This is a genomic window from bacterium (assembly GCA_008933615.1).
GTDB lineage: Bacteria > CLD3 > CLD3 > SB21 > SB21 > SB21.
Genome location: WBUR01000006.1, coordinates 57672 through 115342, shown reverse-complemented (window position 1 = coordinate 115342; position 57671 = coordinate 57672). Strand labels below are relative to the sequence as shown.

General features: G+C 43.2%; 56 protein-coding genes (2 of these 56 cut by a window edge). 23 read left to right on the top strand and 33 right to left on the bottom strand.

Annotated features, from left to right (window positions below; genetic code table 11):
- Positions 1 to 1802: the 5' portion of a PAS domain S-box protein gene (locus F9K33_03805; GenBank protein ID KAB2880890.1), read on the bottom strand. It extends 1585 nt beyond the left edge of the window; 1802 of the gene's 3387 nt are visible here — the first part of the coding sequence; its start codon is at positions 1800 to 1802; the stop codon falls past the left edge of the window.
- A 406-nt stretch (positions 1803 to 2208) separates the two neighbouring features.
- Complete coding sequence (locus tag F9K33_03800; GenBank protein KAB2880889.1) at positions 2209 to 2634, bottom strand: hypothetical protein; 426 nt, start codon at positions 2632 to 2634, stop codon at positions 2209 to 2211.
- Between the two features lie 188 nt (positions 2635 to 2822).
- On the opposite strand from F9K33_03800, the gene rny reads away from it, so the two are divergent.
- From rny to F9K33_03755, 9 genes are all read left to right on the top strand, one after another.
- Positions 2823 to 4451 (top strand): ribonuclease Y, encoded by a 1629-nt coding sequence (rny, locus tag F9K33_03795; protein KAB2880888.1) that lies wholly within the window; start codon positions 2823 to 2825, stop codon positions 4449 to 4451.
- 113 nt (positions 4452 to 4564) lie between these two features.
- Positions 4565 to 5125 carry a biotin transporter BioY gene (locus F9K33_03790; protein KAB2880887.1) on the top strand — a complete coding sequence of 187 codons (561 nt, stop codon included), beginning with the start codon at positions 4565 to 4567 and terminating at the stop codon, positions 5123 to 5125.
- Positions 5126 to 5163: 38 nt separating this feature from the next.
- Complete coding sequence (locus F9K33_03785) at positions 5164 to 6948, top strand: HD domain-containing protein (GenBank protein ID KAB2880886.1); 1785 nt, start codon at positions 5164 to 5166, stop codon at positions 6946 to 6948.
- A gap of 118 nt (positions 6949 to 7066) precedes the next feature.
- On the top strand, positions 7067 to 7855 hold the full coding sequence (thiD, locus tag F9K33_03780; GenBank protein ID KAB2880885.1) for a bifunctional hydroxymethylpyrimidine kinase/phosphomethylpyrimidine kinase: 789 nt from the start codon (positions 7067 to 7069) through the stop codon (positions 7853 to 7855).
- Positions 7856 to 7868: 13 nt separating this feature from the next.
- Positions 7869 to 8381 (top strand): hypothetical protein, encoded by a 513-nt coding sequence (locus tag F9K33_03775; protein ID KAB2880884.1) that lies wholly within the window; start codon positions 7869 to 7871, stop codon positions 8379 to 8381.
- 2 nt (positions 8382 to 8383) lie between these two features.
- The gene (prmC, locus tag F9K33_03770) at positions 8384 to 9301 is read left to right on the top strand and encodes a peptide chain release factor N(5)-glutamine methyltransferase (protein ID KAB2880883.1); all 918 of its coding nucleotides are present in this window, start codon (positions 8384 to 8386) and stop codon (positions 9299 to 9301) included.
- A 6-nt stretch (positions 9302 to 9307) separates the two neighbouring features.
- Positions 9308 to 10522, top strand: a complete 1215-nt coding sequence (locus F9K33_03765; protein KAB2880882.1) for a PAS domain-containing protein — start codon at positions 9308 to 9310, stop codon at positions 10520 to 10522.
- A 60-nt stretch (positions 10523 to 10582) separates the two neighbouring features.
- On the top strand, positions 10583 to 12031 hold the full coding sequence (locus tag F9K33_03760; GenBank protein ID KAB2880881.1) for a cysteine--tRNA ligase: 1449 nt from the start codon (positions 10583 to 10585) through the stop codon (positions 12029 to 12031).
- An 18-nt stretch (positions 12032 to 12049) separates the two neighbouring features.
- Entirely contained in the window at positions 12050 to 12775 is a 726-nt protein-coding gene (locus F9K33_03755; GenBank protein ID KAB2880880.1) for a cyclase family protein, read from the top strand.
- Between the two features lie 16 nt (positions 12776 to 12791).
- Here the strand turns inward: F9K33_03755 and F9K33_03750 are convergent, their stop codons facing one another.
- The 6 genes from F9K33_03750 to katG all read right to left on the bottom strand — a co-directional run bounded on the left by F9K33_03750 (position 12792) and on the right by katG (position 22299).
- The gene (locus tag F9K33_03750; protein KAB2880879.1) at positions 12792 to 13763 is read right to left on the bottom strand and encodes an NAD(P)/FAD-dependent oxidoreductase; all 972 of its coding nucleotides are present in this window, start codon (positions 13761 to 13763) and stop codon (positions 12792 to 12794) included.
- Between the two features lie 47 nt (positions 13764 to 13810).
- The gene (locus tag F9K33_03745; GenBank protein ID KAB2880878.1) at positions 13811 to 14935 is read right to left on the bottom strand and encodes a cyclopropane fatty acyl phospholipid synthase; all 1125 of its coding nucleotides are present in this window, start codon (positions 14933 to 14935) and stop codon (positions 13811 to 13813) included.
- A 309-nt stretch (positions 14936 to 15244) separates the two neighbouring features.
- Entirely contained in the window at positions 15245 to 16582 is a 1338-nt protein-coding gene (locus F9K33_03740) for a PEGA domain-containing protein (GenBank protein KAB2880877.1), read from the bottom strand.
- A 73-nt stretch (positions 16583 to 16655) separates the two neighbouring features.
- Positions 16656 to 17612 carry a DMT family transporter gene (locus F9K33_03735; GenBank protein ID KAB2880876.1) on the bottom strand — a complete coding sequence of 319 codons (957 nt, stop codon included), beginning with the start codon at positions 17610 to 17612 and terminating at the stop codon, positions 16656 to 16658.
- 50 nt (positions 17613 to 17662) lie between these two features.
- Complete coding sequence (locus F9K33_03730; protein ID KAB2880875.1) at positions 17663 to 19921, bottom strand: GAF domain-containing protein; 2259 nt, start codon at positions 19919 to 19921, stop codon at positions 17663 to 17665.
- A 194-nt stretch (positions 19922 to 20115) separates the two neighbouring features.
- Positions 20116 to 22299: a catalase/peroxidase HPI gene (gene katG, locus F9K33_03725; GenBank protein KAB2880874.1), complete on the bottom strand. Its 2184-nt coding sequence runs from the start codon at positions 22297 to 22299 to the stop codon at positions 20116 to 20118.
- 134 nt (positions 22300 to 22433) lie between these two features.
- On the opposite strand from katG, the gene F9K33_03720 reads away from it, so the two are divergent.
- From F9K33_03720 to F9K33_03700, 5 genes are all read left to right on the top strand, one after another.
- Complete coding sequence (locus F9K33_03720) at positions 22434 to 23393, top strand: LysR family transcriptional regulator (protein KAB2880873.1); 960 nt, start codon at positions 22434 to 22436, stop codon at positions 23391 to 23393.
- Between the two features lie 32 nt (positions 23394 to 23425).
- Positions 23426 to 23848: an arsenate reductase ArsC gene (locus F9K33_03715; GenBank protein KAB2880872.1), complete on the top strand. Its 423-nt coding sequence runs from the start codon at positions 23426 to 23428 to the stop codon at positions 23846 to 23848.
- A 13-nt stretch (positions 23849 to 23861) separates the two neighbouring features.
- Positions 23862 to 24116 (top strand): thioredoxin family protein, encoded by a 255-nt coding sequence (locus tag F9K33_03710; protein KAB2880871.1) that lies wholly within the window; start codon positions 23862 to 23864, stop codon positions 24114 to 24116.
- A 13-nt stretch (positions 24117 to 24129) separates the two neighbouring features.
- Entirely contained in the window at positions 24130 to 25188 is a 1059-nt protein-coding gene (gene arsB, locus F9K33_03705; protein ID KAB2880870.1) for an ACR3 family arsenite efflux transporter, read from the top strand.
- 89 nt (positions 25189 to 25277) lie between these two features.
- Positions 25278 to 26339 carry a hypothetical protein gene (locus F9K33_03700; protein ID KAB2880869.1) on the top strand — a complete coding sequence of 354 codons (1062 nt, stop codon included), beginning with the start codon at positions 25278 to 25280 and terminating at the stop codon, positions 26337 to 26339.
- A 33-nt stretch (positions 26340 to 26372) separates the two neighbouring features.
- Here the strand turns inward: F9K33_03700 and F9K33_03695 are convergent, their stop codons facing one another.
- The 18 genes from F9K33_03695 to F9K33_03610 form a co-directional block, all read right to left on the bottom strand.
- Positions 26373 to 27665 carry an MFS transporter gene (locus tag F9K33_03695; GenBank protein KAB2880868.1) on the bottom strand — a complete coding sequence of 431 codons (1293 nt, stop codon included), beginning with the start codon at positions 27663 to 27665 and terminating at the stop codon, positions 26373 to 26375.
- A gap of 71 nt (positions 27666 to 27736) precedes the next feature.
- Positions 27737 to 28198, bottom strand: coding sequence for a hypothetical protein (locus tag F9K33_03690; GenBank protein KAB2880867.1), 462 nt, complete (start codon positions 28196 to 28198; stop codon positions 27737 to 27739).
- Between the two features lie 11 nt (positions 28199 to 28209).
- On the bottom strand, positions 28210 to 28782 hold the full coding sequence (gene pdxT, locus F9K33_03685; protein ID KAB2880866.1) for a pyridoxal 5'-phosphate synthase glutaminase subunit PdxT: 573 nt from the start codon (positions 28780 to 28782) through the stop codon (positions 28210 to 28212).
- A 1-nt stretch (position 28783) separates the two neighbouring features.
- Positions 28784 to 29293 carry a DinB family protein gene (locus tag F9K33_03680; protein KAB2880865.1) on the bottom strand — a complete coding sequence of 170 codons (510 nt, stop codon included), beginning with the start codon at positions 29291 to 29293 and terminating at the stop codon, positions 28784 to 28786.
- A 42-nt stretch (positions 29294 to 29335) separates the two neighbouring features.
- Positions 29336 to 30268: a pyridoxal 5'-phosphate synthase lyase subunit PdxS gene (pdxS, locus tag F9K33_03675; protein KAB2880864.1), complete on the bottom strand. Its 933-nt coding sequence runs from the start codon at positions 30266 to 30268 to the stop codon at positions 29336 to 29338.
- A gap of 90 nt (positions 30269 to 30358) precedes the next feature.
- On the bottom strand, positions 30359 to 31288 hold the full coding sequence (locus F9K33_03670; protein KAB2880863.1) for an EamA family transporter: 930 nt from the start codon (positions 31286 to 31288) through the stop codon (positions 30359 to 30361).
- The gene (locus F9K33_03665; GenBank protein KAB2880862.1) at positions 31285 to 32748 is read right to left on the bottom strand and encodes an aminotransferase class I/II-fold pyridoxal phosphate-dependent enzyme; all 1464 of its coding nucleotides are present in this window, start codon (positions 32746 to 32748) and stop codon (positions 31285 to 31287) included. Before F9K33_03665 ends, F9K33_03670 begins: the two co-directional genes overlap by 4 nt.
- Positions 32749 to 32782: 34 nt before the next feature.
- Complete coding sequence (locus F9K33_03660) at positions 32783 to 34333, bottom strand: PLP-dependent aminotransferase family protein (protein KAB2880861.1); 1551 nt, start codon at positions 34331 to 34333, stop codon at positions 32783 to 32785.
- An 11-nt stretch (positions 34334 to 34344) separates the two neighbouring features.
- The gene (locus F9K33_03655; protein KAB2880860.1) at positions 34345 to 34878 is read right to left on the bottom strand and encodes a GNAT family N-acetyltransferase; all 534 of its coding nucleotides are present in this window, start codon (positions 34876 to 34878) and stop codon (positions 34345 to 34347) included.
- Positions 34879 to 34905: 27 nt separating this feature from the next.
- Positions 34906 to 35685, bottom strand: coding sequence for a PhzF family phenazine biosynthesis protein (locus F9K33_03650; GenBank protein ID KAB2880859.1), 780 nt, complete (start codon positions 35683 to 35685; stop codon positions 34906 to 34908).
- Between the two features lie 26 nt (positions 35686 to 35711).
- Positions 35712 to 36509, bottom strand: a complete 798-nt coding sequence (locus F9K33_03645) for an MOSC domain-containing protein (GenBank protein KAB2880858.1) — start codon at positions 36507 to 36509, stop codon at positions 35712 to 35714.
- Positions 36509 to 36937: a GNAT family N-acetyltransferase gene (locus F9K33_03640; GenBank protein KAB2880857.1), complete on the bottom strand. Its 429-nt coding sequence runs from the start codon at positions 36935 to 36937 to the stop codon at positions 36509 to 36511. Before F9K33_03640 ends, F9K33_03645 begins: the two co-directional genes overlap by 1 nt.
- An 8-nt stretch (positions 36938 to 36945) precedes the next feature.
- Positions 36946 to 37467, bottom strand: coding sequence for a DinB family protein (locus F9K33_03635; GenBank protein ID KAB2880856.1), 522 nt, complete (start codon positions 37465 to 37467; stop codon positions 36946 to 36948).
- 20 nt (positions 37468 to 37487) lie between these two features.
- On the bottom strand, positions 37488 to 37985 hold the full coding sequence (locus F9K33_03630) for an N-acetyltransferase (protein KAB2880894.1): 498 nt from the start codon (positions 37983 to 37985) through the stop codon (positions 37488 to 37490).
- 31 nt (positions 37986 to 38016) lie between these two features.
- Positions 38017 to 38697, bottom strand: coding sequence for an aspartate/glutamate racemase family protein (locus F9K33_03625; GenBank protein ID KAB2880893.1), 681 nt, complete (start codon positions 38695 to 38697; stop codon positions 38017 to 38019).
- Between the two features lie 43 nt (positions 38698 to 38740).
- A complete protein-coding gene (locus F9K33_03620; protein ID KAB2880855.1) occupies positions 38741 to 39217 on the bottom strand; it encodes a putative metal-dependent hydrolase in 477 nt (158 codons plus the stop codon).
- Positions 39218 to 39234: 17 nt separating this feature from the next.
- Positions 39235 to 39741 carry a GNAT family N-acetyltransferase gene (locus tag F9K33_03615; protein KAB2880854.1) on the bottom strand — a complete coding sequence of 169 codons (507 nt, stop codon included), beginning with the start codon at positions 39739 to 39741 and terminating at the stop codon, positions 39235 to 39237.
- Entirely contained in the window at positions 39728 to 40696 is a 969-nt protein-coding gene (locus tag F9K33_03610; protein KAB2880853.1) for an EamA family transporter, read from the bottom strand. The genes F9K33_03615 and F9K33_03610 overlap by 14 nt, the downstream gene beginning before the upstream one ends.
- Positions 40697 to 40982: 286 nt before the next feature.
- Between F9K33_03610 and F9K33_03605 the strand changes: the two genes are divergently transcribed.
- From F9K33_03605 to F9K33_03590, 4 genes are read left to right on the top strand one after another with little or no spacing between them, the layout of a single operon-like run.
- Positions 40983 to 41702 (top strand): HAD family hydrolase, encoded by a 720-nt coding sequence (locus F9K33_03605; protein ID KAB2880852.1) that lies wholly within the window; start codon positions 40983 to 40985, stop codon positions 41700 to 41702.
- 10 nt (positions 41703 to 41712) lie between these two features.
- On the top strand, positions 41713 to 42378 hold the full coding sequence (locus tag F9K33_03600; protein KAB2880851.1) for an HAD-IA family hydrolase: 666 nt from the start codon (positions 41713 to 41715) through the stop codon (positions 42376 to 42378).
- Positions 42375 to 42890: an SPOR domain-containing protein gene (locus F9K33_03595; protein ID KAB2880850.1), complete on the top strand. Its 516-nt coding sequence runs from the start codon at positions 42375 to 42377 to the stop codon at positions 42888 to 42890. The genes F9K33_03600 and F9K33_03595 overlap by 4 nt, the downstream gene beginning before the upstream one ends.
- 37 nt (positions 42891 to 42927) lie before the next feature.
- A complete protein-coding gene (locus F9K33_03590) occupies positions 42928 to 43833 on the top strand; it encodes a 3-hydroxybutyryl-CoA dehydrogenase (GenBank protein ID KAB2880849.1) in 906 nt (301 codons plus the stop codon).
- Positions 43834 to 43920: 87 nt separating this feature from the next.
- Here the strand turns inward: F9K33_03590 and F9K33_03585 are convergent, their stop codons facing one another.
- Positions 43921 to 44511, bottom strand: coding sequence for an isoprenylcysteine carboxylmethyltransferase family protein (locus F9K33_03585; protein ID KAB2880848.1), 591 nt, complete (start codon positions 44509 to 44511; stop codon positions 43921 to 43923).
- Positions 44512 to 44660: 149 nt separating this feature from the next.
- Between F9K33_03585 and F9K33_03580 the strand changes: the two genes are divergently transcribed.
- From F9K33_03580 to F9K33_03560, 5 genes are all read left to right on the top strand, one after another.
- Positions 44661 to 45806 carry a hypothetical protein gene (locus F9K33_03580; GenBank protein ID KAB2880847.1) on the top strand — a complete coding sequence of 382 codons (1146 nt, stop codon included), beginning with the start codon at positions 44661 to 44663 and terminating at the stop codon, positions 45804 to 45806.
- A 44-nt stretch (positions 45807 to 45850) separates the two neighbouring features.
- Positions 45851 to 46531, top strand: a complete 681-nt coding sequence (locus tag F9K33_03575) for a FecR domain-containing protein (protein ID KAB2880846.1) — start codon at positions 45851 to 45853, stop codon at positions 46529 to 46531.
- A gap of 222 nt (positions 46532 to 46753) precedes the next feature.
- Complete coding sequence (locus tag F9K33_03570; GenBank protein ID KAB2880845.1) at positions 46754 to 51223, top strand: choice-of-anchor D domain-containing protein; 4470 nt, start codon at positions 46754 to 46756, stop codon at positions 51221 to 51223.
- Between the two features lie 51 nt (positions 51224 to 51274).
- A complete protein-coding gene (locus F9K33_03565; GenBank protein KAB2880844.1) occupies positions 51275 to 51934 on the top strand; it encodes an LPXTG cell wall anchor domain-containing protein in 660 nt (219 codons plus the stop codon).
- A 139-nt stretch (positions 51935 to 52073) separates the two neighbouring features.
- Positions 52074 to 53360 carry a serine hydroxymethyltransferase gene (locus F9K33_03560; protein KAB2880843.1) on the top strand — a complete coding sequence of 429 codons (1287 nt, stop codon included), beginning with the start codon at positions 52074 to 52076 and terminating at the stop codon, positions 53358 to 53360.
- A 6-nt stretch (positions 53361 to 53366) separates the two neighbouring features.
- On the opposite strand, the gene F9K33_03555 is transcribed toward F9K33_03560, so the two are convergent.
- The 6 genes in view from F9K33_03555 to F9K33_03530 are tightly spaced (at most 11 nt apart) and all read right to left on the bottom strand, a layout consistent with a single transcriptional unit that may run on beyond the window.
- Entirely contained in the window at positions 53367 to 53672 is a 306-nt protein-coding gene (locus F9K33_03555) for a hypothetical protein (GenBank protein ID KAB2880842.1), read from the bottom strand.
- Between the two features lies 1 nt (position 53673).
- On the bottom strand, positions 53674 to 54267 hold the full coding sequence (locus F9K33_03550) for a hypothetical protein (protein KAB2880841.1): 594 nt from the start codon (positions 54265 to 54267) through the stop codon (positions 53674 to 53676).
- Between the two features lie 4 nt (positions 54268 to 54271).
- The gene (locus F9K33_03545; GenBank protein KAB2880840.1) at positions 54272 to 55087 is read right to left on the bottom strand and encodes a 2-hydroxyglutaryl-CoA dehydratase; all 816 of its coding nucleotides are present in this window, start codon (positions 55085 to 55087) and stop codon (positions 54272 to 54274) included.
- Positions 55084 to 55896, bottom strand: coding sequence for a 2-hydroxyglutaryl-CoA dehydratase (locus F9K33_03540; GenBank protein KAB2880839.1), 813 nt, complete (start codon positions 55894 to 55896; stop codon positions 55084 to 55086). The genes F9K33_03545 and F9K33_03540 overlap by 4 nt, the downstream gene beginning before the upstream one ends.
- Before the next feature lie 11 nt (positions 55897 to 55907).
- Positions 55908 to 57206 (bottom strand): hypothetical protein, encoded by a 1299-nt coding sequence (locus F9K33_03535; GenBank protein ID KAB2880838.1) that lies wholly within the window; start codon positions 57204 to 57206, stop codon positions 55908 to 55910.
- A 10-nt stretch (positions 57207 to 57216) separates the two neighbouring features.
- Positions 57217 to 57671 carry the end of a hypothetical protein gene (locus F9K33_03530; GenBank protein ID KAB2880837.1) on the bottom strand. It continues 706 nt past the right edge of the window, so 455 of the gene's 1161 nt are visible here — the last part of the coding sequence; its start codon lies off the right edge, out of view — the gene reads right to left on this strand; the stop codon is at positions 57217 to 57219.

The following is a 57671-nucleotide window of genomic DNA, read 5'->3' as shown; positions in this document are numbered from 1 at the left end:
TCTTTAATATTTGTCGTGGTGAGATGAATGAAAAATTCACTGCCGTCTTTTCGGCGGTTCCATAATTCACTTTGCCATCCGCCGTTTGAAGTTGCATGGAGAATCTCGCTGAGGGCATTGGGTGGATTCTCAAGCGGACGTATGATGCTAATGTTTTGTCCTATAAGTTCATCTCTCGTGTAGCCGTACGTATTTACAAACGCGTCGTTGACGAAAAGAATATTATTTTCGGTATCGGTAATACTCACACATTCGTTAATACTTTTTAGCACATCGGCGAGCATGCTAATTTCCTTCTCTGCCTTTTTGCGCTCGGAGATGTCGCCTGAAATTCCTATGATACCGATTAATTTGCCCTGCTGGTCATGAATCGGAGAGTCTGATACAAACGCCGGAAAACTGCTGCCGTCTTTCCTTTTAACCAAAAACTCACCAGACCACGAATTCCCCTCGTTTAATTGTTTCATTATTTCAGTAGCTTGCTCTCTGGTCTGCTGCGCGGGCGTTAAATCGATAATGTTTTGTCCCATGGCTTCAGCCGAAGACCAACCATAAATTTTTTCTGCTGCATTGTTCCAATAAATAACAGAGCCATTTATGTCGGTTGCAATTACTGCCTGACCAACGGTATTTAACAGCCTTGCATGAAATTTGGTTTGCTCTTCCGCTTTCTTCCGCTCGGTAATGTCTCGAAAAAAACAAGTAACTGCCGTCGGTTGAAAGGCTTCGAAACGACAAGCCACGCTCCCCTCAACAACTATCGTATTCCTATCCTTTGTCACAAACCGGATTTCAATTGCGTCAAACTTCTCACCGCTCATCACTCGTTGAAGCGTCTCTGAACACTGAGTCAGGTTGTCAGGATGAACCACACTGTCTATGTTGAGATTGATCAACTCTTCCTCCGTGTATCCAAGCGCCTCGCGCCACGCCCGATTTGCATATAACATATGTCCGTTCGGCGCCATAGCCTGTATGAGATCGCTCGTACTCTCAAAAAGATCATGGTATCGTTCATTACTTTGTTTCAGTGTGCGTTGAGATTGCTGGATCGATTCCGCCATACAGCAGAAAGATTCCGCCAAAACTGCGATTTCATCGTGTGTCTTTACAGCAGGGCGTTGTGAGTAATCGCCATTGGCAATGCTGTTGGCTGCTTTGGTAACAGTAACAATCGGTTTGGAAATTCTCTGTATGGTAAGATAGCTTACAACGAGAGTGATGAGGATACCTAAGAACGTTATCCCATAGATCGAATTCGAAGCGTTTTCTTTGTTTGCCGTCGCCAGAAGTCGATGTTGTTCAATTCTCATAGAGATGCCATCGAATATTTCTGTCGTTTTCCGATTGACATCGTTACCGAATCGGTAGTCCATCGTCTCCATCAATGCCCATGCCTTGGGCGACTGTCGGGGATGCTGGATTGCAAGAATCTGTGCAGAATAGGAGTGGATGGAGTCAAGGTCTTGCTTGATTCCACCGACAAGATGAAGCTCTTCTTCGGTCAGAGGAAGCTGAATTAATCGCTCATAGAATTCATCCACACGTGAACTCAGTCGATTGTATTCGCGTTGGTAATTTTCGTTTTGCGTAATAATGTAAACGTTGTCCGCCCTCAGCAGTTGAGCAATGGCGAAGCGGAGATTTCCCGATGCCCCCCGTTTGACGGCTTCACGTTCCATAGAGTCAAGGCTCGAAGTGATTTTGTTGAATCCACGAAAAGTGATTCCAACCATAGCCACCATTAAGATGAGCAAGGCAAGAAATGCAAGCCCAATCTTACGGCCGATTGTTGATTTCATATGCTGTCAACTCCAATGAAGTTAGTAGAGATGAGAAAAAGCCGAAGAGCTGTCGATGACACGCAACGAGGGTGAGGCGTATCAAAATTGGAAAATAATTTTCTTCGATAGACAGAAATGATGAATCCATGAGAACCTATTCCCCAAGAACGGTCCGATGCATACGCATCAAGATTTTAATAATGTACGTCAACAACTCCGAATCGGCAAAGGTTTTTATAAAATTTTTGTTTTTATTTTTTTTGTAACTGTATAGCGGATTTTAAACCCCTTCTCTGGCAAGCTACACAAAAATTCGAGTTGCGATTGAAACAAGGTCCAATTGTTGGGATGATGAAAAAGTGTTCAACCATAGCAACTGCAACATAGTGTTTTGTAGTTTAAGAGTACATTTGCACTAACTCTTCTACGATCTGCGTGACGCGGAGGATTGCACATCGGCTTCAAACTGAGCACAATAATGCTGCAGGACAATTTCATCGTTTGTCAGCTTACAATGATAACGGAAAGTGAGTTGTGACGTATCCATTTTTAGGAACGAAAGGCGGTGTTTACAATATTGACAGGAATCTTTTTTGTTAGTTTTGATAGGTGTCTTGTTGAGATTCTTGAGAGATTCCTGGTTGGATTTGGCCGTGGAAATAGTTACCGATTGTATATTAGACATTTCTTTGAAGATCAGATTCATCAAACGGACAAACTGCCCTATCTGAAACATTGATTTTCGCATTTTTATCAAAAACAGTATCTGAAGTATAAGCAATACGACAAATAATGTTATAATAAACACAAATAGCGTTTCAATCGAAAAAAACTCGAATCCACCGATCATTTTACCGCGTTTCTTTTTTAGAAGTTAGATAAAACTAACAAATCTCCTTCATAAAATCAAATCTTAATAATTTTTTCATGGCTTTACCCCTAAAAAAACTTGCAATTATAGCGGTTTAGTAGTAATTTTACTGTCACGTTATTATTAATTTTAATAGAATTAGATATCAGGTATTAAAGGAAATAGATATGGAATCCATAGGCATTATTATTATGATTTTAACCGGCGTCGTGATGTTTATCACGGGCTGGATATTGGCAAAATTCGCCGGGCGTAATAAAGTATCCGAAATCAAGAAAATTGCTGAGAATACATTACGTGAAGCTCACCGCGAAGCGGACGCAATAAAAAAAGACGCCCAGGTTAAAGCAAAAGAACGTATGCATCAAATTAAAATGAAAATCAGCGGAGAATTTGACGAACGGGAAAAACGTTTGAAGCAATATGAAGGGCGTCTGAGCAATCGTGAGCGTGACCTGCGCCAAAAAATGAATTCGCATTTAGAAAAAGAACAAAAAAACGTTCTAACTGAAAGGGCTCTGGCGTTGCAGCAGGAACAGATCAATACCCGATTACAGCAAATTGACCAATTAGCGCAGCAGCAGACTGAAAAACTTGAAAAAGTTACAGGACTTTCTCAGGAAGAAGCAAAAAAACAGTTTCTCGAGACGGTTTCCAAACGCGCTCAAAAAGAAGCCGCTGAATTGATGCTGCAGATCAAAACGGAATCCCAGCAAAAAGCCACACACGAAGCGAAGTGGATTCTGTCCGATGCCATACAACGACTTGCGTCAGATCACACTGCAGAAAGTACGTTGACTACCGTGGATCTTCCCAATGAGCGCATCAAGGGTGCGATCATAGGGCGTGAAGGTCGGAATATCAGGGCATTTGAACAAGCGACGGGAATTAAAGTAATCATAGATGATACGCCGGAAGTTGTTTTGCTGTCCGGTTTTGATCCGGTCAAGCGAGAGATCGCGCGTATTGCCATGACGCGAATGGTTGAAAATCCGAATATTCAGCCGGAACAGATCGAGGGCATCATAGAAAAAGCGCAAAAACAAGTTGAAAATACCATGGCTAAAGCTTCGGATGAAATCCTTAACTCGTTGAACATCAAAAATGTAGCGCCAGAAATAAAAGGTTTGTTAGGTCGATTAAAATACCGAACAAGTTACGGGCAAAACGTATTACAGCATTCCAAAGAAGTAGCTCTTTTGGCCGGAACGATGGCGGCGGAACTCGGATATGACGTGCAACTGGCCCGCCGGGCGGGACTTTTTCACGATATTGGTAAGGCAGTAAGTAACGAAACCGAAGGTAGCCACGTCTCGATCGGCGTGGATGTGACGACGCGTTGTAAGGAACATGAAGTCGTGATCAATTCAGTTTTGGCGCATCACGATGAAGCGGAACCCATTCATCCGATATCACAGCTCGTAACGGCAGCCGACATTATCAGCGGATCGAGGCCAGGGGCGCGGCGTGAACCGCTCGAAGCATATGGTGCGCGAATTGAGAAACTGGAACAAATTGCGACGCAATTCGAAGGCGTTTCAAAAGTATATGCTATTTACGCCGGACGTGAGATTCGCATTGTAGTCGAAGCGGATAAAATTGACGACGCCCATGCCGCGATGCTCAGTTCCGAAGTGGCGACGAAAATACAGAACGAAATGCAGTATCCAGGTCAGATCAAAGTGGTGGTAATTAGGGAAAGACGCGTGGTGAGGTACACGAACAGCACCGTTTCAACGGTTGACGAAAATAAAGTTGAAGAAGATTTTCAAAGCGATATCGACAGCGCGACATGATTTGAAGTTAAAAAAAACTTGCATTTTTTGAGAATTTTAACATAATTTAGCTGGGTTTTTCACTTTCTATTTTCTTTTCTCGAGCACACCAGCTCAACTTCAGGAGAATTATTATGAACGCACCGAAAATTCGCGCTATGAGTATTGATGATTCATTATTGAAACAATTTATCGCCGTGACGATTTTCTCGCTATTAACGGCAGCCGGCGCATGGATAGAAATTCCGCTTCCGTTTACCCCGGTTCCCATTACATTGCAGACGGTATTTGTCATTTTAGCAGGCGCATCGCTCGGTGCGAAACGCGGCGCTTTATCACAGATCATGTATTTATTTTACGGTATATGCGGATTACCTGTATTTGCCGGCGGCGCAAGCAGCTTCATACAACTCCTCGGACCCTCCGGAGGATATCTTCTGGGCTTCCCGGTCGCCGCATTTCTTACCGGATTGCTCGTCTCGCGTGAGAAGAGTTTCTACTGGAATTTAGGCGCCTGCATCATCGGTAGTCTTCCGATTTTACTTATAGGATCATTGCAATTGAATATTCTTATCGGCGGTAATCTTACGGAGGCATTTAAGTTAGGTTTTATTCCTTTCATCGCCGGTGATTTTATCAAATGCGTTCTGGCCGCAGCCGCATTCACTGCATCAAAAAAGATTATGTCAAAATAAATTTTTTATCTGTTTTTTTCAAAACAAAAGGTTGTGGTATGAGTTCTGAACTCCAAGAGTTACTAAAATACTCGGAACAAGACGCGGTCAATAAATTATTGAACGACGTAGTGGATAAGTTACGCCGCGGCCATTATACTTCCGAAGGCCTGAGCGGGGATACACTCGATACCGTCGTTGATGCCGTCAAGTCCTTCACCGAACAGCAAGTTGGCCTGAAGAAAAAACTTACACGGATCGGATCCGCGCTTTCCGCAGAAAGAAACCTGGATGCCCTTTTGGAAATGATCGTTGTGGAAGCCATGAATTTTACTAATGCGGACGGAGGAACTCTCTATATCAAAACACATGACGAAAAAGGCATCGCGTTTAAAATATTACAAACCCGTTCACTCAATTTCAAAATGGGCGGTACCAGCGGAAAAGCAATTCCATTTCCGCCCGTTAAACTTTTTAAGGACGACGGTTCACGCAACGAACAGCAAGTTTCCGCGCATGTCGCTTTGAGCGGAAAGACCGTTAATATTGCGGATGTCTATGAAGTGGAGGGTTTTGATTTTCAGGGAACAAAAGCTTTTGATAAAAACACCGGTTACCGATCGAAATCCATGATGGTGGTTGCAATGCGTAATCATGAAGATGAGATCATCGGCGTTTTACAGCTTTTGAACGCGACCGATACAGGCGGTAATGTAATCGCATTTTCGAGCGATTATCAGGAGTTGATAGAATCTCTGGCTTCACAGGCAGCGGTGGCCATCACCAATACGCAGCTCATTCATGACTTGAGCGCCCTCTTAGATTCCTTCATACAAGTTATCGCGAGCGCAATCGACGAAAAGTCACCCTATACCGGCGGCCATATCCGCCGTGTTGCGGAACTCACGCAGGAAATTGCGCGCGGTCTAAGTAATTCTAATGAAGAAAAATGGCAACCCTTCGTTATGAACGAAGACGAGCACAATGAACTCCGGATCGCAGGGTGGATGCACGATATCGGAAAGATCACGACGCCGGAATACGTGGTTGACAAAGCCACGAAGCTCGAAACGATATATGACCGCATCAACACTGTTCTCGCGAAATTTGAAATTTTCAAACGTGAATTAGAACTTGAGCACCTGAAGCAAATACAAAAACTGTCATCATCACGCGCAAAAGACAAGAAAGCAAAAATTGCTCAACTGGAAAAAGAATTTGCTGACCGTCTAAAGCAGGTTGATGACGACGCGTCCTTTATCAAGGTTTCAAACATCGGCGGCGAGTTTATGGAGCAAGGCAAGATTGACCGCCTCATGAAAATTGCGGAACAAAAGATCAAAATGGAAGGCAACGAACTGCCGTTACTGACAGAAAATGAAGTACATAATCTTTCGATCAAACGCGGTACCTTGACCGACGACGAACGGATTGTCATTCAGAACCACGTTGTGCTTACGATCAAGATGCTTCAGAAACTTCCATGGCCGAAGAAGTTGAGCCGCGTGACAGAATGGGCGGGCGGACACCACGAGAAGCTTGACGGTACGGGTTACCCGAATGGACTTAAAGCGGAACAATTATCGACACCGGCGCGTATCATGGCTGTGGCAGATATTTTTGAAGCGCTGACCGCTGCGGATCGTCCTTATAAACCCGGCAAGAAAATTTCCGAGTGTATCAAAATCTTATTGTTCATGGTCAAAGATAACCATATTGATAAGGATATAGTTGATTTCTTTATTAAGTCCGGTATGGCTCAGGAATATGCAAAACGTGAATTAAAAGACTATCAGCTTGATACGTTTACCTATGACGGTAAAGAATACGATTGTAGAAAATAGATTTCTATATACATCCGCCTTTAACAATCTTCATCGATTTTTGCTTCAGCCGTGTTGTGAAGTTTCGGCGCGCATCGCTTCTCTCGACATATATTATTAATACTCAAGATTATTCGATATGAAAACAGCGAAGGCTCTTACCATTGCAGGATCGGATTCAGGCGGTGGGGCAGGCATTCAGGCTGATTTAAAAACATTTTCGGCGCTTGGCGTTTACGGAACGTCGGTCGTCACGAGCATCACCGCTCAAAATACCGTTGCCGTCACAGGTATTCAAGATATCGAATTATCAATCATAGAAAAACAGATTGACGCCGTTATGAGCGATATCGGCGCCCATGCCATAAAAACAGGTATGCTGTCCACCGCTGAGATCATTGACGTTGTTTCTCGTGGATTAACAAAGTTCAACGCAAGAAAACTGGTCGTTGATCCCGTGATGGTTGCGAAAAGCGGAAACAAGTTATTACAAGATAACGCTGTACACGCGCTTATTCATAAACTCATCCCTATGGCGCAGGTGGTGACACCCAATATACCGGAAGCAGAAGTTCTGACCGGAGAAAAAATCAGTTCTCATGATGATATGGAAAAAGCGTGCCGCAGGTTATTAGAAATGGGGTGCAGGGCGGTGGTCGTTAAAGGCGGGCATTCAAAGAAAGACGCAGTAGATGTATTTTATGACGGCAAAAAAATTCATCATATGTTCAGTAAACGTTACCGAACAAAAAATACGCATGGGACCGGCTGCACATTTAGCGCGGCCATCGCCGCCTATCTCGCAAAAGGATACCCAACTTTAGAAGCTGTAAAATTTTCAAAGAAATATATTACAGGCGCGATCGCACACTCATATTCAATCGGGAAAGGCCACGGACCCGTTCATCATTTCTATAAATTCTATTAATAAAACAACCGACATGACCCGCTCCGGAAAACCGTCCTCAAATACAGCTCAAAAATTTCTTATATGGGTCACGATAATTCCATTAGCCGCGTTTGCAGTGTTTTTTATTGCGGCGCTGACCGGCGATATTATGACGGGAAACTATGTAACTCAAGATGATCCGGCTTCAGGTAAAACAACCCTTGGGGTTTTGATTGGGAGCGGATTTTGTGCCGGTATATTGCCGGCGGTTTTCGTAGTATTACTAATTAGGAAATTAGTTAAAATTCACCGACTTGAAAAAACGGCGTATGATGCGTGGATTCAAGATTCCGTTCTAGAGTTAGCTAAAAAACTCGGAGGAAAATTGACTGTCGTTGAAACAACTACAGAACTGAATATGAGCGTTATTGATGCGAATAATGCGTTGAATCAATTTACATCTTTGGGTCTAGCAAGGTTACAAATTAGCGAGTCGGGTGTACTGGTCTATTATTTTGATCAGATTATCGGTCAAGATGAAAAAAATAGAGCGGAGAGCGTTTAGACATGACCGTTGCAGCAGTAAAAAAAGACTGGAATGTGAGTGAACTTCTTGACTGGTCGATGCATTACTTATCGGAAAAACAATTCGATAATCCTCGGCTAAATGTAGAATGGCTTTTATGCCATACACTGAACTGCAAGCGCATTGACCTCTATGCAAATTATGACCGTCCGATGGGCAAAAAGGAATTGGAGGAGTTTAAGTCCCTTCTTCTAAGGCGTATTAATCACGAACCCTTGCAATATATTATCGGAACGGCGGAATTTATGGGGCTGACTTTTGAAGTGAATGCCAATGTACTGATCCCACGGCCTGATACGGAATTGCTGGTAGAAAAAACATTGGAGTTATGTAAACATAGAGGGAATGGAATAGTTCATATCTTAGATGTTGGTACAGGAAGCGGAGCTTTGTGCGTTTCCATCGCTTTCTATTTAGAAAAATATAACATACCTTATTCAATCACAGCGCTTGATATAAGCGAAAAAGCGCTTACTCTGGCGAAACTTAATGCGGATCGTATCGTCGGAGAAGGGAAAATCAAATTTATTTTTGGAAATATTCTGAATGAAAACTCAAATAGCGATTTATTTCAATCTTTTGAAATAATTGTATCAAACCCGCCGTATATTTCCGACCAGGAATTTGCCTTGCTTCCAAATGAAGTGAAGGATCATGAACCCGAAGCAGCGTTAAAGGCCGACGCTACAGGACTCGTCTTTTATAAACATGTTGCGCGAGCGGCTAAATCATTTTTTCGTTCAAATTTAACAAAAAAACATGTTATATTTGAAGTGGGTTATAATCAATCTGAGGACGTTAAGAAAATTCTCGAAGAAAACGGTTTTGAAACCGAGGTCTATAAAGATTGTCATCAAATTGACCGTGTGGTGTGCGGAAACCTGAAAACAGAGAATTAACCGGAGATAATTGTGAGTGAAATAGAAATTCAAAACAGATACGAAGAGTTGTTGAATAGTTTACCCGACGGCATTTTTATCATCGACTCTCATGGCAGAATTGAACTTGCCAATAAAGCTGCTGCGGCTATCTTAGGATATACCGACAAAAAAGATTTTCTTGGTTTGAGCGTAAGTGAGCTTTACGCAAATCCAGGCGATCATGACGCGCTGTTGTCCATATTGGGACACAAAGGTAAAGCCGATAAAACAATATTTGACTGGAAAAAGAAGAACGGCGAAACGACGCTTATTGAATTTACCGCTTCACCGATCCATGACAAAAAAGGGCACATAAAAGGTATTCACGGAATATTTAGAGACATCAGCAGTAAGCTGGAAAGCCAGATTGCACAACAGGAGACGCTGGCTGAAACCGCCGCCCGTTCAATTGACGAAGAGAAACTTTTGGAAGTAATTAATTTTTTTCGCGTAGTTCCAATGTCACTGATACTGCAAGGCGTAGCGCATAATCTCAATACTCCGCTAGGTACCATACGCGGCCGCGCGGAACTTCTCCAGCATCATATCAAGAAAAGCGCTAATTTAGTTGAAGCTATCTCCAATGAAAAAGCCAAAGAGGATATAGTGCAGTTTCATGCAAAACTGGATAAAGGTATCGGTGAAATCGTAACGCAGGTCGATAAAGCCTCCTCACTTATCAAAGGTTTTTCAGACAAAGTGTCCAATGAAATGAATCCCTACCAATCGGAGATAGATATTAACAAACTGGTCGAGAACGAAATATCCTTTCTTGATTCCAGTTTATATTTTAAACACAAAATTAAAAAAGAAATTGATTTGGACCGAACGATCCCTTCGGTACCCGGCATTTATCGTGATTTTAGCCAGGCCATATATAATTTGATCATTGATTCGATGAAAGCTACCGGTTCATTGGCAGAAAAAATATTACGCATTAAAACCTATCACGATCAGAATTTTATTTATGTTGAATTATCAGATAATCGTATTATGTCTGCATCTACGGATCTCGCTTATCACTTGTCGATTCATACCGATACCATGTACAGTAATCTTCCGGATGAAGCGCTGTTTAGTTATTACGATATTGAAATTGCAAACGCTTCCCGTTTGTTAAGCCTCTATCAGGCTGAGCTCAATCTGTTCCCGAATAACGAAGCGAAATTTGTTATTCAAATTCCAAAGCATAACCAGTGACAATATATTTTCGTATTTATTTAAATGACTCACACGGAAGAAAAGGAATCAGTTGTTGACATGAGCCTGAAAATCTACAATTCGTTGACGAAACAGAAGGAACCATTTGTTCCGATAAAGGAGCAGGAAGTGCTGATGTATTCCTGCGGACCGACCGTATACAATTATATACACATTGGAAATGCGCGCACGTTCGTGATGGCGGACATCATTCGCCGTTATCTTGAATATTCCGGATATAAAGTAAAATTTGTTATGAACATCACGGACATAGACGACAAGATCATAAACGAAGCTAAAAGCAAAGAGTTGGATTTTTCAGACGTGACGCAATTATATACGGAAGGATTTTTTGAGGATATTGCCAAATTAGGCATGCGTATGCCCGATGCGGTTCCGCGCGTAACGGAGCATCTGGATGAAATCATCAATTTGGTCCAAACGCTCATTCTCAAAGGATATGCGTATGAATCGGAAGGCAGCGTCTACTACGATGTAGGCAAATTTGCGGGATATGGAAAACTGTCCGGAAAAAATATCGACGACCTAATGTCCGGCGCCCGCGTGGAAGTTAACGAGAAAAAAAGAAGCCCGCTGGATTTTGTATTGTGGAAAGCGGCTAAGTCGGGCGAGCCTTCGTGGGAAAGTCTTTGGGGCAATGGCCGTCCGGGATGGCATATCGAATGTTCCGCCATGTGTATGAATCATCTGGCCGATCAAATTGATATTCATTGCGGCGGATCAGACCTCGTCTTTCCACATCATGAGAATGAAATTGCACAAAGTGAAGCCGCCACTGGAAAATTATTTTCCAAATATTGGATTCACTGCGGATTTCTGAATATTGATAATGAAAAAATGTCGAAGTCACTCGGCAATTTCTGGCTGGCGCGCGATGTATTAAAAAAATTCCGCCCCGAAGCCGTGCGCATATTTTTTCTGCAGAAGCATTACGCCAGCCCTCTGAGTTATAGCGAAGACAATCTTCGTGACGCGGAGAACGCGCATAAGCGGCTGGAAATGATATTCAATAAGGTCCAGCAGGCTTTGGATCTTAAGGAAACGCTGGGAGGTTCTGTAGGAACCGTTGCAATCAATCCCGACGTCGAACAGTTTTCAAAAGACCTTGACCGCCTGGAGAAGGAATTTCATGAGGCCATGGACGATGATTTTAATACTGCCGCCGCGATGGGTAAAATATTTGAGATATTTAACGGCCTTAGCAAGATCACTTCGCCCAAACTGCTCAATGATTTTTCATTATATGTTCTCAAACGCACGCGCGACTTGATATTGGAGTGGAATGAATTCTTAGGATTTCTAAATTTGTCCAAACCGGAGAATGTCTCCAAGAAATATGAAAAAATTGTCGACTTGCTTTTGGATATACGAGTGGATCTGAGGAAGCGAAAAGAGTGGGAACTTTCAGACAAGATTCGGGACGGATTAAATGAGATCGGGATTGCGATAGAAGATTCACCGGACGGGACAACGTGGAAATTAAAATAAATTCGGAAGGACCGTTCTATGAAAATCCATGACATTTCCATCACTATTTCCAATGATATTGTGACCTGGCCGGGCGATCCGAAAGTGGATATTCAGCTTCCTATTCAAATAAAAAAGGGCGATCCGTGCAACGTTTCCCGATGGCAGATCGGCGCGCATACCGGAACACATTGCGATGCTCCGTTTCATTTCTTAGATGATGGAAAAGGAATCGATGAGGTTTCTCTCGAACGATTTATCGGACCCTGTTTGGTCGTGGAGGTTGATCCGAAAGTGAATATTGAGCGTGAAGATATGGAAAAGCTTAATTTCAAACGCCATAAACGCATTTTATTCAAAACAAGAAATTCGACGCACTGGAAAAATAATAACATGGTCTTTGACGAAGATTTTGTTGCGGTTGGCATTACAGGAGCACAATATTTGGTCGAGAAAAAAATAGAACTGGTAGGGGTTGATTACTTATCCGTCGAAAGTTTTCACGCAGAATTTGAACATCCGGTACATAAAAATCTTCTTGGACATAATGTGGTAGTTTTGGAAGGCCTGAATTTGTCGGCCATCAAACCTGGCGAGTATGAATTGCTTTGCCTGCCATTGAAGATCAAACACGGCGACGGAACGCCGATGCGCGCGGCATTGCGGGAATTGCCTAAAACAAAAAAGAAAATTAATGTAAAACGCCCAAAACAAAAAAAATCGAAACCGGCACAACTTCGCAAATCAAAAACTAAAAAGAGATAGATTTTACGTAATGGAGCTAGTATCGCATTAGTAACTTCAAAATTGGAAGAAAAAGAGGGTGGTGCAGGCTGAAAGCAGAGATTGAGTTAATATCGAAAGGCTTGCCTGAACTAATGGACTCCGCCGCCAAAATTCCGCTTTTCACCGCCGGTCCGATTCCTTCCCCCATATCACGCGTTGCCAACCCTGCCGCATCGCCAATAATGAAAGCATTTCTATTGTGAACAATATTTACCGGTTCACGCAAATAATAACTGTGGCCCTTGGGTCTGAAATCATTGCCGAATATCAGAGACTGCGTTCTCAGTTTGCCCAACAAAAAATCCCAGTGATTATTTATTGAATCGCCGTTCCGTTTTAGTTTTTCTTCTAGTCCCCCCACGCCAATATTTAAGTAACCATTCGCTTTCGGAACATACCAACTATAGCCCGGCAGTTTATTTTCAAAAAACCATAAATAACATTTTTCATCAGAGATCGGGGTGGGGTATTCAAGTTCGCGGCATACAATCAATTTGTTTTTTGCACGAGGGCTTTGAGATGAAAAAAAAGTTCGATATACGGGACAAAATGTACCGCCGGCTCCAACCAGATAGCGGCACGAATATTTTTCATCAATGATAAATTGATCATCCTTTCGTTCGATCTGTTTTGTTTCATGCCGTATGACCGGAACGTCTGCGCGTAATAAAAGCCAATGATCAAACTCATATCGTCTTATGGAATATTGCGGAGCAGAAATTCTTATGGGGAATCCATAAAAATGTGCATACAGGGATGGCAATCTCAAGATGCTGTGGGGGTATTTTGGGATGACAATTTCAAGGTCTTTTATAACTTCCGGCGTGATCCAACCGGCGCAAAGTTTGGTTCGTGGAAATTCTGCTTTATCAATAACTGCGCAATCTACTCCGAGATGTTTTAACTTCCATGCGCAGGTGGAGCCGGCCGGCCCGCCCCCTACAATGATGACTTCATGAAATTCCATATTTGTTGAACAGCCGTTAACAGAGTACCGAAATATGTGTAACCTAATTAACTAAATCGACACTCCGGTTGAAAGGTTCCATTTCGTGTCATAACAAATTGCCAAAGCTGATTTGACCTTGCGCGAAAACTGCCTGCGCAACTGAGTAAATAAAACCGCCACATTCGGTAAAACCGATCTCCATAACGGTCTTTGAGTTTTGGCCACGCCCTTTCAAAATTAGCGTACCAAGCCATCAATGTTCTATCATAATGCGGACCGAAACTGTGCATATCCTCCATCATAAACAGGCCTTCCATGGCTTGTGCGATCTGCGAGACCGAAGGAAGCATACTATTTGGGAAAATATATTTGTGAATCCATGCGTTGGTATTAGTTGCACTATCGTTTCGTCCGATGGTATGAATAAAAGCGATGCCGTGTTTCTTCAGACAGCGGTCGACAATTTTCATATAGCCTCGATAGTTCTTATAGCCCACGTGCTCCATGATTCCTATGGAAATAACAGCGTCGTATTGTCCTTCAACTTCGCGATAATCCTGAAGACGAAGTTCCACCGGTAGTCCTTTGCACAATTGTCGGCCGAGTGTAACCTGTTGCTTTGATACCGTAACCCCGGTTACAAGCGCGCCGTATTTCTCCGCGGCATATTTGGCGAAACTTCCCCACCCGCAGCCGAGTTCGAGAATTTTCATTCCGTCGTGAATTCCGATCTTTTTACACACCAGATCAAGTTTTGCTTCCTGCGCTTGATCGAGATCAGCGGCGCCTTTCCAATAGGCGCATGTATAATTCAGCCGCTTATCGAGCATAGCCTGATAGAGGTCGTTTCCAAGGTCATAATGCTTTTCACCAACTTCAAATGATCTCGACTTCTTTTGAAAATTAAGTATTTTGCTCAGGGCTATGCGTGCGGCTGATTTCCAACCTATAAGTTGTTTTTCAATGTGTTCAGAAAGGGCCCTGTTGACACATTCATCCAGCGCTTCACATTCCCACCAACCGTCCATATAGGATTCTCCGAAACCTAACTCGGCATCGGTAATAAGGCGTGAAAAAAAACGGGGATCGCGTACTTGGATGTCCCAGGGATGGTTTCCATTGATCGCAACATTTGCAGAGGAGAAAAGATCGGTGATAATTCTTTCGGCGTGCTTTATTCCGGTTATCATAGAAATAACCTCCTAAAACAATGTACGGATTGCGCCGAAATAAGCAAAGAAATTAAAAGATCACTATCGTCTTTAGGTGATGTGAAAAGTTAATGTGCTTATCGTGTTTACTCAGATACGTCATGGTGAGCCCTGCGGCGAGGCTCAGGACAAGCTTGTCGAACCATGACCAAGTTTAGTAAAATCAGTCTTCAACTTCGCTCAGACTGAATGGTTCTCTTCCATTTGTGAGCCAACCCGATAAGCACGAAAGTTAAATATTGAAGTAGAAGCCGAAAAAACACAGTAATGGATTGAATGAATTTAAAATTACTCAGGCTCCAATTCGATATCTATTACCGGATGATATGGTGCTATCTCGACAGATATATTTTTGTAACCCTTTTTATGAAGCGTGATTTTATTTGCTCCCTCTTTCCAATTACGCGTCAATGGTGTTTCGCCGATTAATTCCGATCCGCTGAATGTCTGAAGATAAATGCTGGCATTCTGCGGATTTGAATTGATAGTGATGGAAGCTTTCCACTTAGTGTTCTTGCTGATTAAGGCTATCTGAATATTTGGGTTATCGCTTCCAGTGAGTATCTTGCGGTAAGTATAATAATCTGTGGCTTCAACAATCAATTCCTGTGAGCTATTCATTACTGGAACTGTACACGGAGAATATCCCACGAGCTTTTTGTCAATATATACCCTCGCAGAAGAAGGATTTGTCTGAATATACATTCTATCCGCTTTCCCCATCTCAACATTGATGACGCGCCCTGCGTCTGCTTCTTTCAATGAAAGCTTGACAATAGTATCTAGATATCCCGGTAGAAACAATTTAATTTCTGCCTCGCCTATTGGTACTGTATAAACCATCGGAGTTTTTCCCAAACTGTCTTTCCCTGAAAGAACGAACGCCCCAATAGGGTTTGAGAGCAGTTTAACTGATACTTTTGGCCGGGTAAGTTCAACCAATATGGAAGGTATACTGCCTTCAATCAATTCTAAAAACTGACTACCAACCAATCCGTCTTTTTTAAGGTGAATGGTATGGAATCCCGGCGCTAATCCTTCTACCAGCGCAGGAGACCGTAAACCTGTCGAGTTATTATCAACGAATATTTCTGCGCCTTCGGGGTTAGAACTGACATAAACATCTGCCGTTCCGCTTCGCGAAATGGTTTTCATCTGTGCGCTGATTCCTGCAAATACCCCGGATACCTCATTCATTAAATTAAGCAACCCATCCACTTCACCCTTAAAATCATTGCTAACCGATTTTTCGATCGCGCCCGTTTTTACGTCAACTATTCGCATATCGATAGTGTAGGTGTTTCCAACTTTTCCGATGTCCCCGCCGATCATCTTTTCGACGCCGAGCAATTGCCCAATCTGCACCGCACATTCAGCTGTGTTGCAATTATCGCTTGAAATAAAATCCTGTTCTTTGAGAATCTCATTCATCTTATCCCGCTCCAGAACTACGAAACTTTCTGTTTGGACCAACATAGCGCGGAATCGGTTGGTCAGAGCCGAACTTTCATTGCTAGTAATTCCACCGGTGTTTTTAAGTTCAAGCACGCCAACGGTTTTCTTTTGTGCATTTAGAATACTTGTAAAAAGAAAAAATCCGATAATCAGTATTAATTTATTATGCATGACGTTCTCCAAATTGAAATATTATGGCATTTATATAGGCTGCAATTCGAAAGTAAATATAAATATATTATTATCAATCCTCTTTGAGCGCCATGGATTCCCTGACCAAGTCGAGTTCTTTCGAAGCCGCTTCCGCTTTGAGTTCCGCCCTCATTTTCAAGCTGACAATGAAAACGCCTGCAAATATGAGAAGGGCAGCAAAAACCGTTGACCATGTGAGAGTTTCGCCAAGCGTCCATGTCGAAATAATCGTGGCAACGATGGGTTGAACGTAAATATAGACAGCAACCGTGGAGGAAGTCGTTCGCTGAAGCGCCCAGCTGTTTATATAATAAACGATCACCGATGAAAATAAAATCAAAAACGCGACACAGAACCAGGCGGTCATAGAAATTTCGGCATAAGGCAAATGGATGGCCTTATCTATTCCAAATGGCATTACACCGATTCCGCCGAATATAAATGTCCACGTTGTGACGGTGGCCGGATGATAACGTTTTAAAATGTTTTTTGAAATAACCAAATATACACCAAAAGAGACGGCGTTGATAAAAACAAGGACGTTTCCAACAAAAAATTGATTGTTCAAATCTATTCGCTCTGCGCCCAGAAGAAGTATGACGCCGGCAAAGGAAATTAACGAACCAACGATCTTTCTGAAACTGATCTTCTCGCGTCCCATTATGATCGCAATTACAATAGTTACTACCGGTATGGTTGTCACGAGTACCGTAGCGTTAATCGCGGTGGTCAAGGCAAGGCCTTTAAGAAACAAAGTCTGATTGATGATAATACCAAAAACGCTAAAGAAGGCGAGTTCGATATAATCCCGAAGAGATCGGATTTTTTCTTTTATAAAAACTCGGTGAAGAGCATATAAAATAACTGCAGCAATAAAAATTCGAATGCAGACCAGCGCCATGGGATCAATTTCCTGCAGCGCAATTTTCGCGGTAACGGAATTAATGCCGAACACGGCGGAAACGAATAACAACGCAAGATGAATACGAAGAGTGGAGGATTTATTCATGCCGTCAATTCTTTTAACTCAATGGGTCCAAGGATTCGATTATTGGTAAATTAAACAACGGCATCAAATTCAACCGGAATCAAAATAGTCATGTTCGTTCCTTTGCCGTACTCGCTTTTCACAAGAATTTTTCCATTGTGGCGAGAGACGATGCCATAAGCAATAGCTAGTCCAAGGCCTTGGCCTTGACCGATATCCTTCGTCGTGTAGAAAGGATCATAGATCTTATCCACATTTTCAGGTTTGATTCCTGTGCCCGTATCGGCGATATCTATACGAACATGCCGTGTTTTTAAAAACTCATTTTCGTCGCTAACTTTTGTTGAAATAGTAATGGTGCCGTCACCCTTGATCGCTTCAATAGAATTAAGGATCATATTTGAAAAAACCTGATTTAAATGTCCCGGAAAGCAATGAACTAAAGGGAGAGGAGTCAAGTTGGTAATAATTTTAATTTGGTTTTGCGTCTGATTTCTAAAAAATTGAAGCATCTTCTCAATTCCTTCGTTCAGGTCGGCCGGCATCAGTTCGTTTTCGTCCAATCTGGAAAAATTGCGAAGATCCTGCACAATATTTTTCATTCGAACAATGGAGCGTTTGCAAGGGTCCAAACAGGCGTTGATCTCGGCGAGAAGCTTTTTGAATTGTTCAATCTCCGAAACAAAATTCTTGTCAGAGGAAAAGGTTTGAATTGCCGAACCAAAATTTTTATTCAGACGGTTTGCATAAAGTTCGACCAATTCTACATATCCGGAAAGAATACCGGCGGGATTATTCATTTCATGCGCAATACCGGCAACGAGTTTACCCAATCCGGCCATTTTTTCTGAATGGATAAGCTGGGTTTGAGCGTTCATTAGATCTCCGTACGCTTTTTCGAGTTCGGTATTTGCCTGAAATAACTGGGCAGTTCGTTCTCTTACGCGCACTTCCAAACCCTGATACAGTTCTACATTTTCAAGAACGACCGACAGCATAGTCATTAACGTAGACAAAATCTTGACGTCTTCCTGATTCATCGGCGCGGCTGAAGTTAAACGATCGATGCTGATAATGCCGCGTACACGGGAGCCGAACTTAAGAGGGAGGACTACAAAAGATTTGGTGCCTGATATTTTTATTGCTGGCCGGTCTTTCAATTCAGGGTGCTGATCTACATTAGAAATGAGGATGGGTTCCCCTGATTGCACTACTTTGGAGAACAGCATATTATTATCATTAAGATCGATCGTGAGAAGATCTACGGATTTTTGGTCTCTCTCAGTTTCATCGCTGACGACCGTAGGATTAGATAAATATCTTCCTGTCTCGTCTACCATCATGATCATGGCCCGGTCATAACCGAGAGAATGTTTGATAATATTTAAAACGACGTCGATAAGTTCTGACCCCAAAAGCTTCAAGCTGAAAGCAGCATTTGCCTCGATGATGGCTTCAAGTTTTCTAACCGTTTCAGAAGCTTCTTTGTATTTTTGATTGGCAAAAGCAATGGTTTCTTCTATCTCGTTGGATTCTGCATTGGAGATCAGCGCATTGTCTTTCGCTGTTGCACGCATATCCAAAATGACGCCCAACAGATAAAAAATCAACGTTGTGAATACGGTGAGAACGGTTTGTATCTTAATATTGCCAAAGGAATTCATTAAAAAAAATATTACTGAAAGTCCGCTCCCGGTCAAGAATCCACGAACGGCATGCTTTCGAAACAACACTAAGCTCTTAGCTTGCCATATAAACTCATACTCGCATCTATCATCGCCTTTGGATACGCACTTGAGATGTCGATGCTTGGCTATCGGTAGTCCAAAAAGTTGCGGTATGCCGGCAAAAAGGCCGAGGCGATAATCGCAATTATGCTGATAAAACGGATAATTCGGCGCGTTTTTAAACTCGAGCACCATACGGTTTTTATCAAACTCCGCAACACGGTATTTGCCAAATTTTACCGCATGATTAGCAATCTCCGCCGTTTTTTTAAATATGGCATTAGGCGTTAGAAGCCGAAGCGCCATACGGGCCATGGTGCCGAAATTGTTTGGATTGGAAAAAGAATAAATACCGATCTTGTAGAAAATCGTATCGTCGTCGAACACTTTTTTTATGAATTCACAGCCGCGGGTGTAGGTATCAAATGAGACCCAATTATTCTCGTTGCGAATATAGGCTTCATCCAAATCAACGGCTTGGATGAATTCTTTTGCGCAAGATTCTCCCTTTCGCTCGAAAACGTAATTAAGCATGGTGCGGATGATCTTACAGTTGAGTTCCTGCTTCGTTTTTAAAATAAATTCGGTGTTTGTTCCTATCATGGTCGTATGCTACGCTTCAGCCTATATTGGGATCAAGGTAATAAAATTTATACCATATTGGACAGATAAATTTTTGGCTGCTTTTTAATTATAGCATTTCTTCACAAAAAAAAAGAGAACAATCTTTTGATTGTTCTCCTGCTTAGACACAAAAGTCACGATTTCCTGTTACAAATAGCGGATGACTGAAAAAATTAAACCAAATCAAACCGATCAAGATTCATTACTTTGTTCCATGCCGCCACAAAATCCTGCAGGAACTTAGTCTTCGAGTCTTCCTGCGCGTAAACTTCGGCCAGCGCACGTAGTTGTGAGTTGGAGCCGAACACGAGATCAACGCGGGTTCCGGTCCACTTGACTTCGCCCGAAACGCGATCGCGGCCTTCATACACATTTTTAGTGTTGGAAGGCTTCCATTCCGTACCCATGTCGAGCAGGTTTACAAAGAAGTCGTTCGTCAGCATTCCAGGCCGCTTGGTGAAAACGCCGTGTTTGGAGTTACTATGATTGATATCCAGAACACGTAATCCTCCGATGAGAACGGTCATTTCCGGCGCCGTCAGCGTAAGCAGCTGCGCTTTGTCGATCAAAAGCTCCTCAGCCGATACACTGTATTCGGCTTTCTGGTAATTTCTAAACCCATCCGCTGCCGGTTCGAGTACGGCAAAGGAAGCCCCGTCGGTCTGATCCTGAGTTGCATCCGTACGGCCCGGTGAGAAAGGAACGGTCACATCGTGGCCGGCATTCTTCGCGGCTTGTTCTACGCCCGCGCATCCGCCTAAAACGATCATGTCGGCGAGAGAAATTTTCTTTTTGCCGGAGGATTTGTTGAAATCCTTTTGGATCTTCTCCAGTTTTGCAAGAACGACTTTCAATTGCTCAGGCTGGTTTACTTCCCAATCTTTTTGCGGTGCAAGGCGGATACGTGCTCCATTGGCGCCGCCGCGTTTGTCGGAACCGCGGAAAGTGGAAGCGGAAGCCCAGGCCGTTGAGACGAGCTGTGATACGTTCAATCCTGAAGAGAGAATTTTCTTCTTGAGAACGGCGACGTCCTTTTCGCTGACCAATTTGTGTTTGACCGCAGGCAACGGATCTTGCCAGATCAGTTCTTCTTTAGGCACTTCCTCGCCGAGGTAGCGCGAACGCGGTCCCATGTCGCGATGGGTCAACTTGAACCATGCACGGGCAAACGCATCAGCAAATTCCTTTGGGTTCTGGTGAAAGCGGCGCGAGATCTTTTCGTAGATCGGATCCATGCGCATCGCCATGTCCGCCGTGGTCATCATGGTCGGAACTTTTTTAGAGGGATCGTGAGCAGCCGGAGCAAGATCTTTCTCGGCCACATTTTTCGGCGTCCATTGCCAGGCGCCCGCAGGACTTTTTGTCAATTCCCACTCATAGCCGAACAGCATATCAAAATATCCGTTGTCCCATTGGATCGGGTTCGGTGTCCACGCGCCTTCGATTCCGCTGGAGATCGTATCGTCGCCTTTGCCGCTGCGGAAATTGCTGATCCAGCCAAGACCCTGCTCTTCGATGCCAGCGCCTTCCGGTTCACGGCCGACATGGGATTCAAGACCCGCGCCATGTGCTTTTCCAAACGTGTGTCCGCCGGCGGTGAGCGCAACGGTTTCTTCGTCATTCATCGCCATGCGCGCGAAAGTCTCGCGAATATCCCGGCCCGATCCAATCGGATCCGGTTGACCGTTGGGTCCTTGCGGATTCACATAGATCAAGCCCATTTGGACAGCGGCGAGAGGGTTTTCGAGTTCTCGTTCGCCGGCGTAACGTTTGTCGCCCAACCATTCGGTCTCGGTACCCCAGTAAATATCTTCTTCAGGTTCCCACACGTCTTCACGACCGCCTCCGAAACCGAAGGTCTTGAAACCCATCGATTCCAGTGCGCAATTGCCCGCAAGGATCATGAGATCGGCCCATGATATCTTGTTGCCGTATTTCTGTTTGATCGGCCAAAGCAGACGTCGCGCTTTGTCGAGGTTCACATTGTCGGGCCAGCTGTTCAGGGGCGCGAAACGTTGAGTGCCGGATCCGGCACCGCCGCGGCCATCGCCGATGCGGTACGTACCGGCGCTATGCCACGCCATACGGATGAAAAGTCCGCCATAGTGACCGTAATCGGCCGGCCACCAATCCTGGGAATCGGTCATCAGCGCGTAAAGATCTTTCTTGATCGCCTTAAGGTTGAGTTTTTTGAACTCTTTGGGATAGTTGAACTTCTTGCCCATCGGATTGGACAAGGATGAGTTTTGATGAAGTATTTTGAGATTTAACTGATTAGGCCACCAGTCACGGTTTGATGTGCCTCCGCCAGCGTGAAACGGGCATTTGCTTTCACTGTTAACATGGTCGTTTGCCATAATATTGGTTCCTTCTAATAAAGTTGTAGAGAAGGTTGGATAGAAATTTTTAACACAGGCAATATAGTCAATTGCATCTATAAATCAAATTGATTATCGTTATCTATACATAGATAAAACTTATAATTAGATATATGACCCTGCTGCAGCTATCCTACATTGTTTGTGTAGATAAACATAACAGCTTTTCCAAAGCGGCCAAAGAATGTTTTGTTACTCAGCCAACGCTGAGCATGCAGATACAAAAATTGGAAGAAGAGTTGGGCGTCAAGGTATTTGACCGGGGGAAAAAACCTGTTGCGCCAACGGAGATAGGAAAGGTGATCATTGACCAGGCGCATACGATTCTGCGTGAAAGTGAAAAAATAAAACAAACCGTTGAATCGGAAATGACGGAGATAACGGGCGTTTTCCGTGTCGGTATTATTCCGACTCTCGCGCCCTACTTGCTCAATTTATTTCTTCAAAATTTCATAACAAAACACCAGAAGGTCGAACTTGTCATTGAAGAACTGCAAACAAAAGAAATCGTGGAACGGCTGATGCGTGATGATCTTGATGCAGGACTTCTTGCAACGCCTTTGAGACAAAAGAGTATAAGTGAGCGTCCGTTGTTTTATGAGCCTTTTGTGGCGTATATTTCTGAAAAACACCGGCTCAATACACGAAAAAAAATTCACATCAAAGACCTGCAATTATCAGACATGTGGCTTTTGACCGAAGGGCACTGTTTTCGAGGGCAAACGGTAGAACTGTGTAAGCAGAAACGTACTGAACATCCGCACGGCAAAACCTCTCTTAAATTTGAAAGCGGTAATTTAGATACGTTAAGGAAGCTGGTCGAACAAAATTATGGAATGACCCTGTTGCCGTATCTTGCCGTACGGGAACTTTCCGAAGAAAAGAAGAAACTCTATGTGAGGGAGTTTGCTTTACCGATACCCAAACGCGAGATTAGTCTCGTTCACAGCCGCTCGTATGTGAAAAAGAAAATATTGGACGTTTTTGCGCACGAAATTATTTTTTGCGTTCCGGATGTATTACTTGAAAAAGAGAAAAGCCTGGTCATTCATTCTCCCAAGATAGGACATTAATTATATTGACTATTAAAATCAGGAGCTGATACATGTCTAAAAAAATTCTCATTCTCTGCACGGGCAATTCCTGCCGAAGTCAAATGGCGGAAGGCTTTTTGAAATCGTTTGACGGAAATCTTGAGGTATATTCGGCCGGAACAAGACCTTCCGGACAAGTTCACCCAAAAGCCGTTCAAGTTATGAGAGAAGAAGGTGTAGACATCAGCAAGAATTATCCTAAAAACACGGACCAGTTCATTCAACAATCATTCGATTATATGATCACCGTGTGCAGCAATGCTGATGAGAACTGTCCAGTCTTTACCGGTAAAGTTATGCATCGTCAACATATTGGATTTGAAGACCCGGCGGAGGCCACTGGATCTGAAGAAGAAATATTGAATGAGTTTCGAAAAATACGCGATCAGATAAAAGAACGCTTTTACGATTTGTATCGCAAAGAATTACAATGAAGGAGTGATCAATATGTTAGATATTAAAGTATTGGGACCGGGTTGTGCTAATTGCGTTAAACTGGAAGGTATGGTCAAAGAAGTTGTGTCGCAGTATGAACTGGAAGCGAAGGTTGAAAAAATAACTGATTATAATCGTTATGCAGATTATGGCGTATTGCTGACGCCGGGTCTTGTCGTGAACGGTCGCGTTCTAATCAGCGGGAAAATACCGACACGATCGACAGTAGAACACTGGCTTCTCGATATGGCAAAAGTAAAAAACTAAAACGAGGCGCATTATGACATCCGCATCCAAACAATTATCCTTCTTCGACCGTTATCTCACGCTGTGGATTTTTTTGATTATGTTTTTTGGAGTAGCGGCCGGTTTTCTGTTTCCTGGAATTGCCGGATTCTGGGATTCGTTGAGTTCGGGCACAACAAATATACCGATTGCCATCGGTCTCATTCTTATGATGTATCCTCCATTGGCGAAAGTGAAATATGAAGAGCTTCCAATCGTGTTTAGAAATACCAAACTGCTTTTACTTTCGCTAGTGCAGAATTGGATCATCGGTCCGGTGGCAATGTTCGTTTTTGCGATAATGCTGCTTCCGGATAAACCCGAGCTGATGATCGGTGTCATATTGGTCGGCCTCGCGCGTTGCATTGCGATGGTTCTGGTGTGGAATGATCTTGCGAAGGGTGATTCGGAACTCGCCGCCGGATTAGTTGCTTTTAATGCGCTGTTCCAGGTATTCCTGTATTCGGTTTATGCCTATGTCTTTATCACGATCCTGCCGCCGGTATTTGGCCTGCACGGAGCGTTAGTTGAAGTATCCATCTCAGAAATTGCTGTAACGGTATTGATCTATCTGGGGATCCCTTTTGCGGCAGGTATGATCACCAGAGTTTTGCTGCTCCAAATTAAAGACAAAAGCTGGTATCATGAAAAATTCGTTCCGAAAATTTCTCCGATAACTCCCGTAGCTTTGCTTTTCACGATATTTGTTATGTTCTCACTCAAAGGGGAGAAGATCGTCGAATTACCGATGGACGTTGTTCGGGTTGCTGTTCCGTATACACTGTATTTTGCCGTGATGTTCTTTGCAACTTTTTTCGTCGCAAAGAAAATGGGAAGTTCGTACGAAAAATCAACGACCGTAGCGTTTACCGCCGGAAGCAATGATTTTGAACTGGCCATTGCAGTTGCAGTCGCCGTGTTTGGTATCAATTCCCAAGCGGCATTTGCTACCGTAATCGGGCCGCTTGTGGAAGTTCCTGTCTTGATTCTATTGGTTGATGTTGCTCTATGGTTGAAGAACAAATTTTTTATGGAAACAACGTCCTATAATTGAACAATAGTATTGATTCAATCATGACAGAAGTCTAATTTACATGCATAGGCCACACAATTAATATTCATTTCACAACAGGGATCTTTCAAATGAAAACCATGTTACTATCTTTGTTGCTACTAATCTCAGTTTCAATAAATTCTCGCGCGCAAGATCAGTCGGCAGGAAGAGTTCACGGATACGTATTTGGCGATTATTATTATAAGTTTGGAGGAGAAAAAGCCAAAGCGGTCTCTACCACTCAGTACGCAGATTCAGCGTTGACCAAAAGCGGCGCTTTCCAGCTTCGCCGGATATACTTGTACTATGAACATGCGATCAGTGAAACATTCCAAGCGCAGTTTTTGTTGGAGGGAAATGACGGGGCAACAGACGGGAAAGGGCGGCACAGCGTTTATATAAAATTAGTGAATCTAGAATGGAAGAATATTCTGCCGGATCAAAACCTTGCCCTTGGTATGATCGGTACGCCAACATGGGCCATATCTGAAAAAGTATGGGGATATCGCGCCATTGAAAAAACGATCACGGACATGCGCGGCCTCGGCGGAGCGTCGGACATCGGTATTACGATGAAAGGCTCATTTGGCAACGAAGGCATGTTTGGCTATGCCGTGATGGTTGGCAATGGAAACGGCCAGAAACCTGAAAATAATAAATCAAGAAAATACTACGGTTCGTTTAGTGTTAAACCCATTAAAGGGTTAATAGTTGAAGCATATGGTGATTTTGAATCCGATATTACAGAACCGAAGAAAACATTCAAAACTTCCCAGAACACAACAATCAAAGGGCTTGCTGGATATCAGACTGACAAATTTTCGGTAGGTCTTGAAACCGTCAAACAAATTCAGGAGTATACCGATACAACGAATATTACTCCGCTTGGAATTTCCCTATTCGCTTCTGCGCCGCTTATAAAAGATAAATTGAATGCGTATGCTCGATTTGACACCTACGACCCTAATACTAAAAACTCAAAAGCAGGCTACAAGGAGAATTTCATCACAGCCGGAATTGATTTTGTGGCACATAAAAGCGTTCATATCATGCCGAATATCTGGGTGAACACATTCTCAAAAAAAGGATCAACTTCAAACCGTAAAGCCGACACGGCCGCACGCGTAACGTTTTTCTATGTGTATAAATAAACTTTCATTGATTGAGAAAACACAATCAGACACTCACCCTGCGAGCGGTTTTGGAACAAATTCACGGGTGATATTGTTTTGAAGATCATGCCGCGTTTTGTTCTTTGCAAAACGGATCATCATGATCGTGCTGATAAGCATTAGAACAAATCCCACCAAAAAAGTATTTCCGATTCCGGCCGCGCCGATCAGATAGGCGCCAACAAAAGGCGCAATGATCCCACGCAAACCGGTCAACATAGTGTGAATTCCCATGTAAATACCCACTTGATTTTTTGGAGCGAACTCCATCACGCATAATTGCCAGCTAAGTTGCGCTCCGCTCATGGAGACGCCTTGTAGTACGCTTGCGATATAAATGAGTTTCAAATCCGTTGCAAAATAGAAAAGAAGCAGATTGATCGTCGGCAATATATTGAGAATAAATCGGATTTTAATGACACCGTATTTATCAATTTGTTTTCCCCAAAAAGCGAATGTCAGCAGCATCACCGCCTGCGGAATAACGGTCACGGCAAGGATGGCTTCTTCGTATGATGCATTAATTGCGTATATAGGATCGGTAACAAAAATAGTTTTTACCGGATCGACCATCAGCGCCGCAAAACCAAAAATTGCCCAATACCACATGAAATAGGCAAAAGGTTTATCATTTTTCAAAACCCTTCTGAGTTGAATCAGAGGATGCAGCGGAGCGCTTGTTGAAACATCGGCAGGCATGACTATTTTTATTTTGCGAAATTGCATCGCGCCCCAAATTCCGACCAGCCCTATGATCGGGTAAACATAAATATAATTATGTCCGTCCATATCAAGCATCAGGCTGAAAAGATACGACGCGGCGACGAAAGCAATATTGAAGAACGTTCGTACCACACCCATGATCTTTCCGCGTGAATGATCCGGATAGTTAGATCGGTATATGCTCGTCACTACCGGCGTGTTAACGGAATTAAAAGCAAACGCGGCGCAAAGAACCAGCGTAAATACAATGGAGAAAGACAAAAATACGGAGACAAGCGCGATCAGAATGAAAAGCCAGCGAGCGATCATGTCCGGGTAATAAACGTAATCCATTTTATTGGGTTTTTCGGAATGGGAGGCGAGAAAAATACTAAAAAGCAAACCGAGGCTCACAGAGCTGTGCAGAAGCGCAACTTCGAAATCAGACGAACTAAATGTTTTCTTTAGAATGACTCCCGCGACGCTTGCGGAACCCGCCAGAACAAATCCTTTCGAGATACCATTCTGCAAATCAAACTTAAAAGCATCTTTTGCTTCAACGGGAATTACGAAATAATCTATTATACGACGAAAGAAAGCCAAAGCAGGTACCTATGAGGAATAAAATTGCGTATTGTACAAATCAAACATGCCTGATCAATAGTAATCGACTCTTATTCACTGTAATGAATAGTTGAAGAATGGTCGATCAAGACAATTTCAGTTGCACTTATTTTCTTAATCAGCTCTACACGCATATCCAATGGATGTTCGATTTTTGGATCGTGCCAAATTTTGGACAGTGGAAATTGAAGACTGTTTGATCCGCTAAGGTTTTTAATATTGTACATATCGGTGAATATCAGAGAATCAGGATAATTAAAATCACCGGTAATATGGCCTTCGAATACTACACGAACATAATATACGCCGGGATAAAATTCTAACACATTGAGCGCCCAGCTGAAATTGCTGGTTATAACACTTGCGGAATCAACGGCAGTATTCGAAGCCGGAGATATGGATGTTAATGAAAACGGATCGCCTTGTCCTCCACCGCCGGACGAATTATTATCATCACAACCGGCTAAACTGTATAAAACAAACGCTAAGACAATTACAAATGATGGTTTCATAAAGACGTCTTTTAAATGCATGTATCAATAAAATAATTATGTAAACGAGTATCTTCTGTCAATTCAGGATGAAATGTGGATACCATTACGTTTTTTTCCTTAGCGATCAAAATGGAATTCTCTTTTTCCGCAAGTACACTCACGTTTTTACCGCAGCCGGTTATCTTCGGTGCGCGAATAAAAATGGCATGTATTGGCGGTTTGCCAAATTCCTTTACTTGAATTTCGTCTTCAAAACTATCGACTTGCCGTCCGTATCCGTTACGCGCCACCGTAATGTCAATAAACCCGAAACGAAACTGATCGCTGTTTTCGATTTCTCGTGCCAACAAAATAGATCCTGCGCAGGTGCCGAAAAGGCCTTTCCCCATTTTGTAAAATTCTCTAATCGGTTCGACTAAATTAAAAGCAAGTAATAGTTTGATCAACGCGGTACTTTCACCGCCGGGAATGATCAAGCCGTTCAGATCATCAAGTTGATCCGCCTTACGAACAGCAACGTTCACGATATTCAATTTATTCAACATGCGCTGATGCGCATCAAAATCTCCCTGTAATGCCAATACTCCGATTTTTTTTGACATATTACGGGCTCATCCATAAATGCTGCGCAATGCAATCGGTGGCGTTTTCCCAACCGCGTAACGGCGCTTCCCAATTACGATCCTGCGCTCGCCGTAAGTAGACCACTTGCGCCAAATGATACGTATAATGTTGGCTCATATGCATCACCACGGAAGCCAGAGAATTATAGCGTATACTGTCTTTGGATTCAACTTTTTTCAATAGTTCACTTTCATCCGTACAGGCATTCAATATTCCATCGATCTGTTCGTAGCTGGTATGTAACATCTGAACAATCTCATCCGCTGTCGCATCTTTCTTGTCGCGAACGGAGGGTTCGTATTCTAGCCGTGCCAAAAACCACATATCAACGCGAATCAAATGACGCAAAATTTCGCCGATGCTCCGCGATTCCGGCGCCGGTTTCCAGTAAAGCTGCTCCTGCGGTAATTTTTGAAGCACGGCAAAAAAAGGTTCACGACACGCCTTATGAACTTCACTTAGCATTCTTTTATTTCGATCTAAACTCATCTAATTTGCGGCTTCCCTTTCTTTAATTACTATAATGAAAATCTACCAACCTCTGGTCGCCAAAAGTTCATTTGCGTTTAATGTATCGATATTGATGCCAACCATTGCTTCGCCCAATCCTTTGGATACTTCCGCAAGAATCTTAGCGTCGCGGAAATGCGTCGCCGCTTTGACGATCGCTTCGGCCCTTTTGGACGGGTTACCGGATTTGAATATACCTGAACCAACGAAAACGGCTTCCGCGCCTAACTGCATAACCAGCGCTGCGTCGGCAGGTGTGGCAATTCCACCGGCAGAGAAATTAGGTACCGGCAGTTTTGCGTTTTTCGCAACCCAGCGAATGAGTTCATACGGCGCGCCCATCGTTTTCGCTTCCGTCATTAGTTCGTCATCACCCATGACCGATAATTTCTTAATATGTCCCACGATCGTACGAATATGTCGAACAGCTTCGACCACGTTACCGGTGCCGGCTTCGCCTTTGGTTCGAATCATCGCGGCACCCTCGCCGATGCGGCGAAGCGCTTCGCCTAAATTGGTCGCCCCGCAAACAAATGGGATTTTGAAATCATGTTTATAAATGTGATTGGTTTCGTCGGCCGGCGTCAACACTTCGCTTTCATCAATAAAATCCACTCCGAGGGATTCCAGAATTTGCGCTTCAACAAAATGCCCGATTCGCGCCTTTGCCATAACCGGAATGGTGACCGTATCCATGATCTTCAGAATCATTTCCGGATCGCTCATTCGCGATACGCCGCCGTCTCTTCGGATGTCTGCGGGAACGCGCTCGAGCGCCATCACCGCGCACGCGCCGGCATCTTCGGCGATCTTAGCCTGCTCTGCATTCACAACGTCCATGATTACGCCGCCCTTGAGCATCTCGGCTAAACCGACTTTAACCTTATAAGTTCCTTTCAAAACGGTATCTTCAATCTGTCCGTTTCCGCCTGTTTTTTTATCTTTTTCCTTCATAACACACCTCTTTTATTTAACCTCTATAATGTAATATATAATACACACATGTTGCAATTATTGATTTCATAACCTCTATCACTTTGCCGGTCAGGGTTCTGCGGTCGGCAAAACCTCCACCGTTGACCTTCCGCCTTTAGCGGCCAGACGAGCCGATAAAACATTCACCATATAGACGCCAATTAAAATTAATGCGCCGCCAAAAAACACATTCAGGCCAAATTCCTCGTTGCGCATCAGCCAGCCTAACACAACGGCGGCAATCGGCGTAGTAAGGGGTATAATTGACGCTTCAATCACAGAAACTTTTTTGATCACCCACATGTAAAGAATAAATGCCAGAGCCGATCCAAAAACAGCCAAATACAATATAGCGAGCGCGGCATTGGTCGTTAGTTGAAAATGCTGTACTTTTTCAAATAGGAGTCCTAAAATTCCAAGACTTACCGCAGAAACCAGCATTTGCACAAACGTATTAGTCACCGGATTTATATGATTCGCATAAAGCTTCGCATACACGCTCATGTAAGCTCCACTCATGGCTGCCAGAATCATGCATATTCCGCCCAGAATTGATTTATCAGTAAATGAAAAATCATCTGCAAAAATGAAAATGACACCGATAAAACTTATAGTGATTCCGGTTATCTGAATCCAAGACATTTCATGACGCTCTGACATAAAATAATTAAATATCACTACGAAGAATGGCATCGTCGCAAAAAGTATGGCTCCAATTCCGGCATTTACGTATTGTTCTCCCCAAAATACAAAGGCATAATCCAGCGCCTGGTATATTCCAATAACTATCATCACTTTCCAGGTATACCTGTCCTTTGGAAAAGGAATTTTTTGGACGACCATTGCGATGTATACCAAAACGGCAGCAATCACAAATCGCGCCGTGGCGAACATGAATGGAGGCAGGCTCTCAAGGCCAAATTGGATCGCAACCCAGGTTGAACCCCAAATAAATGAAAGTAGAAATATGATCAGCGTCGGCCAATAACTTCTTTTCAATTGACGATCTGCCCTCCCGTTTCGCGCAAATCAATAATCATTTGATCGACGTGCTTTTTTGTTGTTCTTGGATTGATTATCGTTGTTCGCAACATACGTCTCCCGCCAAGAAGCGTCGTGGTAATCCAGGCTTTACCGGTGCGATTAAATGTATTTCTGAGATCAAAATTGAATTCATCAACCACCTCCGGTAATGATAACCGCATTGATTCCGGAATAAGCCTGAAGCATAAAATGTTGGACTCGGGAACATTCAGCGTTTCGAAATCCGGCGAATCATCCAGTTGATCATACAAATACCGTGTCATGTCAACGCAGCGATTCATCATGTCGGCAAAATACTGAATTCCGTAATGTTTAAGACAAATCCAAAGTTTAAATGCCTCGAATCCGCGGGAACATTGTATAGTTCGCTCGCCGATATTCAGACAGCCTAAATTTGCCGCCGTCTTATGAAATATATAAGGCGCGTTGACCTTAAACGTATCGTCAAAATGTTTTTGGTTTTTCAGGAGGATAGTGCCGAGATTGAGCGGCATGAACATCATTTTGTGAGGATCCAGCGCAATGGAATCCGCCTGCTGAATCCCTTTTAGTAAATGCTTTAATTTGTCCGAGAAAACAAACGATCCTCCGTGCGCGCCGTCTACGTGGAGCCATAAATTGTGTTTTTTGCAAATAAGGGCAATAGTTTCGATGTCATCGAAAGAACCAACCGGAGTGCAGCCCGCCGTTGCAATAACCACGAATGGCTTTTTATTTTGTTCAATTGCATCTGCAATAGCGCGTTTGAGATCGGTCACGTCCATTTTGAAGTCGGAAGTTTCTCTGATCTTGATCAGATTTTGAGTGCCAAGACCCAGTATCCCAAAAGCCCGCTCAATGGAATAATGACTGCGCGCAGAACAAAATCCAACGAGCGGTTGTTGGTTTCCTTCTTTCCATATATCATGGCCCGCCTTGACAGAACGAGCAACCATGATCCCGGTTAAATTTGCTTCGGTTCCTCCGGAAACGATGGTGCCGTCGCCCTGATCGGAATATCCAACGGCATCACAGATCCAGCGGATGACGCGTTTCTCGATCATCGTTCCAAGCGGGGACATTTCCTGAATGGCCAGCCCCTGATTGATCGCGCTGCTCAAGCCTTTGGCAAAAGAAGACAAAACCAAAGGATGGCACACCTGATGGCCCATGTAGGAGGGACTGGCAAGATTTTGGGCATGGCTCAGTAGTGGATCGACAACTTCTTTCAATAATTTTTTCAAATCCATGCCTTCAGTCGGTACTGGCTCGTCATATATTTTGAACGCGTCTTCCGGCGACATGTAGTTGACAACTTTGTTATCGGTATTCTGAACATGGTCTAAATAATTAGCAAGGATATCTACAAATAGATATCCCACATCCTTAATTTCCTTCGCATCGGTCTTTTTTCGGTAATCGTTAAACTTCTTCATAGGTTCTTCAATTCTATTTTAATAAGGAAATCTTTCATATCACGGGCGCTGCCGACCGATCCGTAGTCTGAGATGATGGAACGTTTACCAGGCTCTGTTTCAGGAGGTCACCCAATATCTTCATTCCTTCAAGAATAATACCTGGCTCATGGCTGATGTAACCCAGCCGCATCCCATTATCCGCATCTGAATGAACCGTGAAAAATCGCTTGGGAGTAAATAAGACCCCTTTTCGTTTGGATTCCATCAAGAGTTCATATGCGTTGGTCGTTCTTGGCATGTCAACCCAGCTGAATAACCCGCCTTTTGGCTTATTGCAGATCATCTCTTCCGGAAAATAATCTGTCGCGGCCTGATGCATCGTATCCCGTCGCGTTTTTAGGATCTTCAATTTTCTTTTTAGATACTTATCAAAGTAACCTTCGAGACAGAATTCAAGAATGGCGCCCTGGATAAGGTAATTACTCTGCCAATCGCTTATTTTTTTTGCCAAGATAAGTTTAGACAAAAACTCTTTGTTAGGCGCTATAACCCAACCTAAACGAATTCCATGAAACAAAATTTTAGAAAAACTCCCAACAACGATCACATTACCGTTATCATCGAGCGAATGCAGAGAAGGAATATCTTCGCCTTCGAGACGAAGTTCATTTGCAAATTGATCTTCAACGACCGGGATTTGATAACGCGATGCCAGCGCGAGCAATTGTTTCCTGCGTTCAAGTGACATGACGGCGCCCGTCGGGTTCTGAAACGTCGGAATAGTGTAGATCATTTTAACACGATGCCTGCTCAGAATAGTTTCCAGCGTATCCACGCGCATACCGTCCTGGTCCAGCGGAATTCCAATTACTTTAACGCCTTTGGAATTAAAAATATTGAGGGCCCCGCGGTAGGTCAGTTCCTCTGTGATCACCGTATCGCCCGGATTCAAAAAAATCCGGCTTATGAGATCGAGCCCTTGTTGAATTCCGCTTACGACGACAAGATCGTCACTTTTTACGTGCATGCCGCGCTTCATTAAAAAACGCGGCACGTAGTCGAGAAACGGTTGAAAGCCCTGCGTATTACCCATTTCAAGAAGCCCGACGCCGAATTTCTGAATTGCACGGTAAGTACAATTCTGAAATTCACGCAGCGGAAACAAGGATTTATCCGGAACTACCGACGAAAACCCAATAACCCCTTTAGGAAATTCACAACTTCTAATCGTGTTTTCAATATCCAAAAGATCGATGTCTTCGAGATTCAACCAATGATCCGCGTACAAACCGTCAAAAGACATTTTTTGCTGTTGAAACGAAGCGAGTGAATCGATTCCCGTTCCGGTAACGATAGTTTTTGGGATAAATTTACTCACAAATGTTCCGCTGCCGACTTGTGAAAACGTAATTCCCTTCACTTCGAGTTCCTGATAAGCTTGAACAACAGTGTTACGATGAACGCCTAATTGTTCTGCCAACTCCCTGGTTGCAGGAAGCCGCTCAAGCGGCTTGATCGTACCATTCCGTATCAAAAACGCAATCTGCGATTCGATCTGAATGTAAAGAGGGATGCCGCTATTTTTATCCATATGAAAATACATTAGGGATCACCTCACAATATTTTTTTCATCAACAGGTCGGTTTGCTTATCACGGCCTAGTTCAAAGATTTGTGAACCGAATACTTCAAATCCACATTTTTTGTAGAATGAAATCGCCCGAATATTATTTTCCCACACGCCAAGCCAGACGGTATCGGCGTTTCTACTTCGTGAAATTTCAAAACAGGCTTCAATCAACGTCCTGCCAACTTTTTTTCCTATTATTTTTTTTAGAACATATAGACGTTGTATCTCGATAACGTTTCGCCCCATTAGTTCCCGTGGAATTTCACTCCATCGTAATTTTGCAAATCCGACAGGCTCTGCATTCCAATCGGCGATCAAAAATGCAGAGAAAGTGTCCTTAAGTTCTTCAGCTATAACATCCGTTGTGCAGTTCTTTGAAAAATACTCCTGCATGTTTTCGCTGGAGTTCAAGTGCGCAAACGTTTCTTCAAAAGTCCGATAACTCAATTCCGCAAGTGTAGCCGCATCATCACGTGATGCGCTGCGAAGGGTAATATTTTCTAAAGTCACTTCTTTCATTTTCCAGAGTCAGTCAAAAAAAGTCTGTTAAAGCTCCATGAATCCTTCTAAATACTTTACGGCAAGTCCTGAGATCATGACCCGATCGCCGTTCAATTCACAATAAAGTTCGCCGCCGCGTTTAGAAACTTGCAGTGCGTGCAATCTATTTTTAACGAGTTTTTCTGCCCAATAGGGAATGAGCGATGAATGTGCGGAACCCGTTACCGGATCCTCGGGTATACCAGCCCCCGGCGCAAAAAAACGCGAAACAAAATCAACATTGTTTCCTTTGGCGGTGACAATCACGCCCAAGGCGTCTAACTTAGAAAGCAGGCTCATGTCGGGTTTCAGATTCTTTATCTCTTCTTCGGAGGAATACACAACAAAATAATCGCGTGATCTTAGAACTTCGACAGGCGAACCGCCAAGTCCCTTTATCAGGTCATGCGGAGGCGAACAAGCGGCCGGTTTACGGGACGGAAAATCCATCGCGAGTAACTTCCCATCTGTTGTGACAGCAAGATTTCCGCTTTGCGTTGCAAACACTACACGATTTAGCGATGGATCAATGTAATTAAAAATCACAAACGCCGCGGCAAGCGTTGCATGTCCGCAGAGATCAACTTCAACCTCCGGTGTGAACCAGCGAAGACGATAACCCATTCCTTCTTTAACAAAAAAAGCGGTTTCAGATAAATTATTTTCAGCCGCAATATGTAATAACGTTTCATCATTCAGCCACTCGTCAAGGGGGCACACGGCTGCCGGATTACCTTTGAATAAGTGGCCGGTAAAAGCATCAATCTGGTACAATGGGATTTTCATTAATTTTTCCAATCAAATTTATGAATTTACTTTATCACAGAAATCTCATCACCAAGTTTCAGTTTTCCGGACTTTTCAACATGAATTACGTTTTGTCCGAACATCACTTTACCATCGTCCGTTCTGCGGTACGTTGCAAGTGTTTTCAATGGCTCAAGCCCGCTTTGGCCTGTTTTGGGGTCAATCGTTGTTACCACACATCGCGCGCAGGGTTTTACAACTTCAAAAAGCAATTCACCGATCATGATTGTATTCCAAGTGTCTTCTGCAAAGGCGTCACATCCCTTTACAACCATACTTGGGCGAAAACGATTCATCGTGATCGGTATGTCTAGTTTGGAATTCAAATCTCCCAACGAGGATTCGGAGATCAACAGTAACGGAAATCCATCGGCAAAACTAACATGTTCGTCGCGCCTGCTGAAATTTTTGTCGATTTGTCTTTGAAAGTTCTGGTCCATGCGAACAAGCCGGCATGTCGTATGTAAATAATCAGCCAACCATTCCGCCACGGTATTTCCGCAGTCCAAAGCGATGCAAGAATCATCCCATACATCAACTGCAATTTGTTTGTCACTAAAATCAGAGAAAGGGACGGATAAGTCCTTCATGCCCGGGGCACGCAGCGTTAAGGCTTTATTGGTTATAATTGGTTCGATAAAACCCATTTGATGTAAATCTCTTTGAGTCAGCGCCGCCCCTTCGCCGTCAACGACCATCATGCGCCGGTCACCGGCAAGGCCGTACGCGTCCAGTTCTGCCGAAGTAACACTAAATCCTTTACAGGATTTGATAGGGTAAATATTTAACTCAGAAACGGTCATTATTGGGAATCAATTTTTTTATGAATTATTTTTTTATCTGCGCGTAAGACCCATGCGCTGGGATGTTTCGTGAATCCGACATGAGGATAATATTCAACGGCCTTTGGCGCGGACAATAATATCACGCTTGCTTGTGGTGCGGCCAACTGAGTCTGTCGAATAAGTTCTTTACCGATACCCTTTTTCTGATGGGACAACCTAACAACCAAATCGGAAAGATACGTTGCGTAAACAAAATCGCTCATCGACCGGGAAATCCCTACGAGTTGTCGGCCGTCCCATGCCGTAATCACTAAATTAGCGTGAGCTAACATATCCCTCATTCGTACCCGATCATCCACCGGACGCCTTTCACCAAGCGTTGAAGCACGATACAAATCGATCATGTCGTCCAGATTCAAAACGTTCCCTGTTTTGTATAGGATCATCTGACGCCCTATTTTAAATAACGTTCTTTAATGACATTAACGTGATGCATTTCGTGCCCAAGAAGAATGTAGGCCAACGCTCTGACGGAGATTTCTTTGTCATTCGCCTTGCCCGATCGTTTAAACATGTCATCATCGAAGCTCAGTAAAAGCTCTAAAGTTGCTTTACGCACGGACGAAAACTCACGCAGGATGTCGGTTATATTTCTATCGGCCGCTTTGGATTGTGGAACATACAAGTTTTCATCGAAGCCGGACAAAGGAGTTGTGTCTTTACGGGCAAAACGTAAAGCGCGATAGGCAAATACTCTTTCAGCGTCTGCCAAATGGATAAGGATTTCTTTGATGCACCATTTTCCATCCGCGTACCGATAGTTTAATTGTTCCTCACTGAGCGACAATATAAGTTTTTTCGTTTGTTCGTGTACCGTTTGAAATTGGTCTAACAGATTTCCATGCGGAACAAGCTGTACATATTTGTCATAATATTCAAAGTATTCTGTTTTTTCAGGACGGGTAATTGATTTCATTATTTCTCCATTTTTTGTTATTAATCTATTCCAACAACAGAACTTCTTCTTTCCATTAAAACAATATCACGCCAAAGTCCGTTGAGCTTGCCCAATTTTTCGCGCACACCTAAGATCTTGAAACCGCATTTTTTGTGAAGCTCTATGCTTGCTGTATTTTCTTTTAGTATTCCGGCCTGGATTGTCCAGATACCTTGCTTCTCCGAACTGCGAATCAGTTCCTCCAGAAGCAATTTCCCGATTCCTCGTCCGCGAAAGTTTCCCCCGATGTACACGCTTACTTCTGCAACACCGGCGTACACACATCGACCGGAAACCGGCGTCAATGCAGACCATCCGGTTACAATAGAGTCTTCTTTTGCAGTCAAACGGCATTCTTTCATGTGTGCCGCGTCCCACGATTCCCAGGATGGAATATTCGTTTCCAACGTGGCGTTTCCGGTGGCAATGCCTTCTTCGTAGATCGAACGAACGGCATCCCAGTCATTTGCGGTCATTTTTTTGATTTGAATGCTAATTACCGATTGCTTCATTTACGTTCACCGTGAGTTATGATAGTGAATATTCAACAATCGCTCTCGAATGAATTTTGGTCGTGTCAAATATTGGTATTGAAAAGTCCTTCTGGTCAATTAACATTGGGATTTCTGTACAACCCAGTATTATTCCTTCAGCACCACGTTCCACTAAATCTTTCACGATTGAAATATAATTCTGCTTTGTTTCGGGGCTAATCACGCCTCTGCCCAATTCCTCTTTCACTGTATACTGTACATAGTCTCTGGTTTCTTGCTTTTCCGGTATTAAAACCTCCAAGCCATTTTCTTCCAGCTTTTTTCTATAAAACTCCATTTCCATAGTAAATTTTGTTCCCAATAACCCCACCTTCGCTAGCTCTTGCTGTTTAACAGCTTTTGCAGTTTCCGTTCCTATATGAATAATTGGTAATTTTATTTTATCTTCAAGGTCGGCTGCAAATAGATGTGCTGTGTTAGCGCATAAAACGATGGCATCAACACCGCTTCTTTTTAAACTTAGGCAGGCATGTAATAAAAGCTCAAATGAATTTTCCCAGCCTTTTTCTTGAACGTCTCCAAAATTTAGCGAATAAATTATGCATTCGGCAAAATTCAGCCCACCTAATTTCTCATTAACCCCTTCATTTATGAACTTATAATAGTCCATGGTTGATATCCAGCTTACTCCACCCACTAGTCCTATTTTTTTCATTTTTCTCATACTTTTTTTGCTTTGCTTTTAATAGGTGCAGCTATCACCAGTTCTTCTTTACTCTAAGGTCTGTAATTTGTTTACAATGTTTTTCACCGTGATTGCCGTAGATATTCAAAAAAGTTTCGAGTGTCACATCGCCGCGTTCCGAATGATGTGCAGGCCGTTCCCATTCGGAATCTTTGACTTGATCGAGCAGGTAACCCCAGCGCGCATGCAGCGATTTGATGATGCTCAAAGAATTTTCAATCGGCATCTTCTTGCTGTCGTCAAGTTCCGCCCATGCATCCTGATTATATCCCTTGATGGAAGGTTTGTTTTCAGTCAGCGTGAGTTTCATTCGAATAAGTGCATTCATGTGCGAATCGGCAAGATGATGTACCACCTGGCGAGGCGTCCATCCGCCGACGCGATAAGGTGTGTCCAGCTGTGCGTCAGTCAGGTTCTTTACGGCCGACTCGATGAGAGATGGTAGATTCTTAATTTTTTCAATAAGTTCCTTGCGTTGCTCTTTCGTCATACATACTCCTAACTTAATTACACTTCATGTTCTTCCGTCTTATAAATTTTAAATCCGCATTTTTGATATAACTGCAAAGCGCCGGGATGATCGAGGGAACATGTATGTACCCACAATCTTTTCGGGTTTGTCTGCCATGCCGTCTTAATTGCCCATTGAAGAAAGAGTTTGCCTGACCCCTGACCAATAAAATCCGGCATCAATCCGAAATAGGAAATCTCAACATCGTTAATTTGTCTGAAGTCTAACTCAACATATCCTGCCGGCACTCCGTTCATGTAGAGAACATGAACCTCGACTTTTTCATCATGAATGATCGTTCTGAGGTCTTCATCGCTCAATTTTCTGCGGTCAACCCATTTCCAATGTTCACCCACCGTATTATATAAGAAACGATAAAATGAAACTGTAGGTCTGTTTGCCCGCATGATCAAAGCTCCTTCAGGATTACCTGAAGGAATATCTGCCGGCCTTTCGACCATCTCTAAATAAGTTGTTACGACCCTTGTTTTATTTTGTGCCATCTGATGTTTTTGTTATTTCGACGGATTCGACCTCTATCGGAATGGGTTTAAACTTTATTCCTGACGATTTTTCAATAATCTTCACTATGAGATCCCAATTAAAGATAATAATCGATACGGCCAATAACGCATACGCAGTAACAGCAAGCGGATCAAGTTTTTCATTATACACAAAAATACCGATGAGAAAACTCACAAGAGGATTGATGTAGATCAGAAACGCCAACTGGGAGGATTCCATACCGTTCAGCGCGAATAGATTCAGAAGCAAAGGCGTGATCGTGAAGACCACGGCAATAATCGTAATAAATATCCAAAAGTGCATATTCAGAACAGAACCCATCGCAGGAGCCGGATTAATAATCAACATGACCAAGGCGCCTATGATCATTTGAAGGGTCAAAGCCGTTTTACGGTTAAGAAACGTGTTGCGTTTCTGTGTGATCATGTAAAACGAATATGAAAAAGTAATACATGCAATGTAAACGATCTGATGAATGTCAATGTGAGCCATAAGATAACAACTTATACCGCTAAGAATAACGCCTGCCCACTTAAACGGATTCAATTTTTCTTTAAGAATAAAAAATGCAAGAAAAGTAGTGACGATCGGAAGAATGAGGTAAGCGAAAGATCCTGCATTCACGCTGATATTATTGATCACGTATACATACGCGATCCAGTTAGTGACTAAAAGCAATGCGCCGATGACATTCAGCGATATCATGCTGATAAAATCTCGCACGGAACGACGGTAAAGAGACGAAATATCCCACCAAGATTTCCTAAAGTTAAGGCTTAATATCATAGTAATTACCGCAGCTGCAATCCAGATTCTGTAAAAAATGATCTCATACGGATCATGAGCGCTGATTTGTTTAAAAAAAATCGGAACAAATCCCCAAATGACGTAGGAAAAAAATCCGGCTATAAAGTACTTTTTTGAAACACTCATTATGTTGTACTATAGATAAACAGTAAATTAAATAAAAACAATATGTATATACATATGATAAGATCCAATTATGGCAAATATTATATAGTCCAATATACAAATTGGCACAAAACAGTAGTCCAATATATTGTAAAAAATGTCAGTTGTAAAGAGCCAATTTGATTCAATCTGGCGTAGTCCATCTCAAGAGTTAAAATAAATCAAATTCAAGAATCCCTTCTCAAAAACACGTTGCTTTTTTTGTGTCGATTAAATAGATTGACTTAGTTAATTAACATGAGTTCTGATGATAAAAGCCGTTACGTTTGATCTCGGTAATACATTATTACGACAGGATAATATTGATTGGAAAAAACTCGAAAAGGCGGGATTTCTAAATCATATTAATATCTTTTCAAAACAGAATCTTTCCCATCCCACTTTGAAAGAATGGAATGATAAATACGATCAGGTTGCCGCGCAATTTTCTAAAATAGCTGAACGATCTCATCTGGAAATCCCGGTCGAAAAAATTTTTCAGACACTAAGAGAATATTTTAATATCCCGCCGGCCATCAGCACGCATAATTTGCTTTCTACGTTCTTCATTCCTTTGATGAATGCTCGTTTGCTGATGGACCATGCACAGGATGTTTTGCAGCATGTAAGTGACAGAAACCTACGCTGCGGAGTTATTTCTAATACCGTCGTTCCCGGTTTTCTTGCGCGGGAGGTTCTTGAACGATTGGAAATTGCGCGTTATTTTGATTTTACCTTGTTCTCCTCCGATTGCCTGTTCTCCAAACCGCACCCGATGATGTTCAATATCGCACTGGCAAGATTAGGCATAAAACCGTCACAAGCGCTGCATGTAGGCGATCAGGCCGATAAGGACGTGGCGGGGGCGCAAACCGTTGGCATGAAAACCGTCTGGATCAATCATGACCGGAAAAAAGCAAACAAGATCAAACCGGATTATGAAATTTTTTCATTAAATGAACTGCCGGCTTTGATTAAAAAAATATAATAACAATGCCGTGAAACACATTCATCAGGTCGTATTTGATTTTGATTACACGCTTGCGGATTCCTCTGAAGGAATTATTGCCAGTGTGAACCATGCGCTCACACAGATTGGAGAAAAAACGGCGGACCCAGCCGCCGTTCGCCAAATGATCGGGCATTCTCTCGAAGATACGTTCGCGAAGTTCGTTGATCCCTCCGACGAAAAAAAAATACAAACCTGCAAAAAGCTATTCTTGGATTTTGCAGATAACGGCGTCATGGTTAAAAATACTTTAATATTACAGGAAGTTGAGCAGACGTTGGAATGGCTGTATGAAAATTTTTACACCCTGGGTATCGTCTCAACTAAGAGACGATCTACCATCGAATCAATACTGGCTCACCATGACTTAGAAGATTTTTTTGATGTGATTTTAGGTTATGAAGACGTAAAAGAGCTAAAGCCGAATCCCGAAGGATTGTTAAGAGCGGTGGAGGAATTGGGTGGAAATAAAAATGATACGGTTTATGTTGGAGACAGCGTGATAGATATTCAAACAGCAAAAAACGCGGGTGTTTCTGTCATTGCCATTGCTTCCGGAATGACAACGGCTGAGGTTCTGCTGGCAAAATCTCCCGAAGTCTTAATTCGCAGCTTTGGTGAATTACAGAAATTGTTTAATCATTCTATGTTATGAAGCCATATTCCTTAATCATATATATTCTTTTGATTTCATGTACCGGCGTAAAAGAAACGGTTGCCCCGCGTATGGAATCGGAGGAAAGCAGCGATACTGAAAAGCAAGAAAAGTTTCGTTTTGATGAGAGTTTTGACCCGCTTACTTTGAATGATGATACATGGGTGATTGAAAAAAAATCACATCTTCACAAAAATCAAATGGTGACGTCCGGGGAAACAGACGAACGCGAGGCCGGTCACAAAAAAGAAATGAAAGAACAGATTGTGTTTGGATTTCGCGTCCAACTGTATTCGACAACGGATTATTACATGGCCCTTGGCGTTCGGGATGAGGCGGGTGCAAAATTACTTGACGATATTTATGTTGATTATGAACAGCCGTATTATAAAGTTCGTGCAGGAAATTTTACTATGCGCGAAAACGCAGAAGAGATCAAAAATATTGCAAAGTCTCTTGGGTATACCGATGCGTGGGTTATTCAAACGAATGTGCTGCTAAAAAAAAAATAATTTCAGTTCATTATTCATCAACAAGGAGATTACGATCATGGATGTAAAAAACATCAAAACCGTCGGCGTATTGGGATGCGGGCTTATGGGGGCGGGTATTGCACAAATTGCAGCGGCTGCAGGTTATAAAACCATTGCGCGTGAAGTGACGCAAGAGTTGGCCGACAAAGGGATCGGAAATATTAAAAAGCAATTGGAAAGAAATGCTGCAAAAGGTAAAATCACGTCGGAAGAAAAGGACAAGACTATCGCTAATCTGACCGGAACGGCCAGCTTGGACGACCTGAAAAATTGCGACGTGATTATCGAAGCGATCACAGAAGACATCAAACTAAAGGGTGAAATTTATTCATACTTAGATAAAATTTGTCCTGCCCATACTATATTTGCTTCCAATACGTCCAGCTTGACCATAACGGAAATGGCTGCTTACACACAACGTGCAGACCGTTTTTGCGGGATGCACTTTTTTAATCCGGTGCCGGTGATGAAACTCGTTGAGATCGTTAAGGGCGTACGGACGTCGGATGAGACTTTTGATACCGCTTTTGAACTTGGAAAAGCGCTTGGAAAAACTCCGATTGCCGCGAAGGACAATTCCGGATTTGTAGTCAACTTCTTATTAGTGCCCTATCTCCTCGGGGCCATTCGCGCAGTGCAAAACGGAACCGCATCGATAGAAGATATTGATAAAGGAATGATGTTGGGCTGCGGATATCCAATGGGTCCGCTTACTTTGCTGGATTTTGTGGGAATTGACACGACGTACCGCATTGCGGAAATCATGTTAAAAGAATACGGAGAATCCATGTATGCATGCCCTCCGCTCTTAAGAAAAATGTTCATGGCCGGTTTTTACGGAAAGAAATCAGGTAAAGGTTTTTATGACTATTCTACCGGTACTCCCGTTGTGAATCCGGAAATCGTCAGTTATATCAAGTAAAACGACATTGCCTTGTGTTTTCACTTGATCGATTCAATGGAGGTTGTCACTACTGACAGCCTCTTTTTTTTTCGGCTGAAACGCGCGCTAAAGCGTATAGTTCTTTATTACCATTGCAGAGAAAGCCAAAACTAAGACGATCAAGGTTGTTTTCTCGGATTGTAGAGCCATTGCAGGATCAAATTCTTGTGCAGAATCGATCTGCAGGTTTGTACGAAAGAGGGGAAAAAAACGCGGAACCGAAAGCATATACCGTTGGTATCTCAGGTCAAATTGTAGCATCAACACGGTTTCCTCATAAAGGGCGATTGAATAATAGACAAACATAAAAAAAACAAAGGTCATCAGAGAAAATAGGGGAAAGAAAACATTTGACAATACGGTGAATCCTAAATATATTAACATATTACCAAGATATATAGGGTTTCTCACAAAACGGTAAGGGCCGCTCATTACCAATTTTTCTGCGTCCGCATAATTGGTTTTTCGTGATAAAACCCCAAGGTACCCGACGGAAAAAATTCTTAAACATTCGCCTAACCCAATCAGCAGGAAACCTGTTAAGAAAAAAATCAATTCAATTCTTGAGTAAAAAAAACAAGCGATATAAAACGGAATCGGAGTCAAACCTCTTATCCTAAAAAAAACTTTCCCTAAGCTGACAACGAGAGTTTTCATTTAGTGTATGTTTAATATATGTTTATGTTTGTGACCAATGTCACAGCATCTGTGAAGTGAGTTTTCTATATTTATAGACCTGTCGATAATAATTATAATTTAAATATATCAATCTGAAAATTTCGAAACTTAATCGCAAGGAGAAACTTATGAAAAAGAGTTTTATTTTAGACCAAATAAGGCTGACAGCATTTGTTGTGCTTGCCTTCGCGGTCTTTTCTTTTCAACCGCTGTTTGCGCAATGTGACACTGATAGCGGCGTGGTTATTAATATTCGCCCCGATGCCCCGCTTCAATTCTCATTCTTTCCGGTTAGTTTACTAGGTATCGGTAGATCAGACGCGAATCTTTCAGCGTTTCAGAATTTCGGAATTCAAATAACAAATCCGACTCTGTCCGCGAAGCACATTACGCTTAAGGTTGAATTATTCGATGGTTCGACACCAATGTTTCAGCAAAATCTCCTAGTAACTTTGACCGTTCCGAGTAATCAACCACTATTCATTGCCGTGCCTCAACTTCTGAACGTGAAGAGTCTTGCCAACAAAAGGGTTGGAGCGCCGTTCCAAACCCCAAGAATTTCAGATGACTATATTAAGAAATTAAAAGGCGGCTTACCAAGCGGTACGTTTGAATTCAAGATATCCACCTCGGATTTTCCAACTGTGCCTACTTCTTCTTGTAAATCCATTGTTATTCAGGTTCTTTCCGGCGCAACCGTTGACGTGATCATGCCTGCAAACGGAAGCACAGTTTCTTCATTACCCCAGTTTCAATGGTCAGCGGTCGGGGGGCAAAAATTCAAATTAACAATCGCAAAACTCAAACCGAATCAGACCCAGGAAGATGCTTTGAATAATTCTTCCCAGCGCGCAATTATTGAACTTGGTTCTACTTCGTATCAAACGACCGCTGGTGGACCTACAGGTGGCGGCGGCGCAACATTGATCGAAAACAACCTCACATGGAATCCAGGACTTCTGGACGGCGAGTACTGTTACCGGGTTACGATGGTGCAGCAAGATCCTATCACCGGAACACAAAATCTGGTCAACAGCAACATTGCTAATTTTACCGTCAGCGGTTCTGGCGGAACAATCAACACGAGTGGTTTAAATACGGATGAGATCATTGGCCTGTTATCGGCAGCGGCCAAAGGCGTAAATATTGCAGATTTACTCAAGGGCTATAGCGCATTTTCAATCGAGATCAACGGCAAAGCGGCGACGGTGGATGAATTGCGCACAAAGTTAGGCGACATATCCGCCAGTGCAAAATGGTCGATCAAACCATAAAAATTATATTAATTTAAATAATAGCAATTGGAGTAAAGATCATTATGAAAAATCTAATTTTTAAATTCGTGGCTGTTTTCGTGGTCGCATCGATCACGATTGGTGCCACTGTTTATTTGGCTCAGGCCAACGATAACAAAGCTGTCGCTTTTGTCGTGAAAGCGTTGGGCAAAGCACAATCTAAAACTGGAAAAAGCTGGTCGACTCTGAGCAAAGGTTCCCGCCTGTTTTCAGGGGATGAAGTCAAAACGAGCGGCGACGGGTATGCAGCGGTGATGTTCCTGGATGACAAAAGCATCGTCAAAGTCAAACCGAATTCGATCCTGAAAATTCAAGGAACGTATGAAGGCAAATCCATCAGCAAACAGCTTGTCATGGATGTCGGAGAACTTTTCGTCAAGGTTTCCAAACAAAAAGGTTCGTTCCAGGTTGCAACGCCGACATCAGTGGCGTCTGTCAAGGGAACTGAGTTTTGGGTCATGGAAGGTACCGGCGGAACAACGATCGTCGGACTTGAAGGTTTGATAGAAATTACCAATAAAATCACAAATCAAACTTCCAACGTCAGCGCAGGCCAAACCGGCAGATCAACGAAAGCCGGCGAAATCACGGTTGAAGAAACTAAAGAGTCGGATATTCCGGATGCCGGAGATCTGAAAGAAGAAATCATCATTCGTTTCAAGGATGCTGACGGCAAAGAAAAAGAAGTTAAGATCCAATACTAATAAAAACGTTAAAAGAATATTTGAAACCCGGAAAGTTATAAACTTTCCGGGTTTTTTATTAAACCGTTGGTCATTTTCATCTTGACAATAGCGCATACACGGGCTATTTTACTTAGTTCTCTATATTCACACCTCTCTTGATTGTATACATAATAAGTTCTTATCCATTCTAAAACAAATTCATTAAAACTATTTAAAGATTCAACTCTTGAGGAGAAGAATATGCCACTTGCTACAAAACTACGATTTACACTCTTTTGCTTTTTCTTCTGGGCTCTGGCAAATCAGGCCCAATCCCAAACAAGCTGGGTCAATCTTGGTCCGGACGGAGGGGATTATGATGCAATGGCTATTGATTTTAAAAATCCGGCGGTAATGTATGCCGGAACACGATCAGGTCAGATATACAAGACGGTTAATGAAGGCCAATCATGGGTTTTTCTGACTAATGTTCAGGATTATATCACTAAACTTATTGTTGATTCATCCAATAGCGGCCGCATCTATGCAGGAACCGGTAATGGCAACATATTTTATTCAATTGATGAAGGCGTTTCATGGAGCCAATCGTTGACTACTATAGGAACAGAGCACATCGGATTTATTAATGACATACAGATCAATCCTCTTAATCCCACACAGCTATTTACCTTTGATACGGAGAAACTTTACAAGAGTTTGAATGGCGGAAAAAGTTGGCAAAAGGTGAGAACTTTAGGAGATTCTCTTAATTTGTTGACCGCATTTGCCTTTGATCCTCAAAACCCGTCCGGTAAGATGTATGCGGCATCGGGAACCGAACTTTTTTCATCTGAGAATGGCGGAGTCGATTTTGGGACGCCTTTATTGAATTTAATGCCAGGATGGCGAATCGCAAAAATATATGTTGAACAGAACATAACGTCCACAGTACACATTCTTATTGGACGTGCAGACAGCACGAAAATACTTCGCAGTAATAACGGAGGCGCTTTGTGGACGGTCACGTATGCTTCGAATAAAGGATTAACTGCCGGTTATGTTCAATCCAATTTTTTTAGTTGGCAGCAACGAGAGATTGGGTCGCCCGAGCACGTCGTTGCCTCACCCATCGGTTTACTAAAGACCAATAATGGCGGTGCATCTTGGTACCAGTTGCTATCTGCTCAAGGTGATTTGAATATGATCCGTGGGGGTACCTTTGTCAGATCGCCGGCTGATACGGGACGCTTCTATGCAAATTATGATAAAAATGCTACAAAAATGATTATCACGAGTTCGGGTGTCGTAAGCCTGACAGAAATTACTATCGGCCTGAATGCGAATGACATAAAGAAAATTCTTTTTGCTAATGGGCCTTTCATTGTTGCCCAAACAGGAACACAGGATCTTATAGGAAGTTTAAATTACGGCGCCGACTATTTGACCATTACGGGTATAGGACCTAATAACGATATCCGAACTTTCGATTATTATCAGGGGCCGAATAATTCGACTGACGGCGATGACACCTCGCGTTATGTGCTGCAAAACGGCAAGATTTTTGATACCAGACAACCGGTACCTTGGGATTCCGTCGATTTTCCAGGGAGTATGAATCTCGTCGTGGATGCAGTCAGTTTTCATTATTCTTTTGGAGTAGCTTCGCCCATTGGAATGGTTGCAGCGGTCGGATCCAATTCAAGCCCAAACGGAGCAGTAGTAGTTAGTTCCAATTTTGGAAAGTCCTGGCAGACCCTTGATATGACGCCATTTATCGGCCATAAGGTAAAACACGTTGCAGCGTATTACGATCAAATACGTCAGTTCACACGAATTTTTGCATCGACGGATGATAAAATCTATTATATGCCATATGGACAAAGTTCGACATGGAGCCTGGTTTATACGGATGCAAGCAATACAATTCAGAATTTCGTAATAGATCGTAATCCTGATCTTAGAAATAACATTCTTGTTTGGAGACAAGGCAATCGTCTGGAATTCGGGAGCCTGGAGCACGGACCTCAGCTATACCAATTTGAGGATGTCAGTTCATCCATATTGAATCTTATTCCCACAGGCGGAGTAATCCAAAATCTCTTTACCGGTGAGGATGGGTATTACTTGCTTATAGAGACTTATGGGAACAATTCAGGTTTTCGGCGCATATACAAAACGAGCTTTGCTAATAATGTGCATTGGGCAGAAATTACGGAATCGCCGGTTGATCAGCTTCGGGTAGCTAATCTGGTAACTTTACGCGACAACAGCAATAATGTGTTGGTCTACGCGGCAGCGAATAACGGCATTTGGACACTGACACAGACGGCCATTGTAACGAGAGACACCGCAGTAGCTTCGTTACCCACTTCGGTTGCATCAGACTCCGCTGCCCTATTAGTCAATTTCTACAACACAGGAACCGCGAATCTAGATCTGGATTCAATCGGAATCAGTGGTGATCTTTCCGGAAGTTTCAGAATTCAAAATATTCAGGGGCATTATGTTGTTCAATTAAAATCTGTATTACAAGTGCCGGTCGTATTTACGCCTCAGACTTTAGGAATCAAAGAGGCCACACTTCGGGCGGTATACAGAGTTAGGGCATCAACCGGTTTTGGTGATAGCGCCGTTGTCTTGACGACCCGGTTAACAGGCAATACCAAAGCCGCTCGAATCACGACCAATCTCAAAGGCGATTCTTTGGATGTTCGTGGCGTGCTGCTCAATGCAACGCAGACAGCCAGTTTTGTGCTAGCCAATACCGGTGATGATGCGCTGTACATCAGTGATATTTATTTGCAAAGCGGAGCAAATTTCAATATCGCTGATGTTAACGGAACGGACAGCACTCAATTGACAGTGCCGCCCAGTCGGACGATACCTATAACGATTAGTTTTACACCTGATTCAAATAAATCTTATGAAGACAATTTGGTCATTCGCAGCAACGCATACAACTTTCTCAATAACAATAAAGATTCTCTCCACACATTCAAAATCTTAGGAACGGGTTCTGCGATCTCGTTTGACGCTTCCGCAGTAGACCCACAACTGAATAATGATTTAAGCATCGACATAACCCTTCAAAAAATCAACGTCTCCGATTTGACCGGTATTCTCAAATATAGGGCAACCGGGAGCGGCAATGCAGGTTACAAGCAGCGCTCTATGATGCCAAAATCCGGGATTGCCGGCCCCAATGCAGTTCTTAGAGCTACTATTCCATCCGACGAAATTACTGAGGCCGGTCTGGAGTTTTTTGTACAAATAAGTTCCGGCACAACGATCGTTCAATTTCCGGATGATGGAGAATTCAATCCTTATGCACTTAGCGTGTCTGTAAAATCTGCGCCGGGTCTAAACAGCAGCAGCACATTAACGCTTCCGGGCGGCACATCTAACAAAGCTTATCGCCTGGTTTCATTTCCCATAACGTTGAATGACAAAACCCCGCAGGGAGCTTTTGGTGCAAGCAATATGGGGGAACTGGGGGATAAGGGCGATTGGCAATTGTATCGGTATGACAACAGTCAATTCATCAAAGCCTCTGATGGATCTTTTGGTACAATTAATTCCGGCCAGTCGTACTTATGCATTACTCGAAAACCAAAAATACTCAACTCCGGAACCGGAAAAACCGTTACACCTGAAGAGGCAATAACACTGATTAATAGCGGATGGAATATGATTTCCAATCCCTATACGTTTGATATTTCGTGGTTGGTTATAGCAAATCTAAACGACAAAATTGATCTTACCAATCTTGTGGTACTGGACAACGGGCGATTCAAATACGTTGACCAGGAACAAGCGCTTGATCTAAAACTGGAACCATGGAAAGGCTACTTTTATTACTCAGATCCCGATAGCGGCAGTTTCACACTCTATTACCCGGCACTCAATGCAACTGCAGCAGGAAAAGTTTCGCCATCACAAAAAACTCGATTGCCGGAAAAAAATAATTTAGGTTTAAAAGAATATATAATTGCATTGAAACTAAAACCTGAAAGTGATGACGATTTTTCAACTTATCGTTTAGGCGAATTACAGGATGCTCAGATAGGCATGGATCGTTTTGATAAACAACTATTACCTGTGCTTAGTCGAGATGAAGTACAACTGCAATTTGTTAATGATCAAAGAATCTATCTCAATTCAGAATTCAAATCTATAAGTCAGGATGGAAATTACTGGGATTTTGAAATAAAGGCGGCATCGGGTAAGCAAACCGTTGAGCTAGCCTGGACTGGAATTGAAACCGTGTCGGCTAATCGTGAAATCGTCCTTGTAGATCGGGATCGGGCCACTAAGATCGATCTTAAAACTGAGCAGAAGGTGGTATTGTCTGTTTCGGCAAATGAAACACATCATTACCGTCTGCTTGTTGGAACGAAACAGTACATTGAGTCAACAGAAATATTGACCATACCCGCGTCATTCTATTTGACACAAAACTATCCGAACCCTTTCAATCCGACGACAACGATTAAGTATGGACTTCCGCAATCTGCACGGGTGCAGCTGATCGTATACAATGCGCTGGGTCAGAAGGTAAGGACATTGGTCAATTCAGAACAAACGGCGGCATCATACAGCGTGTTATGGGATGGAAGGAATGATTATGGTATTGGTGTAGCCAGCGGGATGTATTTCTATCGCCTTGAAGTCAGAACTGCTAATGCCAAAAAAGCATTTACGCAAACTCATAAAATGATTTTTGTTAAGTAATTTTATAAGAAATTTCAAAAACGTGCTTATAAATGTGAAAAAGGATTGAGTATGAATAAATTGAACAGACCTATCGCCGTTACAATTGCAGTTATGTTCTTTAATTTGCAGATTGGTTCAACGGTTTTCATCCCGACCCGTCTGGTCGCCCAAGAAAAAAGTAAGGATAATAAGCCGGTAGTTGCGGTTTTGGATCTACAGGTAAGTGGAGGAATATTGAAATCGGAAGCCGCGGCCTTATCGGACCGATTACGAAGCGAAATGCAGGAGTTAAAAAAATTCGATCTGATAGAGCGCTCGCAAATGGATGCCCTCCTAAAAGAACAGGATTTCTCGATATCTGAACTGAGCGAATCCAACGCGGCGAAAGCAGGAAAGCTTTTGAGCGCGGAACAAGTAGCTATTGGCACCATTGGGAAAGTTGGCAGGACTTACACGGTTGACGTCAGGCTTATTGAAGTGGAAACCGGAAAGGTTATCAATTCTTCCAAACAAGACTATATCGGCCCTACCGAAGGTCTAGTTCAAGTCATGAGGAACATAGCAAGAATATTTGCCGGACTGGAGCCGATGAAAATTAAATTAGAGAGTAATACGATTTGGTGGGTTCTTGGAGGTTTAGCCATTGGCGGAGGCGCCGGGGCTTTTCTATTGCTGAAGAAAAAAGAAAGCGGAACGGCTTCTTTTGCAAGCCCGCCCGCTCTGCCTTAATTGTTTCAAGCTAATTCACAAAACCTCGAATATATATTCGAGGTTTTTTTATAGTAGATATTGATTGTGAAGCAAAAAATTTGCAAAATATTACCCTGATGAAAACACCGGGTTCTATTGAATTTTTTGAAAGGTAAAAATGCAATTTATAGAAAAGCAAGATCCGGAAATTTTTAAAACCATAATTAGCGAGAAAACCCGTCAGAACACGACGCTGGAAATGATCGCTTCGGAAAACTTTGTCAGCCAGGCCGTAATGGAAGCGGCAGGAACGGTTTTGACGAATAAATATGCGGAAGGTTATCCCGGGAATCGGTACTATGGCGGGTGCGAGTTCGTTGACATCGCGGAAAATATCGCGCGTGAAAGGGCGAAAGAATTATTTAAATGCGACTACGCCAATGTTCAGCCGCATTCAGGAAGTCAGGCGAACATGGCGGTATATTTTACGATATTGCAGCCTGGCGATACCATCATGGGTATGAATCTCGCTCATGGCGGACATTTGACTCACGGGAGTCCTGTAAATTTTTCCGGAAAAATGTACAAAGTTGTGGCATACGGGGTGAAGAAAGAAACCGGACGAATTGATTATGACGAACTTTTCAAAGTTGCTCGTGAACATAAACCCAAACTGATCATCGCCGGCGCCAGCGCTTATCCTCGGTTTATTGAATATGAAAAATTTCGAGAGATTGCCGATGAAATTGGAGCGTATCTCATGTCCGATATGGCGCATCCGGCTGGGCTCATAGCGGCCGGGATTCATCCGAGTCCAATACCGCATTGTGATTTTGTAACGACGACAACGCATAAAACGTTGCGCGGCCCACGTTCAGGCCTAATTTTGATGGGGAAAGATTTTGAAAACCGTCTTGGAATTACTGCGCCTAAATCCGGCAGAGTTAAAATGATGTCTGAAATTCTAGATAGTACCGTAATGCCTGGAATTCAGGGCGGACCATTGATGCATATTATCGCCGCCAAAGCGGTTGCATTCAAAGAAGCGCTGCAGCCGTCATTCAAAGTTTACGCTAAACAAGTTGTGTCAAACGCCCAGGCTCTTGCGCAAACGTTGGTTGACTTGGGCTACGACCTCGTTTCAGGCGGAACGGATAATCATCTCATACTGGTCGATCTGACCCGGAAGCATATTACAGGCAAAAAAGCAGAAAATATTCTCGAGCATGCAGGAATTACGGTTAATAAAAACATGGTTCCTTTTGACACTCAATCGCCGTTCGTAACGAGCGGGATCCGTATCGGCACGGCAGCTTTGACCACGCGCGGAATGAAGGAGTCGGAAATGAAAAAAATAGCAGATTTTATTGACCGCGCTATCAAACAGGCAGATAGTGAAATAGCATTAGATAAAATAAGGCAGGAAGTGGTAGAATTGGCTAAAGGATTTCCATTGTATACCTAATCCTTATCAGTCTGATTTATATTGCTTCATTTTAGAAAGTTTTCGCGTGTACAAGACACAAAATTTTTTTACAACTATCTCGCATCCATGGCAATCTTCAGACATAGAGCCGCTGTCAAAAGGAACGCGTTTCACTTCATAACCTAAATCGAGATACGTTGCTTCAGAATCTTTAGCCATTCGTTCGTCCGCTATAAATCTTCGTTCCCATCCTTCCTTTATAAGCGTTTCGTCTTCATACGTACAGCCCGAACCGCCATCGTGGTTTTTTTGTCCAAGAATCGGCAATTTTGTGTTTTGCGATGTATACATACTAGGCGAATTGAATAACTAGTTCAGATATACTTTTTTCAGGGAACGGAACATTAAAATAGTTACAACATGATTTTGCGGAAGTAATAAATTCCTTGTGACGATTTCCCCCGGCATCCTTTTCAACTGCAACACAATCTTTCCACAGTTTTTCCGCATCTTCCGATTGGCAGAGTTCTTCGATCATCGGAAACACCACTTTGTCTTCCCGCTCTATGTGTCGGCGCAGCATATCAGTGAGATCAAGCGCATTGTCACTGAATACGCTTATTGCATGAGGATCGCCTTCCCCCGCTTTATTCAGGCTTTTAATCATTTCTCCGACATAGCCCCTGCCTTGAGAATGTTCTTCTATCAGAACTTCAACAGGCCCATGCCCTCCCGTTTTAGCATCTGAAAATTTAAATAAAACATCTTCCTCTTTCCCGTGATGACAAGCATCCGCGAATTCACGGAGAAATGTGATAATAGTCAGTGCGTATGCGCTATCCAATTTCTTCTGACGTTGCATATTGTCAACAAGACGTTCAAGACATAACAACATAGACTCAATGACGCGGTGTTCCTGAACCAGAATTTGAATGGCGGTTATCATAGTATTATGCAGTTATAGTCGCTGTTTTCTCAATTTGATGTAATCGTAAATGCCCAAGCAATGCGGCGCCCGTCGCGGTAACATATTGCGGCAGATCTCCGTCTGGAACATTCACCGTTCCGGTCAATTGGTTTCCGATCGATCGTGCCATGGTATCCCATCTCAAGATACCGCCGATCAGAATGTAGGTTGGCTCTGCTTTAATTCTTGTGAGAAGCTGTACGGATCGATCTGTCAGCGACGAAATGGCGCCGTACATAATATCTTCCGGCGGAACACCTTCGGATAAATGACTGATGACCTCCGATTCCGCAAATACAGCACACACGCCTGAGATTGGAACTTTCTGCTTTGACAAATGCAGCAGCGAGCCTATATCCGAAGTACTGTACCCCATATACCGGGCCGTCTTCTCTAGAAAAGCGCCTGTGCCGGCCGCGCACTTGTCATTGAGGCGAAACGTGACGACTTTTCCTTTATCGTCAACGCGCGTAGCCTTCATCGTCTGACCGCCAATGTCGAGAATAGTGCGAGTTGTCGGAAAAAGCATCTGTGAACCGCGAGCCGAGGCGGTCAGGTCAGTGACCTGAAGATCTCGAAACGGAACCATGTGGCGGCCGTAGCCGGTAGTGATAATGTATTTTATGTTCTCTCTAATAAGTCCGGCTGAGCGAATGGCTTCTGCGAGAACCGATTCCGACGTCTCGACCAGTTTTGATCCTGTAGGCGCCATGGCCTTGCCGAAAATGGACTGATCCTCAGACAAGATTACCGCTTTGATATACGTTGATCCCATATCCAATCCTGCTGTGTATTTCATACGGCCTCCTTTGCATGAGGCTTCCGGCTTGCAATAATATGATCCATCGCAAACAAAGCCGCACCAAGAGCGCCCATATAATGAGAGTCTTCGCTGATATTGATTTTATGTTGAAGGCTTTCCTCTAGCGCTTTTATCATTCCCGTGTTTTTCGCAACACCTCCGGTAAACGAGACTTCATCTTCAACTCCCACTCTCTTTAAGAGTCCGGTGGATCGTGATGCAATAGACTGATGAACGCCCCATAGAATATCTTCGACTTTTTTTCCTTTCCCAAGCCAGGACAATATCTCAGATTCCGCGAAAACCGTACATGTAGTGCTGATGCGCACGCTTCGCTGAGCAAGCAGTGCGGTAGGGCCTAAATTATCCAGCGGAATATCCAGCGTTACCGCCGCCGCGCCGAGAAACCTTCCGGTTCCTGCCGCACATTTGTCGTTCATGCAGAAATCTATGATCTCGCCCTTATCGTTCACACGAATAGCTTTGCTGTCCTGGCCGCCCATATCGAGCACGGTGCGGGTCTTCGGAAACATGTGAACGGCGCCGCGTCCGTGACAACTTATTTCGGTGATTTGCTTATTACCGAAGGTGACCTTGTATCGTCCATAGCCAGTGCCGATAACAAACTCCACTTCCTGTTCGCCTATACCGGCAAGTTCAACCGCCTGCTTGAAAGCGTTTTCTGCGGCCATGGTCACATTCGCGCCGGTGTCAATGAGCGATCGCTGCACGATACGGCGGCGCTCATCGATAATCACTGCTTTTGTTTGAGTGGAACCGACATCCACTCCTGCTGCATATGCCATTACTCGACCTCCTATAGTTGTGCTGCTGCGATAGTTCGCCGCGATGCCAGTCCTTCAAAAAAAGCGTCAATTCTGTTTTTCATTTGTGCTTCAGATACTACGCGTTTATCCATCATATCCGATTCCAAAAATAAAGTGGCGACGTCCCGCTCTGCTAACAAATGCTTACGCCCATCGGCCAGCCCTGTCGAAACGGTTCGGCAGCTCTTGATCGGATGATATACAACCCCTTCGATTGCGTAGGTTTCCATCATTTGTAACAAGGCCTGGTCTTGATGAAACATGCTGTCCATCGCATCGCGCACCGACACGAGTAATCCTTCCGCAAGGCTTTCCAGCGGGTGCTCGAGATCGTATTCAAAACCGAGGTTGGTTCCGCCGGAGGCAAACCATAAATAAGTGGAGTGAACAAAACTTCCGCCCCAAAGCGAAAAATACTCATTAAATTTCCTGAAAATCGGATAACACGGTACACCAACAAATGCCAGACGATATTTTTCCTCGGTAAGAGTTCCGATTCTCTCACTGACTTTGTAGCGCATTTCCTCCGCAAGGTCTTTGAAGTAACGGCTTCCTTCACGTGTCCCTCTGAATCCATTGGCCACTCCGAGAAAAATAGTTCCGTCGGTTAGGGCGTTAAAAACGGACGGCCGGGACTCGTTGCATAATAATATCTCTTTCCATGCGCGGCTCATATCGTTTGCATAGGAAAGCACTTCACGAAATCTATCGATATCAAATTTTTTCCCGCTGACTTTTTCGCACACCGTAATTAATTCTTTCAACTGTGCAAGTACATACTTACGATCATTCTCAAAATGGCTGTCATCCTGTGCGCGTAATATTTTCTTTCCACGTGTCCCAGGAACGTCAATGGTCACTATCGGGATTTGATACATGCGTTCCCAAATTTCCGCCCACTTGATATACGTGTTACACGCATTGGTCAACACAGCCATTGAAGGTTTCGGTATGGTTCCCATCGGGTGTTTACCGCCCCGAAGCTGAACCGCAACATCTGCTTTAACGTATCCGCAAATATCAGGGGAGTAACCGTAATCTTCCGCCTCGGTCAGGTATTCGCCGGAGATTCTGCGTACGGCGGTTTGAAGCGAATTGATCTCCGGAAATACAACCGGAAAATCAAATGATTTCAAAATTTCATTCAGGCTGCCCATGACAAAAACGTAGGCCGACGGCCGGCCCGTTTCCGCCGCGTCAGATAATTCGGCGAACCAGTTTCGGAACAGGTCTGCACCGTCACGCGCACCGCGCCCGACAATCGTTTCGTTAGATAAAGTTTCACTCATGATGTTTCCTCTATTGAAAGATTAAATTTTCGACAAATGTTTCGAGCTGAATGCTGATATGGTCAAACGCGTTCTGATTTTCCTCAAATTCGCTGATAAAATAGGGGATTTTGTGTTCGTCCAACGCCTTGCTATATGCCACCTGCTCCTCCAGTCCGGGCTCGCACATCTTTGCCGCCGCTAAAATTACCGCATCGGCGCGGGCATTTTTAAAACGCTGAAGAAGCATTTTTTCTTTGGGTTTGCGCAGATCATGCTGAACGGGGCTATAGGATGAGTTTTCAATATAGGCTGTGGCCAGTTGAAGTAAAGGATCGCCCGTGGCCGGAACTTCGTCCAGTATATACCGAAGTCCAATAAGCAAGTCGTCATCCACGAGATAACATGAGCGTCCGATCGTTTGGATAAGATCTAACGGCGGCTGTTCGCAAAACCCGCCTTCAAATACGACCCGCATCTTGTCCT

Coding starts and splice junctions, on each gene's coding strand:
- F9K33_03800 (KAB2880889.1), bottom strand. CDS start 2,634: ATGATCGGTGGATTCGAGTTTTTTTCGATTGAAACGCTATTTGTGTTT.
- rny (KAB2880888.1), top strand. CDS start 2,823: ATGGAATCCATAGGCATTATTATTATGATTTTAACCGGCGTCGTGATG.
- F9K33_03790 (KAB2880887.1), top strand. CDS start 4,565: ATGAACGCACCGAAAATTCGCGCTATGAGTATTGATGATTCATTATTG.
- F9K33_03785 (KAB2880886.1), top strand. CDS start 5,164: ATGAGTTCTGAACTCCAAGAGTTACTAAAATACTCGGAACAAGACGCG.
- thiD (KAB2880885.1), top strand. CDS start 7,067: ATGAAAACAGCGAAGGCTCTTACCATTGCAGGATCGGATTCAGGCGGT.
- F9K33_03775 (KAB2880884.1), top strand. CDS start 7,869: ATGACCCGCTCCGGAAAACCGTCCTCAAATACAGCTCAAAAATTTCTT.
- prmC (KAB2880883.1), top strand. CDS start 8,384: ATGACCGTTGCAGCAGTAAAAAAAGACTGGAATGTGAGTGAACTTCTT.
- F9K33_03760 (KAB2880881.1), top strand. CDS start 10,583: ATGAGCCTGAAAATCTACAATTCGTTGACGAAACAGAAGGAACCATTT.
- F9K33_03755 (KAB2880880.1), top strand. CDS start 12,050: ATGAAAATCCATGACATTTCCATCACTATTTCCAATGATATTGTGACC.
- F9K33_03750 (KAB2880879.1), bottom strand. CDS start 13,763: ATGGAATTTCATGAAGTCATCATTGTAGGGGGCGGGCCGGCCGGCTCC.
- F9K33_03745 (KAB2880878.1), bottom strand. CDS start 14,935: ATGATAACCGGAATAAAGCACGCCGAAAGAATTATCACCGATCTTTTC.
- F9K33_03740 (KAB2880877.1), bottom strand. CDS start 16,582: ATGCATAATAAATTAATACTGATTATCGGATTTTTTCTTTTTACAAGT.
- F9K33_03735 (KAB2880876.1), bottom strand. CDS start 17,612: ATGAATAAATCCTCCACTCTTCGTATTCATCTTGCGTTGTTATTCGTT.
- F9K33_03730 (KAB2880875.1), bottom strand. CDS start 19,921: ATGATAGGAACAAACACCGAATTTATTTTAAAAACGAAGCAGGAACTC.
- katG (KAB2880874.1), bottom strand. CDS start 22,299: ATGGCAAACGACCATGTTAACAGTGAAAGCAAATGCCCGTTTCACGCT.
- F9K33_03720 (KAB2880873.1), top strand. CDS start 22,434: ATGACCCTGCTGCAGCTATCCTACATTGTTTGTGTAGATAAACATAAC.
- F9K33_03715 (KAB2880872.1), top strand. CDS start 23,426: ATGTCTAAAAAAATTCTCATTCTCTGCACGGGCAATTCCTGCCGAAGT.
- F9K33_03710 (KAB2880871.1), top strand. CDS start 23,862: ATGTTAGATATTAAAGTATTGGGACCGGGTTGTGCTAATTGCGTTAAA.
- arsB (KAB2880870.1), top strand. CDS start 24,130: ATGACATCCGCATCCAAACAATTATCCTTCTTCGACCGTTATCTCACG.
- F9K33_03700 (KAB2880869.1), top strand. CDS start 25,278: ATGAAAACCATGTTACTATCTTTGTTGCTACTAATCTCAGTTTCAATA.
- F9K33_03690 (KAB2880867.1), bottom strand. CDS start 28,198: ATGAAACCATCATTTGTAATTGTCTTAGCGTTTGTTTTATACAGTTTA.
- pdxT (KAB2880866.1), bottom strand. CDS start 28,782: ATGTCAAAAAAAATCGGAGTATTGGCATTACAGGGAGATTTTGATGCG.
- F9K33_03680 (KAB2880865.1), bottom strand. CDS start 29,293: ATGAGTTTAGATCGAAATAAAAGAATGCTAAGTGAAGTTCATAAGGCG.
- pdxS (KAB2880864.1), bottom strand. CDS start 30,268: ATGAAGGAAAAAGATAAAAAAACAGGCGGAAACGGACAGATTGAAGAT.
- F9K33_03665 (KAB2880862.1), bottom strand. CDS start 32,748: ATGAAGAAGTTTAACGATTACCGAAAAAAGACCGATGCGAAGGAAATT.
- F9K33_03660 (KAB2880861.1), bottom strand. CDS start 34,333: ATGTATTTTCATATGGATAAAAATAGCGGCATCCCTCTTTACATTCAG.
- F9K33_03655 (KAB2880860.1), bottom strand. CDS start 34,878: ATGAAAGAAGTGACTTTAGAAAATATTACCCTTCGCAGCGCATCACGT.
- F9K33_03650 (KAB2880859.1), bottom strand. CDS start 35,685: ATGAAAATCCCATTGTACCAGATTGATGCTTTTACCGGCCACTTATTC.
- F9K33_03645 (KAB2880858.1), bottom strand. CDS start 36,509: ATGACCGTTTCTGAGTTAAATATTTACCCTATCAAATCCTGTAAAGGA.
- F9K33_03640 (KAB2880857.1), bottom strand. CDS start 36,937: ATGATCCTATACAAAACAGGGAACGTTTTGAATCTGGACGACATGATC.
- F9K33_03635 (KAB2880856.1), bottom strand. CDS start 37,467: ATGAAATCAATTACCCGTCCTGAAAAAACAGAATACTTTGAATATTAT.
- F9K33_03625 (KAB2880893.1), bottom strand. CDS start 38,697: ATGAAAAAAATAGGACTAGTGGGTGGAGTAAGCTGGATATCAACCATG.
- F9K33_03620 (KAB2880855.1), bottom strand. CDS start 39,217: ATGACGAAAGAGCAACGCAAGGAACTTATTGAAAAAATTAAGAATCTA.
- F9K33_03615 (KAB2880854.1), bottom strand. CDS start 39,741: ATGGCACAAAATAAAACAAGGGTCGTAACAACTTATTTAGAGATGGTC.
- F9K33_03610 (KAB2880853.1), bottom strand. CDS start 40,696: ATGAGTGTTTCAAAAAAGTACTTTATAGCCGGATTTTTTTCCTACGTC.
- F9K33_03605 (KAB2880852.1), top strand. CDS start 40,983: ATGATAAAAGCCGTTACGTTTGATCTCGGTAATACATTATTACGACAG.
- F9K33_03595 (KAB2880850.1), top strand. CDS start 42,375: ATGAAGCCATATTCCTTAATCATATATATTCTTTTGATTTCATGTACC.
- F9K33_03590 (KAB2880849.1), top strand. CDS start 42,928: ATGGATGTAAAAAACATCAAAACCGTCGGCGTATTGGGATGCGGGCTT.
- F9K33_03585 (KAB2880848.1), bottom strand. CDS start 44,511: ATGAAAACTCTCGTTGTCAGCTTAGGGAAAGTTTTTTTTAGGATAAGA.
- F9K33_03580 (KAB2880847.1), top strand. CDS start 44,661: ATGAAAAAGAGTTTTATTTTAGACCAAATAAGGCTGACAGCATTTGTT.
- F9K33_03575 (KAB2880846.1), top strand. CDS start 45,851: ATGAAAAATCTAATTTTTAAATTCGTGGCTGTTTTCGTGGTCGCATCG.
- F9K33_03570 (KAB2880845.1), top strand. CDS start 46,754: ATGCCACTTGCTACAAAACTACGATTTACACTCTTTTGCTTTTTCTTC.
- F9K33_03565 (KAB2880844.1), top strand. CDS start 51,275: ATGAATAAATTGAACAGACCTATCGCCGTTACAATTGCAGTTATGTTC.
- F9K33_03560 (KAB2880843.1), top strand. CDS start 52,074: ATGCAATTTATAGAAAAGCAAGATCCGGAAATTTTTAAAACCATAATT.
- F9K33_03555 (KAB2880842.1), bottom strand. CDS start 53,672: ATGTATACATCGCAAAACACAAAATTGCCGATTCTTGGACAAAAAAAC.
- F9K33_03550 (KAB2880841.1), bottom strand. CDS start 54,267: ATGATAACCGCCATTCAAATTCTGGTTCAGGAACACCGCGTCATTGAG.
- F9K33_03545 (KAB2880840.1), bottom strand. CDS start 55,087: ATGAAATACACAGCAGGATTGGATATGGGATCAACGTATATCAAAGCG.
- F9K33_03540 (KAB2880839.1), bottom strand. CDS start 55,896: ATGGCATATGCAGCAGGAGTGGATGTCGGTTCCACTCAAACAAAAGCA.
- F9K33_03535 (KAB2880838.1), bottom strand. CDS start 57,206: ATGAGTGAAACTTTATCTAACGAAACGATTGTCGGGCGCGGTGCGCGT.